The 57,671-nt window shown below is 47.0% G+C and carries 36 protein-coding genes, 1 pseudogene and 2 riboswitches (1 of these 39 only partly in view); of the genes and pseudogenes, 26 read left to right on the top strand and 11 right to left on the bottom strand.

The genetic code is table 11. The features are described from left to right. Together TOL2_RS22160 and TOL2_RS22165 are read left to right on the top strand one after the other, a co-directional pair. Nucleotides 1-181: the 3' portion of a MoaD/ThiS family protein gene (locus tag TOL2_RS22160; RefSeq protein ID WP_014959516.1), read on the top strand. It extends 44 nt beyond the left edge of the window; the window shows 181 of its 225 coding nt (coding positions 45-225); its start codon lies off the left edge, out of view; its stop codon occupies nt 179-181. Nucleotides 182-392: 211 nt separating this feature from the next. Continuing rightward, a complete protein-coding gene (locus TOL2_RS22165; RefSeq protein WP_014959517.1) occupies nt 393-1,550 on the top strand; it encodes a 4Fe-4S binding protein in 1,158 nt (385 codons plus the stop codon). A gap of 138 nt (nt 1,551-1,688) precedes the next feature. Here the strand turns inward: TOL2_RS22165 and TOL2_RS22170 are convergent, their stop codons facing one another. Both TOL2_RS22170 and TOL2_RS22175 read right to left on the bottom strand, forming a co-directional pair. Further along, entirely contained in the window at nt 1,689-3,146 is a 1,458-nt protein-coding gene (locus TOL2_RS22170) for a UbiD family decarboxylase (protein ID WP_014959518.1), read from the bottom strand. A 328-nt stretch (nt 3,147-3,474) separates the two neighbouring features. After that, nucleotides 3,475-4,026 carry a hypothetical protein gene (locus TOL2_RS22175; protein WP_014959519.1) on the bottom strand — a complete coding sequence of 184 codons (552 nt, stop codon included), beginning with the start codon at nt 4,024-4,026 and terminating at the stop codon, nt 3,475-3,477. Between the two features lie 855 nt (nt 4,027-4,881). Here TOL2_RS22175 and TOL2_RS23930 point away from each other — a divergent pair. From TOL2_RS23930 to TOL2_RS22195, 4 genes are all read left to right on the top strand, one after another. Further along, a complete protein-coding gene (locus TOL2_RS23930) occupies nt 4,882-5,604 on the top strand; it encodes a helix-turn-helix domain-containing protein (RefSeq protein ID WP_232507999.1) in 723 nt (240 codons plus the stop codon). A 304-nt stretch (nt 5,605-5,908) separates the two neighbouring features. After that, on the top strand, nt 5,909-7,990 hold the full coding sequence (locus TOL2_RS22185; protein WP_014959521.1) for a TonB-dependent receptor: 2,082 nt from the start codon (nt 5,909-5,911) through the stop codon (nt 7,988-7,990). A gap of 37 nt (nt 7,991-8,027) precedes the next feature. Continuing rightward, the gene (locus TOL2_RS22190) at nt 8,028-9,038 is read left to right on the top strand and encodes a methyltransferase (RefSeq protein WP_014959522.1); all 1,011 of its coding nucleotides are present in this window, start codon (nt 8,028-8,030) and stop codon (nt 9,036-9,038) included. 22 nt (nt 9,039-9,060) lie between these two features. After that, entirely contained in the window at nt 9,061-10,272 is a 1,212-nt protein-coding gene (locus TOL2_RS22195) for an ABC transporter substrate-binding protein (RefSeq protein WP_014959523.1), read from the top strand. Nucleotides 10,273-10,322: 50 nt separating this feature from the next. On the opposite strand, the gene recD is transcribed toward TOL2_RS22195, so the two are convergent. The 3 genes from recD to recC (TOL2_RS22210) are packed head-to-tail and all read right to left on the bottom strand — an operon-like array spanning nt 10,323 to nt 19,571. Further along, nucleotides 10,323-12,311: an exodeoxyribonuclease V subunit alpha gene (gene recD, locus TOL2_RS22200; protein ID WP_041279682.1), complete on the bottom strand. Its 1,989-nt coding sequence runs from the start codon at nt 12,309-12,311 to the stop codon at nt 10,323-10,325. Continuing rightward, nucleotides 12,295-16,062 (bottom strand): exodeoxyribonuclease V subunit beta, encoded by a 3,768-nt coding sequence (recB, locus tag TOL2_RS22205; RefSeq protein WP_014959525.1) that lies wholly within the window; start codon nt 16,060-16,062, stop codon nt 12,295-12,297. The genes recD and recB overlap by 17 nt, the downstream gene beginning before the upstream one ends. A 2-nt stretch (nt 16,063-16,064) precedes the next feature. Continuing rightward, nucleotides 16,065-19,571, bottom strand: coding sequence for an exodeoxyribonuclease V subunit gamma (gene recC, locus TOL2_RS22210; RefSeq protein WP_014959526.1), 3,507 nt, complete (start codon nt 19,569-19,571; stop codon nt 16,065-16,067). Nucleotides 19,572-20,068: 497 nt separating this feature from the next. On the opposite strand from recC (TOL2_RS22210), the pseudogene TOL2_RS24440 reads away from it, so the two are divergent. Then, a pseudogene (locus tag TOL2_RS24440) lies at nt 20,069-21,061 on the top strand (alkene reductase); the annotation flags it as partial. Nucleotides 21,062-21,135: 74 nt separating this feature from the next. Here TOL2_RS24440 and recC (TOL2_RS22215) read toward each other — a convergent pair. Beyond that, on the bottom strand, nt 21,136-23,217 hold the full coding sequence (gene recC / locus TOL2_RS22215) for an exodeoxyribonuclease V subunit gamma (protein ID WP_014959527.1): 2,082 nt from the start codon (nt 23,215-23,217) through the stop codon (nt 21,136-21,138). A 497-nt stretch (nt 23,218-23,714) separates the two neighbouring features. On the opposite strand from recC (TOL2_RS22215), the gene TOL2_RS22220 reads away from it, so the two are divergent. Beyond that, nucleotides 23,715-24,809 carry an alkene reductase gene (locus TOL2_RS22220; protein ID WP_014959528.1) on the top strand — a complete coding sequence of 365 codons (1,095 nt, stop codon included), beginning with the start codon at nt 23,715-23,717 and terminating at the stop codon, nt 24,807-24,809. A gap of 159 nt (nt 24,810-24,968) precedes the next feature. Here the strand turns inward: TOL2_RS22220 and TOL2_RS22225 are convergent, their stop codons facing one another. Then, a complete protein-coding gene (locus TOL2_RS22225) occupies nt 24,969-27,005 on the bottom strand; it encodes a TonB-dependent receptor plug domain-containing protein (RefSeq protein ID WP_014959529.1) in 2,037 nt (678 codons plus the stop codon). Nucleotides 27,006-27,242: 237 nt separating this feature from the next. Further along, nucleotides 27,243-27,428: riboswitch (cobalamin riboswitch) on the bottom strand. A gap of 213 nt (nt 27,429-27,641) precedes the next feature. Continuing rightward, a riboswitch (cobalamin riboswitch) is annotated at nt 27,642-27,818 on the top strand. A 117-nt stretch (nt 27,819-27,935) separates the two neighbouring features. Between TOL2_RS22225 and TOL2_RS22230 the strand changes: the two genes are divergently transcribed. The 16 genes from TOL2_RS22230 to TOL2_RS22305 all read left to right on the top strand — a co-directional run bounded on the left by TOL2_RS22230 (nt 27,936) and on the right by TOL2_RS22305 (nt 51,498). Beyond that, nucleotides 27,936-31,616, top strand: coding sequence for a cobaltochelatase subunit CobN (locus tag TOL2_RS22230; RefSeq protein ID WP_014959530.1), 3,681 nt, complete (start codon nt 27,936-27,938; stop codon nt 31,614-31,616). 81 nt (nt 31,617-31,697) lie between these two features. Then, entirely contained in the window at nt 31,698-32,450 is a 753-nt protein-coding gene (locus tag TOL2_RS22235) for a cytochrome C assembly family protein (protein ID WP_041279683.1), read from the top strand. Continuing rightward, nucleotides 32,447-33,307 (top strand): hypothetical protein, encoded by an 861-nt coding sequence (locus TOL2_RS22240; RefSeq protein ID WP_014959532.1) that lies wholly within the window; start codon nt 32,447-32,449, stop codon nt 33,305-33,307. The genes TOL2_RS22235 and TOL2_RS22240 overlap by 4 nt, the downstream gene beginning before the upstream one ends. Then, a complete protein-coding gene (locus TOL2_RS22245) occupies nt 33,304-34,431 on the top strand; it encodes an ABC transporter substrate-binding protein (protein WP_014959533.1) in 1,128 nt (375 codons plus the stop codon). Before TOL2_RS22240 ends, TOL2_RS22245 begins: the two co-directional genes overlap by 4 nt. 127 nt (nt 34,432-34,558) lie before the next feature. Further along, on the top strand, nt 34,559-35,617 hold the full coding sequence (locus tag TOL2_RS22250) for a FecCD family ABC transporter permease (RefSeq protein ID WP_014959534.1): 1,059 nt from the start codon (nt 34,559-34,561) through the stop codon (nt 35,615-35,617). Beyond that, complete coding sequence (locus TOL2_RS22255; RefSeq protein ID WP_014959535.1) at nt 35,617-36,831, top strand: ABC transporter ATP-binding protein; 1,215 nt, start codon at nt 35,617-35,619, stop codon at nt 36,829-36,831. Before TOL2_RS22250 ends, TOL2_RS22255 begins: the two co-directional genes overlap by 1 nt. Before the next feature lie 2 nt (nt 36,832-36,833). Continuing rightward, nucleotides 36,834-37,883 (top strand): radical SAM/SPASM domain-containing protein, encoded by a 1,050-nt coding sequence (locus TOL2_RS22260; protein WP_014959536.1) that lies wholly within the window; start codon nt 36,834-36,836, stop codon nt 37,881-37,883. A gap of 17 nt (nt 37,884-37,900) precedes the next feature. Then, nucleotides 37,901-41,686 carry a cobaltochelatase subunit CobN gene (gene cobN / locus TOL2_RS22265; RefSeq protein WP_014959537.1) on the top strand — a complete coding sequence of 1,262 codons (3,786 nt, stop codon included), beginning with the start codon at nt 37,901-37,903 and terminating at the stop codon, nt 41,684-41,686. 1 nt (nt 41,687) lies between these two features. Then, nucleotides 41,688-43,421 (top strand): TonB-dependent receptor, encoded by a 1,734-nt coding sequence (locus TOL2_RS22270; RefSeq protein ID WP_014959538.1) that lies wholly within the window; start codon nt 41,688-41,690, stop codon nt 43,419-43,421. 46 nt (nt 43,422-43,467) lie between these two features. Continuing rightward, a complete protein-coding gene (locus tag TOL2_RS22275) occupies nt 43,468-45,501 on the top strand; it encodes a putative cobaltochelatase (protein ID WP_014959539.1) in 2,034 nt (677 codons plus the stop codon). Between the two features lie 118 nt (nt 45,502-45,619). Next, nucleotides 45,620-46,669, top strand: coding sequence for an ATP-binding protein (locus tag TOL2_RS22280; RefSeq protein WP_014959540.1), 1,050 nt, complete (start codon nt 45,620-45,622; stop codon nt 46,667-46,669). A 17-nt stretch (nt 46,670-46,686) separates the two neighbouring features. After that, on the top strand, nt 46,687-47,538 hold the full coding sequence (locus tag TOL2_RS22285; protein ID WP_014959541.1) for an ABC transporter ATP-binding protein: 852 nt from the start codon (nt 46,687-46,689) through the stop codon (nt 47,536-47,538). After that, nucleotides 47,525-48,310, top strand: coding sequence for an ABC transporter permease (locus TOL2_RS22290; RefSeq protein ID WP_232508000.1), 786 nt, complete (start codon nt 47,525-47,527; stop codon nt 48,308-48,310). Before TOL2_RS22285 ends, TOL2_RS22290 begins: the two co-directional genes overlap by 14 nt. Nucleotides 48,311-48,411: 101 nt before the next feature. Next, on the top strand, nt 48,412-49,578 hold the full coding sequence (locus tag TOL2_RS22295) for an adenosylcobinamide amidohydrolase (protein WP_198408351.1): 1,167 nt from the start codon (nt 48,412-48,414) through the stop codon (nt 49,576-49,578). Next, complete coding sequence (locus tag TOL2_RS22300) at nt 49,563-51,149, top strand: carbon-nitrogen hydrolase family protein (RefSeq protein ID WP_014959544.1); 1,587 nt, start codon at nt 49,563-49,565, stop codon at nt 51,147-51,149. Before TOL2_RS22295 ends, TOL2_RS22300 begins: the two co-directional genes overlap by 16 nt. Beyond that, the gene (locus TOL2_RS22305) at nt 51,133-51,498 is read left to right on the top strand and encodes a hypothetical protein (RefSeq protein WP_041279684.1); all 366 of its coding nucleotides are present in this window, start codon (nt 51,133-51,135) and stop codon (nt 51,496-51,498) included. Before TOL2_RS22300 ends, TOL2_RS22305 begins: the two co-directional genes overlap by 17 nt. Before the next feature lie 226 nt (nt 51,499-51,724). Here TOL2_RS22305 and TOL2_RS22310 read toward each other — a convergent pair whose 3' ends face one another. The 4 genes from TOL2_RS22310 to TOL2_RS22320 all read right to left on the bottom strand — a co-directional run bounded on the left by TOL2_RS22310 (nt 51,725) and on the right by TOL2_RS22320 (nt 55,647). Further along, nucleotides 51,725-52,915 (bottom strand): M24 family metallopeptidase, encoded by a 1,191-nt coding sequence (locus TOL2_RS22310; protein ID WP_014959546.1) that lies wholly within the window; start codon nt 52,913-52,915, stop codon nt 51,725-51,727. Nucleotides 52,916-53,000: 85 nt separating this feature from the next. Continuing rightward, a complete protein-coding gene (locus tag TOL2_RS25175; RefSeq protein WP_173391131.1) occupies nt 53,001-53,168 on the bottom strand; it encodes a hypothetical protein in 168 nt (55 codons plus the stop codon). 73 nt (nt 53,169-53,241) lie between these two features. Beyond that, nucleotides 53,242-54,447 carry a THUMP domain-containing class I SAM-dependent RNA methyltransferase gene (locus TOL2_RS22315; protein WP_014959547.1) on the bottom strand — a complete coding sequence of 402 codons (1,206 nt, stop codon included), beginning with the start codon at nt 54,445-54,447 and terminating at the stop codon, nt 53,242-53,244. 96 nt (nt 54,448-54,543) lie between these two features. Further along, nucleotides 54,544-55,647, bottom strand: a complete 1,104-nt coding sequence (locus TOL2_RS22320) for an MFS transporter (protein WP_232508001.1) — start codon at nt 55,645-55,647, stop codon at nt 54,544-54,546. A gap of 321 nt (nt 55,648-55,968) precedes the next feature. Here TOL2_RS22320 and TOL2_RS22325 point away from each other — a divergent pair, with 321 nt between their 5' ends. Next, entirely contained in the window at nt 55,969-56,961 is a 993-nt protein-coding gene (locus tag TOL2_RS22325) for a YhdH/YhfP family quinone oxidoreductase (protein WP_014959550.1), read from the top strand. A 195-nt stretch (nt 56,962-57,156) separates the two neighbouring features. Further along, nucleotides 57,157-57,342, top strand: coding sequence for a hypothetical protein (locus TOL2_RS22330; RefSeq protein WP_014959551.1), 186 nt, complete (start codon nt 57,157-57,159; stop codon nt 57,340-57,342). The last annotated feature ends 329 nt before the right edge of the window (nt 57,343-57,671 follow it).

Here is a 57,671-nt window from a genome sequence, read left to right on the forward strand (position 1 = left end):
TTTGCGAAATGCAACGGTTGAAGTGGCTGAAGGAAAGACACTTCGGGAATTCATGAAAGACGTAAGCTTATCGGATTATTCTATCGAGTATGTCCTGATAAACAAAAAGAAAGCAGAGATGACTCAGCAGTTACAATCTGGGGACGATCTTTTTTTTATCCCAATGATGGCTGGTGGTTGATGACTCATCTGCCCTTTGGTTCCCATTTATCTTAAACGGTTTTTTCATAATAACCGCCACGGGCAGACCTGATATTTCACCTTGGTTTGCCCACAACAAAAAATGAAAAATATCTGATTCCAAGAGGTTAGAAATTCTTTCATATAAATGACCTTATGTTTAGCCGGGGGGCGCATTTATATTATGTTTGCTGTCATTATGGGGAATACAGATGAAAAAAAACAATGTATATGAGACCCTTGCCCGTAACCTATCCTGTCTGAGTATGGGAATTCCGTTTAAAGAAGGACTGGGGGATATTCTAAAAGAAAATCTCACAAAAAAAGAAGCGGCGGCGGCCCTGACGATGCCCACCACCGTCATCCCGCTAAAGGTCACAAGCATTGACACTCTTGATCCGCCTGACGGCATGACCCGGAATGAACTGGAGAGACATCTTAAAAACCTTTCAGACAAAGGCATGGTGTTTTCCGCAGAGGCCGAAGACGGATCTCCTGGTTACGCATTGCTGCACAACGGTTTCGGGTTTCCCCAGACGTTTTTCTGGAAAGGTGAGGATACTCCCCATGCCCGGAAGATGGCGAAGATGGTGTCCAAATATTTCAATTCCAAAATGAGCCGGGAGATACACGACACAGACCCTAAGGCCTATCGCTATATCCCCGTAGGAAAAACCATCCAGTCTGCCCCTCAGAGCGTGTTGCCCTTTAATCTGATGGAAAAGGTCATTGAAGATGCCCGTGGCATTGCATTGGGGCATTGCCCCTGCCGAGTGGGCTTTGCCCTTGTCGGCGGCGGATGTGATCACCCCACTGAGGTCTGCATGAAATTTAATGATATGGCCAGTTTTGTCATCGACAAGGGCTTTGCAAGAGAAATTACCAAAACCGAAGCCCTTGAAGTGATAAAACTGGCCGAGGAACATGGGTTGGTCCATTTTGTGGATAATACCGAGGGAGAGATTCAGCATAACTGCAACTGCTGCGGGTGCGCCTGCTGGAATGTGGGTGCCATTCGACGAAGATCAACCCCCAGGGATGCAATTATGGCAACCTATTTCATCCGGGAAACAGACATTGATAAATGCATCGGGTGTGGGGCGTGTGCAGATATCTGCCCGGTGGATGCCGTGAATATGTCGGCCGATGATGTGTCGGAAACTGATACCGACTGGTGTATCGGTTGTGGTGTCTGTGTCACGGCCTGCCCTACGGACGCAATTGCCATGGTATATAGGAAAGATAAAACGCAGGGTCTTCCGGCGCAAACCTTTGGTGATTTGCATGAGTTGATTTCGATATATCGCAAAAATAAAATTAAACCTGCAACAATCGGATTAAATTTGAAAAAATCCGTGAGGGATGGATAAAAAAAAGTTTGGACTCTTGTTAACCGTTTCAGTTTTGGATTGACTTGAATACCGCTGACTTGGAATCTGTATAGGATGACCCAAGCCAGCGATGATTCGTAAAATAAAAACACACAACACAATGGGGTAAGCTATCCGCTATTTTTCAAATCCGTATTTATCCCAGTTGTTTCTTACTTTTTCAATCACTTCAGGCGTATAAATATTGGGATTGTCCCATGAATGGCGATACGGTGTCTCTTCCGGTTTCCAGGAATGGGGAATGGTTGCGTCAAAAACAACATTGCTGCCGTCTCCGGAAACCCTTTGTTCCGGCCCCAGGTAGGAGGTGCCGTAAGGGTAATTAAACGCATGTTTGTTCACGGCTATGTCTTCGGCAGGGTCCAGGCGTGTGCAGAAGGCATGAAACCACTCATTTAGATTGGTGATATCAATATCATCATTCACAACAACAACCTTGGTGGACAAGGCCCCCATTTTATGTCCCAGAATCGTTGCGCCTATTCTGGAGGCAATGTTGGGATACGGGGTTTTCGTGGCCACCACAACAATGTGAAGCCCGCCTTCCGGAGGCACATAAACCGAGGTTACCGGCAACCCGTTTTCTTTTAATATCCGCAAATACTCCGATGACATGCCCATGCCGGCGACGATGGTGCTTTCACATACGGGCAGCCCTAAAATTGAGCTGATAAACAGGGGATTGTTTCGGTGTGTAATTGTCTTGACCTTAAAAACCGGGTGCTTAAAGAACAGTTTGGACCGGTATCCTGCATAATTGGTGGAAGGGCCTTCATCTGCCAGCGGCTCATCCACTGACAACTCTCCCTCCAGGATAATTTCAGAATTTGCCGGAACTTCCAGGTCTATACTGGTGCATTTTACCAGCTCAAGTGGTTCTTTTTGCAGGGCTCCGATGATGTCGGGTTCACTGACACCGGCCGGCAGACTCGTGCTTGCAATCAAGCCAGTCAAGGGAGAACCTCCAATGGCAATGGCAAAGGGCATGGGCTTTCCAGCAGGTTTATACTTTTCATAATACATCATGCCGATATGCTGAGCAGGTGAAGTGAAAACCGTGGTGGATGTTTTATCCAGAATCATGGAACGGTAATTACCGTAATTCACCCAGCCGCTGTCAGGGTCTTTGCATATTGCGCTGTTCCAGGTCCCGATATTTCTGGCCTGACGCGAATCCAGCCCGGCATGGCCTTCGGATGGTACGGGAAAGGAAAAAAGATCTATATTGTCACCGGTTATCACGTTTTCCTGGCAGGGTGCGTTCTTCACCAGCACCGGCTTGATAGGATTTTCCTTTCTTTTATTGTATTCGGCCATTATCTCATTAAAATGACTGTCCGGGTCCATCTCAAGGGATATGGCATACCTCCGCCATGTGCCGATGGGGGTCATCACTACATCCCACCCTGGATACCCTTTAATATCTGTAAACAGCTGGGCCGGGCCCTGCCGCTGACAATTTCGCCGGGTGATCACAGACATTTCCATATCAGTACTCACCTGCCTGTCAACAACCACCAGATCCCCTGTTTCCTTTAATCTCTCCACATATTCTCTAAAGTTATGGTACGGCATACCAGCCTCCTTATAAAAGCAAATTAGTTCATCTTATTTTGGTACAGGCTAATCAGATTCAAGCCTTACTGTCAAGGCAAAATTTATTTTATAAGGATAAATACAATATCTACACAATAATTATTAGGTTAATAATAATTATTGATTTATTATATAAGCACAAAGTCTTATTGCGCTTTATAATTTAAATCCATAACCTTTTGTATGAATCTATGTTTGAATGAAGGCGGCTGCTGAAAATTTTCAACCTGTGCGGTTAGTCTTTCAGCTTATACCAGATGGTTGGAATAGTACATAATTTCAGAAAGGCATCAAAAACCATTTTGTTTTACTCTGAGGGCTTGCGACCGGGTACTTTCCAAAAGCTCCAGTCAATTTGTCCCCCTCTTTTGTCGCCGTGAATCCCGCCTCCTCCATCGGAGACCCTTCCACTGTAACCGAATGCAATTGCAGCGGTATCAGCAGGCAATTCAAATTGCTTGTTAAAAGTCATCTTTCCAAGTGTATGAAAATCAAGACGGTAGGCAAAAATCCGTATCAATTTTGAATCCAGGACAATACCATCAGGGTCCAGCATGTAAAGATTGAGTGTTAAGTTGTCCAGAGTGCCAAAGCCCATGGTGAGGAAACGCCTCAATTTTACCTCACCGGAAATCTGCAAATTTTGCATCTTTTTTTGATGTGTATAGTCAATGGTCACATCGCGGGTCTGCCAGCTTCCTTTATAGGGTTTGCCATCCTGTACAGTTATGCGGTTGTCTTCTGCAACCCATGCCCCCTTGTAAGTAAAAAACTTGGCAGAACAGCCGGCCAGGAGCACTATCAAAAGACACAAAAAAAATGAATAAAATAAAATCAAAGTTGTTGTTTTTGCATGCATATTATCCTCCTCAACAATGAGTTGATGTTTGAGATCATTCATCATTCATTTCAATAAATTAAGCACGAAACTGTATGAGAGCAATAGCTTCTATCCTGGCACATTCAACTAACGGCCATGGCAGATCACTCTGCCACAACAAATAATGAAAAATATTTAATTTCAACAGGTTAAAAATTCTTTCATATAAAATCAAAGACAATACAGCGGTCAAATAAAAAAGGCATGGGTTGCTCAAACGGCAACCGGGCCAGCGAGCAGGAATCCATAAAAGGTGCGGTTTGATGTTGCTTTATAATTTTGTAATTAAGTGTATTTAGCAAAACAATCCAGAATATTTGCCGTAAAAAACTTGCTCTTTGTGGCAAGGAGTATTTTTTATACTTTTATTGACAAAAAGAAAAATTTTATTCTATAGTCTTTGCATATTAAAAGAATCAAGCCAAGAAGGCCGGGATAATATGAATATTATCTATATTTCCCGGCTTTTTTTTGTGTGCATATAATGTTTGAGTTTATTCAGCATGGAAAGCCTGGATCTATAAGTCAGGAATCGTTACATCTCAAGTAATGTTTTGCTATGGACAGGTAAAAAAAATGCATACACAAATAAAAGAAAAGATATTTAAAAAAGCGTCTTTAGATTCCCGCCAAGAAAGATTCAACCGTTTTGGAACCCGCTGGAAAATTTCTCCTGAGATTGGTAAAGGAAAAATTAAAACGTTAAGTTTTAAAAGTGGAATACAGATATATATTTATGATTACAACACATCAGAAAAGTTAGTCAGAAAAAGCTGCAGCAATTTTCCCGTATTCGGTTTCAGATTTTGTATTTTTGGAAATACCCGATTAGATATGAAGTGTTTAAAAAAAACTTTGATTGTAAAAGACAGTGAAAGTGGATTTTTTTATTTTCCAAGCATGGAAGGTTCCCATGAAGACATGCCAGGAGTTCATATTTACAAAGTCTTAATATTGGTCAAACCCTCTTGTTTTTTGTCTTTGATGGAAGATGAAGTATACAAAATCCCCATGAGATCAAAGATAACTTTGAATGACAAACAGATAATGTGTGATCCCTTTAATTTTACGGGTATCATAACGCCTTCCATGCGCATGATTCTGGAGCAGATTATCCATTGCCCCTATGACGGTGCAACCCGTAGAATTTTCATTGAGGCCAAGGCAATGGAGCTGATTGCATGCAAACTTGATCAGCTTAAATCAGTTAAACACAAACCAAAGAATCATTCATATTTAAAATCCTGTGATATGGACAGAATGCAATATGCAGGAGAATTATTGTCAAAGAATATTGAGACTCCGCCAAACATGCTTGAACTCGCTAAGGATCTCGGTGTTTCACGATCAAAATTATATAATAATTTCAAACAAGTTCATGGTATCTCACCTATGGAATATTTTCGTTTAAAGCGTATTGAAAAAGCCGGTGTTCTTGTTAAAAATAAAAATATGAATTTAACCCAGATAGCTTATTCACTGGGCTATTCAAACTCCAGCCATTTTGCCAAAACCTTTAGGGAATATTTTGGCATTCCCCCGAGTCGCTATCGTTAATTTTTTTCATTTAATAACTGCCAGGGGCTGATCTGGTATTTCTCCTTGGTTTGCCACAACAAAATATGAAAGTCGCTGTTTGGATTTTTTTTAAGACTTTCATATAAATCATGATACTCCGCAGCAACTCAATAAGAGCAAAATCGATCTTGCCATGGGGTCCACTTTATTCAAATGGACTGCATTGATAAACAAATGGACGCAATTGATAGTCTGAAGTCGTTTTTTTGTGCATATATTGATCTGATTTATAAATAAAATAGTCTGAAAGGTATTGATTATAAGATAAAATTTGGAGGGATTTATGCACGTATTTAAGAGGTCGGCAAGGATTCAATATTTTAATTTGGTTTTTTTTGTGCTTGTGCTTATATTGGTTTCATCTTCTTTTGCCCAGGAAAAATCATCTGATTCGTTTAAATTGGAAACCATAACTGTGACTGCGGAAAAACAGGAAGATGATGTTCAAAAAGTTCCTTCTGCAATAACTGTTTTTACTGAAGGCGATCTTGAGGATGCAGATATAGAGGAAATAGGAGAGGTCATCAAACAGGTTCCCAATATGACTTTTGGAAAGACTTTCCTTGGGGATGAAGCTGTATTCAGGGGAATTCGTAACAGCCAGTTCACGAACAAAAATCCTGTTGTCATTTATATCGACGGCATTCCCCATGATAACGTCGCCAATTTTGATGCAGATCTTAATAATGTTGAGAGGGTCGAAGTACTCAGAGGCCCCCAGGGAGCTTTGTATGGGAAAAATTCAATTGGCGGGATCATCAATGTCATAACAAACAAACCAGATAACAATTTTAATGCAAAATGCACTACTGAGTTTGGAGAAAATGATACTTATGGAGCAAAAGCCTACGTTGAAGGCCCTATTGTAAAAGATACTCTTTTTTTTGGGGTCACAGGGTCATGGAATGAGACACAGGGATTCATGAAAAATAATTATCCTGGTGAAGATAATTTTGATGGTGATCAAGCCATTAGAACAAAAGCACTTTTCAAATGGGTGCCCACGGATCGGATGAAAGTAAATTTTCATGCCGGAGCAAGTCGTACCAGCAGAAACAATGGCGCCTTGATTCGTTCTGACGAGGTTCGTTATTATGATTTCAGAGACCCTGAAGATAAAATTGAAACTGACATTTTAAATTTCGGCCTTAACCTTGTCTATGAATGGGATGAAATTGAATTTACCTCTGTCAGCACATTTAGCGATAATGAAAGAATTTTAAGGCAAAATCTTAATTATTACCGGTCAAAACCCACATGGATAGGTTTGGGTACTATTGAAAATTCCATGTTTACACAAGAATTTCGTTTTCAGTCAAACAACAATAATAAAAGTTTAAAATGGCTTGGTGGTATTTATTATTCAAAGGACAAAGAAGATTTAATTGAAAGTGGAAGCATCATGAACACAGAAGCCACTCTTGGATTTAATAAAAAGATAGACTATCCGGGAGCTTTGGATGAAGAGGCCGTGTCCGCCTTTGGCCAAGTTACTGTTCCTGTGGGCAGCAGGTTTGATTTTACTGCAGGATTAAGATACGAGTACATTCAAAAGCAATTAAACCACAGGTATACGGAGACCCGTGTTGATACGGGAGAAATTCTTAAGCAAGGCGCCTATGATATCGATGAGGACTGGGGTGCATTCCTTCCCAAAGGCGTTCTCTCCTGGAAAATAAACGAAGACGCCATGATTTATGCAAGCGTTGCAAAAGGATACCTGGCCGGGGGTCTTCATGCCTATGAAACCGACAAAGAAAGTGCAAAATTCGATGAACAGACCTCCATTGATTATGAAATCGGAACAAAAACCTCATGGCTTGATGACCGGCTCTTCTTAAATGCGACCCTGTTCTATATGGATATCAAGGATATGCATGTATACAGCATGACTGAATTCTATATTTTTGTCGCCTCAAATGCAGGCGCGGCTCACAGCAAGGGAATTGAAATTGAGGCAAAGGCAAGGCCCGTGAAAGGAGTTGATTTAACGGCACAATTGGGCTGGATTGATGCTGAATATGATGATTACAACAATTATACCGGCAACCGTATCCAGCGAACCCCTGAATATACCTTAAATCTGGCTGCACAGTACAGGCATGCTTCAGGATTTTTTGTGCGCGGGGAGATGCAGGGTAACGGAAAAACCTATTATGACGATGCTAATACAGACAGCCAAAAATCTTATGAAATATTCAATATCAAGGCAGGATATGAAAGCTCAGGCTGGGCTTTATCTGTTTACTGCAAAAATATTTTTGACAAAGAGTATTTCAGTTATGGCAGATCCTGTGGAATCGGCACCATTAAGGAGGTGGGTAATCCAAGGACAATCGGACTTATCGCATCTATATCTTTCTAAATAATTAGATTTCCAAACAGGTAAAAGGGAGAATTTCATGAAAGCATTTCCAATAATCAATAACTCCTGGGCTGATATTTATAAACTGATAAAAATGAAAACACAGGGCAATGTATTGGTTACGGCAATCAAATGGAAAATTTTCGATTATTTAACCGAGCCTGTTCTTGCCGATACCATTGCAGAAAAGCTCAGGTTTCATCCAAGAAATACCCAACTTTTTTTAAATGCCCTTGCAGGAATGGAACTTATTCAAAAAAAAAATAATTTATTTTTTAATATTGAAAAAAGTGCTGAATTCTTATTAACCTCAAGCTCTTCATATCTGGGGCAATTTTTTTGCCGTGTTCACGAATGGCATGAACAGTCAAGAACACAGATGGAACAGCTCCTGATCAACGGTCCGGAAACAGGCATGGATAAAGTGGATGCTTCAACATGGGTAGAGTATACAAGGCAGGCCTCTGCACATCAGTTTTGCGGACCTGCCCAGAAAATTGCAAACATTGTGAGTTCATTACCCGAATTTTCCGGCATGAAAAAAATGCTTGAACTGGGAGGCGGGGCAGGATTTTACACCATGGTTATCGTCTCAGCCCATGAGAGCCTGAAGGGTGTTGTTCTTGACCTGCCTCCTGTTGCGGCTCTTACCCGTGAATTTATTCGAAAATATGAGGCCCTGGACCGTGTGTCTGCAATGGAGGGGGATTATACAACAGATTATTTGGGTAATTCCTATGATTTAATCTTTGCCGCAGGAACACTGAATTTTGCCAAAATCCATATTGATAAAATTTTCAAAAAAGTTTATGAGGCCCTGAACCCCGGAGGAATTTTTATATCCCAGCACGATGGTATTTCACATGAACGAACCAGGCCGGGAGATCTTGTTTGTGATTTTCTTTTTTCCGAACTGTCGGGAATGGATCTTATTTTTCCAAAAGGCATGATTGCAGAGGCCATGATTAAATGCGGGTTTAGATCAGTGCAAACTCTTACCATAAAAACCAATTTTGGGGATATGGATATTGATATAGCAAAAAAATAGTTGTTAAAAACAAGGTAAAAAAATGTTCAAACTCAATACTCCGTGTCTATTGTTTAAATTATATGTTGTGGTCGTCATGATTTTTGGTTTTTCAGAAAAAGTATTATGCCTTGAAAAGGATTTTACAAAAATAAAAGACAGCAGGGGAATTATTGTTAAAGTACCCAAAAAGATCAACCGGGTGGTGACCATAAGCGACGGCATGGTTGAACAGGTCATGACACGACTTGGCGTTGCCGAAAAAATTGTTGGCGCCGGTTCCGAATGTATCCCGAAAAAACAATGGAATTCTACATATCCTGCCCTTGGTAAAAAAAAATATACATATAAGGGTGGGATGCACACCGCCACCTATTTGAATCCATGGTTCATTGATATTCCCCTGATTACAAGATATGGAGCCGGAATAAATTATGAAATGCTTACGGCCCTTGAACCTGACATTGTTATTATTCGTGCGGGTTCATGTTCGTTTTCCGGCAGCAAGCATGTAATGGAAAAAAGCATATCCCTTATTGAATCCCTGGGTTTTCCCGTTGTGGTGCTTCATGGACCAGACACATATGATGATCCTGACATCCTTACCATATTTCAGGAAATTAAAATTCTGGGAAAGGTGTTTGACAAAATTAAAACAGCTGACAATTTGATAAATTTTCTAAAAAAAACACTTGAATTTATTAAAATCCGAACCAAAAACATCCAGGAATCTGAAAAACAAAAAATTCTTTTACTGGGACTGTCTCAAACAGCCAGGAGTGATGGCGGTGCAGGCCATGTAAAAGGTGCCGATACCATTGAGTCATATTTTATGAATAAATTTGTACATGCAGAAAATGTCTGCAAACAAAAAGGAGCATGGAATATTCTTAACACGGAACAGATTCTGGCTCTTGATCCTGATGTTATTATCCTTATTACCGCGTGGGGGTATCACCCGCCACAAGAACTTTATGACGCCCCTTATTATCAGAGCCTCAAGTATCTTAGGGCAGTCACAAATCATAATGTAGCATCTTTGCCGTTCAGCCCCTGTAATTGTGAAAAAAGACTTGAATTTCCCATAGACGTTATGATTATGGCTAAAACCGCTTATCCTCTACTGTTTAAAGATATAGATCTTGCTTCCTGGCTTTTGAATTTTTATAAAAATCTTTATGGGATTGATTCAGCCACTGCAAAGGGTCTCAGGTCATGCCAGTGGATGGACTGGACCTTGGATCAGGAAAAATAAAAGGAGAATCAAGATCAACACATATCAATACACCCAAAATTTGACATCCGTTAACGGATCAGATCACCAAGGCCAGAGGCCCTGTGGGTGCGCTGCCCAACAGCAGATGACAGGATATTGTCATGGGCGCCGACCAGGGTAAACCAGGAACGGGCACGGGTGATGCCCGTATAGACAAGTTCCCGGGTCAGCACAGGACTCATGGTGTCAGGCAGTACCAAAGCCGTGTGGTCGAACTCAGACCCCTGGGATTTATGAACGGTCATGGCATAGACCGTTTCCACCTCCCCGAGACGGGAGGGCAGCACCCGCTTGAGGGAACCGTCAGCCATGGGAAAAACAACCCTTAATCCCCGGATTGATGGATTGTGTTCGTCCATCACAAGAAGCACAATGCCTATATCCCCGTTCATCAGCCCGAGGCTGTAGTCGTTACGGGTCACCAGGACAGGACGGCCCGGATACCACCCCCGGGTTGAGCGGATCAATCCTGATTGGTAAAGAATATTGGCGATCATTGTATTCAGACCTTCAACGCCCCGGCTGCCTTTTCGAAGTGGAGTCAACACCTGAAATCGATTGAAATTGTCCAGTACTGCCCAAAGCCAGGCAGTCTCGGATTCCCATTTTCCCGGACCTTGGGCCATGCTCTCAAGATAGGCGCGGTAACCGTTTGGCCTGTCCTGATCCTTTTTTGGGGCAAATGCATTGGGATTACCATCAAGTACAAGATGCCGGAACCCTTTATCATCACAAGTGTTGATCATAAGATGAACAATATCGGGAAAGCTCTGGTTCCAGACATCAACCACCCGCTTTTTATCGCCTTGATTAACGGATCGGGCAAGTGCGCCGATTCCGCTTTGTTCACCAAACCTATGGCTTTTTCTCAATACCACGATCTGCTGGTCAAGATCGCTGCCAGGACCGGAAAATGCCGACACATCAAAGCCGGTTGACTGCTGTATCCAATTTACGGTTTCAGCCCTGTAACAGGGATTGGCAGCATTTGCGCACAGATCCCCCAGCACAGATCCTGCCTCCACCGATGCCAGCTGATCTTTGTCGCCAAGAAGAATCAGCCTTGCCGTTGACGGCAGCGCCCCAAGCAGGGCGTCCATCATCTCAAGGTCGATCATGGAGGCCTCGTCCACCACCAAAAGATCCACATGGAGTGGATTGTGCCGGTTGTGAATAAAATTGCGGGAATCGGGACGTGAACCCAGCAGCCGGTGAAGAGTTGATACCTTGGTGGGCATCTTTGCCCCGATCTCTTTTGGCAGACGGTCCATGGCCTTGCTGATGGACTCGGTCAAGCGTGCTGCAGCCTTGCCCGTGGGCGCGGCAAGACGAATTCTCAAGACTTTGTTTTTTTCCATGGCCAGGCCCTGCAAAAGCCCCAGCAATTGAACCACAGTGGTTGTCTTGCCCGTGCCCGGCCCCCCGGAAATCACGCTGAATGCACTGGTTGCGGCTACGGCTGCTGCAATGCTCTGCCAGTGTACTTGTTTTTTTTGTGTTTCCATGGGTGTTCTCAACGGAGCAAAAAGTTTATCAAGGCGATTTTCAAGATTGTCCGGCACTGGAAATGTTTGACCGACACGAAACAAAATTTCTTCGGCCACCCTCCTGGTATAATGCCAGTACCTGCGAAGATAAAGACGGCCCGAATTCAGTACCAAAGGGGTGGCAGCGGTGTCCGTTCCCACAAGGGATGAAGCACCAAGGCTCTCTTCCCATTGAGCTTGCGTGATATTGTAAAGAATCTGGGAGGGTTTTGGCGGCATTAACTCCCCTGTCTCCCCCTCGGGAGGAAGGGACAAGGTGGCATCAGGATCAGCCAGGGCGGCACTCAGATCCAGGCAAACATGGCCCCTGCCCAGCTGGTGGCCTGCAAGAGCCGCTCCGATCAGCACCAGGGCGGAAGCGTCTTTCTCCTGTCGGCCCAGAAACATAACAAAGGCACGATCCAAAGGCCTCAGCCAGCCTCGGTCAGTCCAGGTTTGAACCAGATCATGGGGGTCAACAGTCAGTATCATGGGAATCTCCTTCTTGAAACAGCTCATTTTCTTGTAACAGTTCGCCTTTTTTTAACAATTCGTCTTTTTGGAATAATATATCCAGGATGGTGATCAGCTTTTTTGAGGGTTTGTCAGCATACAGGCCCTGGCCGGAAGCCGTAACCCCCCGCAAAAAAAGATAGACCACCCCGCCCACGTCACGGTCATAGTCATAATTGTTCAGCCTTGCCTTGAGAAGGCGGTGCAGGGCCAGGGTATACAGCACATATTGAAGATCATATCGATGTTCCAGCATGGCATGTGCCATGGCCTCTGTTCCATAAGCGTCCTGGGTTTCGCCCAGGTGGTTGGACTTGTAATCCAGTACAAAATAGCGCCCCTGAAAACAGAAAACAAGATCAATAAATCCCTTGAGCATGCCGTTGACAAGATTCTCCTGCAACAGGGGCCTCACCCTTCCCTGCAGAATATTGTTTGTAACCAGGCTGTCCAGCACACACACATCCACATCATGAGCTGCAAACATGAACTCCATCTCGGCTCTGCAATTGTTCAAGACAAGGTCTGACAGCCGCATGGGACTGTCCGGCAGGGGCAGCACCACGGTGACAAATTCCATGAGCCAGTCGGTCAGAACTTCTGCCCAGCCGTCCCATCCCCGCCGCGCACAAAGCATTGCAATCCGCTTGAGGATGACTGTCCGATCCTGTGCGACCCTGTCAAATCCATGGGTTGCAGCCCATTCCAAAATATCGTGAAGAAACGTTCCCGGCTCAGGGCCTCTTGGAAAACAATGGATGGAGCGGGCATCAGCCATGATCCGGGGTGCAAGATTTATTTGTGTTTCTCCTTCCAGAAGCTGATCCTGGGCCGCACTGTCCGGGGAATCAATTTCTTCATTTGCCTGATTTGCCTGATTTGCCTGATTTGCCTCGTTTACCTCATTTAAATAGTCGGCAAAATGTTTTTCCTGTCGGGGCATGGCAGCACCGGACAAGATTCCAGAATAACTTGTAATTCGCCAATTACGGGGAATGATACCTTCAAAAACAGCTGCCTGGGACAGGTCGGGTGGTTCCGGGCCGGGCTGAAAAACATTTAGGGAAGGCACAGGCAGCGGTTCAATAGTCATGTCAAGACAATCCGCCTTGAAATCAGTCAGGATTGAAGAAAGTTCGGCTGTCTGAACCATCCTGCCCCCGGAAAGCAGGTATCCCATGCCCGACTGGTGAAGGGTTGTGGTCTCCCCGGATTTTTTGGTTGTTTTTCCCATCACCCCAATGCCCAGCCAGCAGGCAAAGCAGGATCGGGTCAGGGCAACATAAAGCATGCGAAGATCCTCTGCCAGCCTTTCCTTATCTGCCAGTTCAAGTTCTTCTTCTCCCGGATTCACCTCCAGCCGGAAATTGCCTTTGTCATCATGGATCTTAACCATGGGCGTGTTGCGGGCTGTAAGGTTGCGGAAGCTGCAAATAAAAGGCAAAAACACCAGAGGGTACTCAAGACCCTTTGATTTGTGTATGGTCACCACCCTTACCAGGTCCCGGTCGCTTTCAAGGCGCAGAATTTCATCGTCAACACCGCCTGCAGACTGCTCAATCTGCCCTGCCAGCCACCGGATCAGTGCCTGCTCTCCGTCCAGGGTTGCGGCCGCTGTCTGGAGCAGTTCGGCAAGATGCAGCAGATTAGTCAGTTGCCGTTCTCCTGAGGGTGTTGACAAAAGGCGGGCCCCCACATTGAATTCAAGAAGCAGGGCGCGTACCATTGGCAGCACTCCCTGGTTGCGCCAGATTTTCTGAAATAGCTTAAACCGTACAAGTTCGGCTTCCCAGGCAATTTCATCGCGGTTTAATTTGTCCAGCAGTTTAAGAGGCAGATCCAGAACAGGTGTTGCCAGGGCAGTTCTCAACATCCGCTCGTTGGAAGGCTCCATGCAGGCCTGGAGAAGATACAGCAGACAAACAGCCTCCTGAGTGTCAAACACGGATTCCCTATCCGAAAGATAGACCGATCTGACCCGCCTTTTTTCAAGGGCAGCGCGAACAGCACGGGCTTCCATGCCGTCTCTTACAAGAACAGCCATGTCCGAGGGGCAAAGAGGTGTGATCCGCCCATCTTCTGTTTGAAACCCTGCGCGGCAGGGAGTCTGTCCCCCCAGATTCAACAGCCGGACGATCCTGCCTGCCGCAGCATCTGCCATCCGTGTAAGATAGCCGTCAGGGCCGGTCTTGACAACGGGCCCTTCCTGGTCCATCTGCCACAGGGTCACAGGAGTGGCCTCTTTTCCATCCACCATCAACTGCTCGGATCTTCCACGGGCAAGTACCGGTTCAAACAAGATTTCATCTTTAAATAAAAACGCTCCGTCGGGAAACCCGGAAGCTTGGCCAAACATCCGGTTAACGGCATTCACCATGCCTTTTGTGGACCGGTAATTTTTCTCCAGGGTGTAGTGACGCCCCCGTGTGTCTTTTCTGGCCGCAAGATATGTGTGAATGTCGGCTCCCCTGAAGGCATAGATCGCCTGTTTGGGGTCTCCGATCATAAACAGGCCTGCCTGTTCCTGTTCCAGATAGATGGTGCCAAAAGAGTCATATTGCACAGGATCAGTGTCCTGGAACTCGTCGATCATGGCCACGGGAAACTGGCAACGGATTACTTCGGCCAGATGGCTGTCCGGCCTGGACAAAGCCTGCGCCAGACGGCTTAAAAGATCGTTGAACCCCATTCTGGAAAGCCTGGTTTTTGCCGCTGTGATACGATTGTTGATCCGGACTGCGGCATGAGACACAAGAGCTTGTTTGACATCAAGAGAATCAATACGTTCATTCATTTGATCAAGAGCGTCATAAGCAGGGTGCATGGGAGGACTCTTTTTTTTTGACACCCCGTTGGCAAGGCCCTGCGCTGAAAATTTTTCCAGGGCCTGATCGTCCGGCAACGGGCCGCCTTTGTTGACCCACAGATCCATCTGGGTTATCCAGCCTGTCAGTGATGCTTTTCTGTACTTGTTGTTGTTCAGGGTTTTGTCTGTCTGGGCCTTGCGCACCCGGTCAACAGCTTCTTCAAAGTCTGACGCCCATATAATGCGGGCATCTTCAATTGATTGCCTGCGGTTTTCCAACACCTCAAACGGATCGGCATTGACTTGTATTCCTGCATTGATAATGGGTGAAACCTGTTTCAACAGGGCCTGGGGGGTGGTGATTGCAGCAACAGCCTTTAACAATGCCACTGTCTCCACACTTTGGGGATAAAAGCTTTCACGCCAGAAATCGCAGGCTGCCTCCTCCATCAAATCCTGGTCGCTGGGTGCAAGCTCCAAATCAAAAAGCGAGAGACTGTCAAAAGCGTGCTGGCGAAGCATGCGCCTACACCAGGCATGAATGGTATGGATGGCTGATTCATCCATCCATAAAGCGGCCTGGTCAAGCAGACGTGCCTTGCCCGGCAGGTGGTCGGGATCGTATTCGGCTTTAAGATTTTCCAGGAATTCATCTCCATCACCCTGCCCCCGGAAAAAAGCCGCAGCCTCGGTAAGGCGATTTCTGATCCTCTCTCTGAGTTCTTCAGTTGCTGCATTGGTAAAAGTGACCACCAGTATTTCCGGCGGAATCAAGGGGCGAAAAAAACCGTTCTCTTTGCCGTGCCCCAGAACAAGACGCAGGTAAAGAGCCGCAATGGTGTAAGTCTTGCCCGTTCCAGCACTGGCCTCAATGAGCCGGGTGCCGTGAAGGGGAAAGGTCAGGGGATTTAATTTTTCCGGCATAATCATGCCTCCTTTCTAACGGCATTGACCAAAGGTTTATAAAGAGTTTGACAAAGCCGTTCAAAGCTGTTGTCCCGGGCCTGCCACAGTGCGTCAAAATCAGGAAAGGCTCGTTGAAGGTAAGGATCATAGCCAAGCTCTCCTTGTGATTGGAAGCCGTCTCCTTCATAAGTTTTTAATGCCTTGCTCTTTGCTGTTTGAGCATCTTTTGTCATCAGAGCGTCAACATAGGCAATTCCCGTCCTGGCCGTCACGGCAAGCGGGCGAGTAAGCCCTGTCCAAAACTGTTCAATAAGGGTCATGAGAATTTCCATGGCTTTTGCAGGCTCAAGGGGATCAAGGCTTGCAATCCCGTCCGGGGCAACAAGGAAACTGGCAAGATTTATGCCCTGGGCGCAGCCTGAAACATGCCGTATCCAGAGGGGAATCAGGCAGTAAATCCGCAAAACATTTCCCTTTTTGTCCAGAATGGATTTGGGATAAAATTCCCACCGCCCGAAACGTGGCAAAGCGTCCGGGGAATCTGTTTGATAAAGCCGATCCAGCCAGTCGTCCAGAGCAGTTAACAAAGACCGTTCAGGATCAAGGGGAATCGATATTTCCATGGGGTCACACTTTAGCGGCCACTTGGACAAGAGGGTCTGGTGGTGCTTGAGCATTAGCATAACCGGTTCTGAAAGCTGTTGTGCAGCCAGCAGGCCGAATCCCGCCATGGGCAGTTCTCCTGTGCGGGTCAGACGCTCGGCTTCTTTTAAAACAGCGGTTTGCATCTGTGCAGGATCTGCTGAAAGCCCTGCTTCCAGAAGCTGGTTGCCAAGCCCGAAAGGTGCAAGGGCGTCAAGGACAAAGGGCTCCTGGTCTTGACTGACAACACGGATTTGATCAAAGTATATGGAAAGGCTCTGGTTGAAAAAATATTTCACGGGATTTTTCACAAACCTGATCAGCGAACCAAGGTTAAGAATTTCATCAAACAAGGTCTTCTCCAGGGAATCTTCAATGATCCCGGATTCCTTAACTTCAAGGGAACTTCGCCACTCATGGGCATAGGTAAAAAGCCTGGGTTGCGTTTTGAGAAAATATGCACTGCCAAAAGGCTGAAGGGGATGAATACAGGTAAGCTGATCTATAAGTGTGTTTTTTTCATTGTCGTCATCCCCACAATCTTCAAGGCTCCAGCCTGCGCTTATATAGTCACGAAGCTGGCCCACCAGAACCGACGGCATGCGGGGGCTGTTATCCCGGACATCTCTTCCCACATAACTGATATAAAATTTTTCCCGGGCCGAGAGCAGGGCTTCCAGAAAAAGATAGCGGTCATCCTCCCGCCTGGACCTGTCTCCCGGTCGATAAAGACCTTTTTGGGCCATAAGGTCGAAATCAAGCGGCGGATGGCTCCTTGGAAATTCTTTGTCGTTCATTCCCAAAAGGCACACCACCTTAAAGGGAATGGCACGCATGGGCATGAGGGTGCCGAAATTGACCATCCCGGCAAGAAACCGCTGGGATATACTGGATTGTATTATCATTCCAAGAAAAAAATCCCGTACAACGGCAAGGGTCAGCTCCCTGTCAAGTTCGGCCTGGGTACAGGCGTCGAGCCAGTTGTCCAGCACCTCGTCCAGGCGGTTGAGAATCAGCCGGTCCCGGCTTTCTTCAGGCAGAAAACAGTTTTTTGCAAGAGATCGGATTCGCAAACACCATTGTTCAGGAGACCCCGGCCTGCTCAATATTTTCCATAGGCTTTCCATCTGCTCGATCACGGCTGCCAGGGGGCCGATCAGGGCGGCTTCAAGCCCCCCCACTTCATCATAGGGTTCAATACCGTTCCATTCCTGGGCCTTACCCACGGCATAGCCCAGCAGCATTCTTTTCAGGCCAAACTCCCAGGTATTCTGTTCAAGACCGGGCGGCAGCCCAAAACCGGTGCGCTGATCCGGGTTCAATCCCCAGCTTATGCCTGCGCCCTTGATCCATTGGTGAAGCTTTGGCAGGTCGGCTTCTTTAACACCGAACCTGTTTCGAAAGGCCGGAACTTCCAGCAGGTCCATGATGTCGCTGACAGCCATGCGCGAATCGGGCAGGTGCAGAAGTTTTTCAAGGGCCTTGAGCAAAGGAACGCTTTCCCTGCCGGGTTTGTCTGCAATGGTAAAGGGAATAAACCGTGAATCATGAAACGCAAGGTTGCCGAACACAGCTTCGATATGAGGTGCATAGGCCTCGATATCCGGAGTCATCACAATGACATCCCTGGGATTTAAGCATTCAATGGTTTCAAAACAATGAAGAAGCTGGTCCTGAAGGATCTCCACCTCCCGCTGGCGGCTGTGGGCCAGCTGGAAACTTATGGACAGATCATCTTCTGTCACCTGTTGTTTGTCTTCTTTTTCACCGGGCAAAGGAACAAGGTCGAGGATCGCCTGCTGAACCTGTTGCAGCAGACTGCCGTTTGTGCCCTGCGCAATAAAATCATCAAACAGGTCTATCTGGGCAAACTGCTGTTGATAGGTATCAGGCTCGTCATATCCGTAAAGAAGGCCGATGTAATCCCTGCCCTGTTTGCCCCATGCCGCAAGCAGCGGGTTGGCGTGCTGGTGCAGCAGTTCCGGATCAAGAGGGTCCGGCATGGAATCCTTGCTGCGATGACGGGCATGTTCGATGCGCAACAGGTCACGGTCTTCAATGATATCTGCCCAGAAGTGGCGGCAGGGATTGTGTACAAACAGCAGCACCTGGCAAAGGCGGGACACGGCATGCAGGGTTTCCAGCACCTGTTGGGGCAACGATGAGATCCCAAATACCATTACCCGGGGCGGCAGGGTATCGGGCCGGTGATCCATTTGGGCAATCTGCCTGAGAAACCGCTGGTGAAGGTCTGCACGACCGATCTCCTGAAATTGTGTTGGAATATCGTTTTTCAGCCTGCGCCACAATTGGGCCTGCCATTTGTGTTCCAGGGGCAATTCAACGGGTTCACCCCTGCCGGTTTTGAGCCGATCTTTGCCTTTTGACCAGTCTTCTAACCAGTCGGCCCGGTAGACCTGATACTGATCATAGAGGTCTGCCAGGTGACAGGCCAGCTGGTATTGCTTGCGCTGGTCCTCATCGTGTTCAAGGAACCGGTTCAGGGGTAGAAACGCCTCCTCCTCCGACAGCAGGGGCAAGAGCCTGAAAAACCGCCAAACCAGCCGATCCCTGTCATAGGGAGAGTCCACGGGGATACTGTCATTTCCCAGTACGGAACGATAGGCGGTCCAGACGTAGCGTCCGGGCAGATGAACTTCAAGCCCGGCACTGATACCGCACCCGTCGTCATCAGCCAGGGCAAGCTTGAGCCACTGGGCCATGCCGTTGCTCTGAACGATGAACTGCTCGGTTTCCAGCACCTTCAGGGGATGGGCCTTGATCCAGCCTGCAGCCACTTTTCTCAAGTCTTCCAGGTGGTTGGAATGGATAATGGAAAGGCCGGGGACAATTTCTTGTACGCTGTTGATCTTGTGGTTCTCCATGGTTCGCTCCTGAACGGATTATGCCGGTTGAAGTTATGCTGAATCTCCCTGAAAGGAGCCATTACCAATATTCGCAATGCTTGTAAAGATTTTATATGAACGCAGTAGGTTCTGGGTGCTTTTGATCAGGAAGGGTTTCATCTTGCTTTTCCAATGCATTGCACAGATGAACCTGCCTGAATTCATGCAAGTTCATTACAGGGTTATTATCGGCAATTGCATTTTCATATGAAAGTCTTCAAAAATCCAAACAGTGACTTTCATGTTTTGTTGTGGGCAAACCAGGATGAAAGAACAGTTCTGCCCATGGCAGCTATATGAAAGCTCTTTTAACCTGTTGGAATCAGATCTTTTTTATTTTGCATAAATAAATTTATCTGTCATTGTGTTATTTTTTTGATATGATGGTCATGTAAAAATTCTAAAAAATCGGTTTTGATGCATAAGTATGCAAATCTTTCTATCCTGACAATTTTTTATTTTAAGGAGAAAATAAAATGAAAACAAACAGCTTGTTTCAATCCATCTCTTTAGGAAAATTTGACTTGAAAAACAGAATAGTTATGGCACCCATGACACGAGGGCGTGCCGGGTCAAAGCGTATACCCAATGATCTGATGGCACAATATTATCACCAGAGATCTTCTGCCGGGCTTCTGATAACCGAGGCAACCGTAGTGTCAGAGCAGGGTATCGGCTGGATTGATTCGCCGGGAATCTACACCAGAGAAATGGTCGAGGGCTGGCGGAAAGTCACGAAGAAAATTCAACCAACCGGTACGCCTATTTTTTTGCAGCTTTGGCATTGCGGCAGGGTTTCGCACAGTGATTTTCATAATGGCAAACCTCCTGTTTCTGCTTCGGCAATCAAGCTCAACGGCGATTATATCCACACTCCTCTTGGCAAAAAATCTTACGAAACACCTCGGGCATTATCCGTGGATGAAATCAGAGCAACCATTAATGATTACCGCAAGGCAGCGGTGAATGCCAAAGAAGCCGGTTTTTCAGGGGTGGAAGTTCACGGAGCCAATGGGTATCTGGTAAATCAATTTCTTGATTCAAAAACCAATCACCGCGATGATCAATACGGGGGAAGCCTTGAAAATAGATTCCGTTTTTTTAAAGAAGTGCTGAAGGCTGTTCTGGAGGTCTGGCCTTCAAATCAGGTCGGTGCCCGTATCTCACCGAACGGTGTATTTAATGACATGGGCAGCGATGACTTCAGAGAAACTTACCTTTATGTGGTGGAAGAATTAAATAAATTTAATCTTGGCTATCTGCATATTATGGACGGCCTGGCCTTTGGTTTCCATGACAAAGGAGAACCAATGACCCTGGCTGAATTCAGGCCGGTTTATCAAGGGATCATTATCGGCAATTGCGGTTATACCAAAAAATCTGCCCAAGAAAGAATAGACGAAGGCAATGCGGATTTGATTGCCTTTGGCCGACCGTTTATCACAAACCCAGACCTGCCCGAACGGTTCAAGAATAACTGGCCGCTTTGTCCTGCCGAAGACATGACGTTGTGGTATTCCCCGGGAGCCAAAGGGTATACGGATTATAGCATATTTAAAAAGGGAATGGCACGCATGGGCATGAGGGTGCCGAAATTGACCATCCCGGCAAGAAACCGCTGGGATATACTGGATTGTATTATCATTCCAAGAAAAAAATCCCGTACAACGGCAAGGGTCAGCTCCCTGTCAAGTTCGGCCTGGGTACAGGCGTCGAGCCAGTTGTCCAGCACCTCGTCCAGGCGGTTGAGAATCAGCCGGTCCCGGCTTTCTTCAGGCAGAAAACAGTTTTTTGCAAGAGATCGGATTCGCAAACACCATTGTTCAGGAGACCCCGGCCTGCTCAATATTTTCCATAGGCTTTCCATCTGCTCGATCACGGCTGCCAGGGGGCCGATCAGGGCGGCTTCAAGCCCCCCCACTTCATCATAGGGTTCAATACCGTTCCATTCCTGGGCCTTACCCACGGCATAGCCCAGCAGCATTCTTTTCAGGCCAAACTCCCAGGTATTCTGTTCAAGACCGGGCGGCAGCCCAAAACCGGTGCGCTGATCCGGGTTCAATCCCCAGCTTATGCCTGCGCCCTTGATCCATTGGTGAAGCTTTGGCAGGTCGGCTTCTTTAACACCGAACCTGTTTCGAAAGGCCGGAACTTCCAGCAGGTCCATGATGTCGCTGACAGCCATGCGCGAATCGGGCAGGTGCAGAAGTTTTTCAAGGGCCTTGAGCAAAGGAACGCTTTCCCTGCCGGGTTTGTCTGCAATGGTAAAGGGAATAAACCGTGAATCATGAAACGCAAGGTTGCCGAACACAGCTTCGATATGAGGTGCATAGGCCTCGATATCCGGAGTCATCACAATGACATCCCTGGGATTTAAGCATTCAATGGTTTCAAAACAATGAAGAAGCTGGTCCTGAAGGATCTCCACCTCCCGCTGGCGGCTGTGGGCCAGCTGGAAACTTATGGACAGATCATCTTCTGTCACCTGTTGTTTGTCTTCTTTTTCACCGGGCAAAGGAACAAGGTCGAGGATCGCCTGCTGAACCTGTTGCAGCAGACTGCCGTTTGTGCCCTGCGCAATAAAATCATCAAACAGGTCTATCTGGGCAAACTGCTGTTGATAGGTATCAGGCTCGTCATATCCGTAAAGAAGGCCGATGTAATCCCTGCCCTGTTTGCCCCATGCCGCAAGCAGCGGGTTGGCGTGCTGGTGCAGCAGTTCCGGATCAAGAGGGTCCGGCATGGAATCCTTGCTGCGATGACGGGCATGTTCGATGCGCAACAGGTCACGGTCTTCAATGATATCTGCCCAGAAGTGGCGGCAGGGATTGTGTACAAACAGCAGCACCTGGCAAAGGCGGGACACGGCATGCAGGGTTTCCAGCACCTGTTGGGGCAACGATGAGATCCCAAATACCATTACCCGGGGCGGCAGGGTATCGGGCCGGTGATCCATTTGGGCAATCTGCCTGAGAAACCGCTGGTGAAGGTCTGCACGACCGATCTCCTGAAATTGTGTTGGAATATCGTTTTTCAGCCTGCGCCACAATTGGGCCTGCCATTTGTGTTCCAGGGGCAATTCAACGGGTTCACCCCTGCCGGTTTTGAGCCGATCTTTGCCTTTTGACCAGTCTTCTAACCAGTCGGCCCGGTAGACCTGATACTGATCATAGAGGTCTGCCAGGTGACAGGCCAGCTGGTATTGCTTGCGCTGGTCCTCATCGTGTTCAAGGAACCGGTTCAGGGGTAGAAACGCCTCCTCCTCCGACAGCAGGGGCAAGAGCCTGAAAAACCGCCAAACCAGCCGATCCCTGTCATAGGGAGAGTCCACGGGGATACTGTCATTTCCCAGTACGGAACGATAGGCGGTCCAGACGTAGCGTCCGGGCAGATGAACTTCAAGCCCGGCACTGATACCGCACCCGTCGTCATCAGCCAGGGCAAGCTTGAGCCACTGGGCCATGCCGTTGCTCTGAACGATGAACTGCTCGGTTTCCAGCACCTTCAGGGGATGGGCCTTGATCCAGCCTGCAGCCACTTTTCTCAAGTCTTCCAGGTGGTTGGAATGGATAATGGAAAGGCCGGGGACAATTTCTTGTACGCTGTTGATCTTGTGGTTCTCCATGGTTCGCTCCTGAACGGATTATGCCGGTTGAAGTTATGCTGAATCTCCCTGAAAGGAGCCATTACCAATATTCGCAATGCTTGTAAAGATTTTATATGAACGCAGTAGGTTCTGGGTGCTTTTGATCAGGAAGGGTTTCATCTTGCTTTTCCAATGCATTGCACAGATGAACCTGCCTGAATTCATGCAAGTTCATTACAGGGTTATTATCGGCAATTGCATTTTCATATGAAAGTCTTCAAAAATCCAAACAGTGACTTTCATGTTTTGTTGTGGGCAAACCAGGATGAAAGAACAGTTCTGCCCATGGCAGCTATATGAAAGCTCTTTTAACCTGTTGGAATCAGATCTTTTTTATTTTGCATAAATAAATTTATCTGTCATTGTGTTATTTTTTTGATATGATGGTCATGTAAAAATTCTAAAAAATCGGTTTTGATGCATAAGTATGCAAATCTTTCTATCCTGACAATTTTTTATTTTAAGGAGAAAATAAAATGAAAACAAACAGCTTGTTTCAATCCATCTCTTTAGGAAAATTTGACTTGAAAAACAGAATAGTTATGGCACCCATGACACGAGGGCGTGCCGGGTCAAAGCGTATACCCAATGATCTGATGGCACAATATTATCACCAGAGATCTTCTGCCGGGCTTCTGATAACCGAGGCAACCGTAGTGTCAGAGCAGGGTATCGGCTGGATTGATTCGCCGGGAATCTACACCAGAGAAATGGTCGAGGGCTGGCGGAAAGTCACGAAGAAAATTCAACCAACCGGTACGCCTATTTTTTTGCAGCTTTGGCATTGCGGCAGGGTTTCGCACAGTGATTTTCATAATGGCAAACCTCCTGTTTCTGCTTCGGCAATCAAGCTCAACGGCGATTATATCCACACTCCTCTTGGCAAAAAATCTTACGAAACACCTCGGGCATTATCCGTGGATGAAATCAGAGCAACCATTAATGATTACCGCAAGGCAGCGGTGAATGCCAAAGAAGCCGGTTTTTCAGGGGTGGAAGTTCACGGAGCCAATGGGTATCTGGTAAATCAATTTCTTGATTCAAAAACCAATCACCGCGATGATCAATACGGGGGAAGCCTTGAAAATAGATTCCGTTTTTTTAAAGAAGTGCTGAAGGCTGTTCTGGAGGTCTGGCCTTCAAATCAGGTCGGTGCCCGTATCTCACCGAACGGTGTATTTAATGACATGGGCAGCGATGACTTCAGAGAAACTTACCTTTATGTGGTGGAAGAATTAAATAAATTTAATCTTGGCTATCTGCATATTATGGACGGCCTGGCCTTTGGTTTCCATGACAAAGGAGAACCAATGACCCTGGCTGAATTCAGGCCGGTTTATCAAGGGATCATTATCGGCAATTGCGGTTATACCAAAAAATCTGCCCAAGAAAGAATAGACGAAGGCAATGCGGATTTGATTGCCTTTGGCCGACCGTTTATCACAAACCCAGACCTGCCCGAACGGTTCAAGAATAACTGGCCGCTTTGTCCTGCCGAAGACATGACGTTGTGGTATTCCCCGGGAGCCAAAGGGTATACGGATTATAGCATATTTAAAACAGTTGAATAAATTGTTCTTTTACAGAAAGATATAGACGATCAATGGTTCAAAGCATTTGCCTTATTCTTCTGAAACCGCCTTAGCAATCCTGCCTTTATCCGGCAAAGCCGGCAGCAGAGGCTTTGCCCCTGAAACCGGCTATGTCTTTTCAGTAAGAGATCTAATCTTTTAAAATGTGTAGTTATAGCTGACAAAAAAACCACGTCCTGGCTTGGGAAATCCTTTTTTTTCATAATAATTGTGATCCAGGAGATTATCCACTTTTAAGGTCACTTTGTGGTTATTATAAAATTTTACACCCAAAACCAAATCAACCACGGTAAATCCAGGATATTCTATTTCAGGATACCCGGCAGCATTCCAATCAGTATCCTTCATGGGGCCCTGACTGCGAAAATGAAGCTTGCCATCCAACAGGCCGTCACTATAACCGATACCATAATTGACTGTATGATTTGACACGTTATGAATATCTTTTTGGGTTTTATCGGTCAATTCTTCTTCTGCACTGAAAATACGGGTTCCGTTTACAAAAAATTCAAATGAACGGTTCCATTTGAGGGGGATGCCGACATCATAGGAAAGCAGGTATTCCAATCCATGCATTTCGGCTCCCATGCCGTTTTTATAGGTTTTAGTATTACCGGACTGTTCGGTGATGATTTTATCATCCACATCTGAGTGGAAATAGGTTAGGTCTGCATTGAATCCTGAACTTGGTCTGGCATATCCCATTCCCAGATCATAGGTAACCGAAGATTCAGGGTCCAGATTGGGATTTCCCTTGGTAATCATGTTAACCCCTTCGACCAAGCGTTCTGAATATCCTGCCAGCTGGGCTGCAGATGGGGGAACAAAGGCCTTTCCTATAGTAGTGTGTATACGGATACCTGAATCAAAAAGATAATTCAAACCGGCTCTTGGACTAAAAGTGGAAAAAGACTCTGTTTTCGGATTAAAATCTGTTTTATATGCAGTCACTTCGGTTGAGACGTCAAATGTATCGTACCTCCCGCCCGCAGTAAAGGTCATGCGATTGTCCATGATTTTCCAGATGGTTTCAAGGTATCCGGCAATATTCCGGCGGCTTTCATCCGGTGAGTAGGGGGCTTTTCTGGTATTGTCCTTATTATAGCTTCTGGATTCTTTATCAATATCCTGGTAATCAGCGCCGAAAATGAATTTATGGGCTTGCCATGTAATTTCATCTTTGAGCTGTAAACCGATCCAGTTGATTTCAGAATCATAGCTTTGGTAGGGATCAGCCGGGGCAGAAGGCCAGCCTGCATAGTGTTTGTAGCTTTCAGATAGTTCCCGTGTTTTGTATCCTGTGATACCCAGGCGGTGACTGGCAGTAATTTGGCCTTCAGCAGTCACGTCAAATCCGTGGCGGTCTATATCCTTGTGACCGGACTCGATATCACCCTTAAAAATATCGCCAGGGGTTTTAATATCACGTCCTTGATAAGCATCCAGCCCCATGTCAACCCGCCAATTTCCTCCAAGATTTGCCCCCAGTCTTACATCGGCATTTTGGGTCATATATTCTGTATTGGCGCGTTTGTCTCCGTTTCCCATTTTTAAATCATCCTGCTGGTCATATCTTCGGGCTGATAGATCAAAATCGAAAATATCGTTCAAACTGCCGCCCAAAGCGGCTTTTTGAAAATTGGTATCAAAGGAGCCATATCCCAATTCCACCATTCCCGTCAGTTCACCCGTATTTTTTTTGGTAATCACGTTAACAACACCGCCCATGGCTTCACCACCGTACAACGAGGAGGCTGGACCTTTAAGCACCTCAATTCGTTCAATATTGTCACTTAAAATTGTGGATAGGTTGGTGGCACCGGCGGGCCGGCCGTCAATCAGAATCAATGAGTGTTTCGTGATTCCTGAAAATTCAGGTCTGAATCCGCGAATACCGATCCCGGCTAACGCACCGGGGTATTCAATCACCCCGATGGATGAATTTTTCTTTAGTTGTTCGGTAATGGTTTCACCAGTGGTCAGTTCAATTTCACGGGCATCAATTAATTCTATTTTAACCGGTAAGTTTTGAATTTTTTCTTCACTTCTGGTGCCGGTGACCACCATTTCATCCAATTTTGCAGGTTTTTCACCGGCAATTGCCGGGTTGACCAAACAAAGGCCAGGAACAATAAGGGTCAAGACGATCATGAGTGTGGGTATTCGTTTGTACATTTTCCCCTCCATAAAACAAGCGTCATCATAAAAAGTGAGGTGGGATAAAAAAAGCTCAAAAAAATTGAGTGTATCATCCCTTTGTCTAACCTGGACGGTCTCTTTATAGGCTAACGCCCGGTTTTACCGGGGTGTTTTACAAACAAAAATCCCCGGATCATTTTATTAATAAACGATCTGGGAGTCCCTGATTTTTTCCACAGATTCACATGTGCCATCCCTTTGTCCACGAGGAGTGACATTTCCTATTTCCAGGCAGGTCTTCTGACTTTCGGTTCATCCTAGTAGCTGTTCCTTCCCGGCATAAAACAGCCAGTGGTTTCTTTACAGCGTTCGTCTCCGATTACAGCGGCGGGCCCGTCCCTGATTCAAACAGGGTTCCCATATTATCCCATGTCGGGCACCTGAAAATTGTAAAAATACTTAAAAGAAAAAAAAGATGAAGTCAAATAAAATTTAAAAATTGTTTTTTTTAATCAAACAAAGCATTCATTTATTTTGAATCATTATGTTCATCCGGCTTTTTTCGAGTATTATCAATTGTTGTCAATATATTAAAAGCTTGGTGAATGGATAAAACAAACGACGCTGTTTATACTGAAATTATGCTTGACTTTTTCTTATTTGTCTTGTAGCACAGAGTAAATTTTATCTGGTGCCATCGGCTTAATAGGGAATTTCGTGTAATTCGAAAACGGGCCCGCCGCTGTAATCGGGGACAAATGCTGCAATATGCCACTGTTGATATAATGGGAAGGCGCAGCATGAGGATGATCCGAAAGTCAGAATACCTGCCTGGTAAAACATAGGAAAACCGTGTACGGCAATGCCGGTTTTTCATCGGATCTATTTGGATAAAAAAGGGACATCCTCGGGTCGTAAATTATTTACGGTTCGGGGATTTTTTATTTTTGGGCAGGGAATGTGAGAATGGAAAAAAAACCGTTAAAAATTGTTTATTGCTATACCCATATGTTTTCAAAAAAACTCTGGCAGAAAGCTGCTGCCAGGTTGAAAGATCAGGGGATTGATCTCATGTTTTTCAGGCAGGGATCAGATCCGGAAGGATTGAACAGCCGGCAAACCATCCACGGGGATGTGTTCATGGGAGAGGTGACCAAGGCATTGCCCGGATTCCGGCAGGTTCTGGATCAAGCCCGATCCTTTGAACACCGGATGCTGCTCAGTGAAGAAGGGGCGGATGATTTTTCCAGTTTTACCCGACAAGAAACCCTTAAGGTTCATGAATACCTTAATTTGCCCCATGAAAACAATTTTATCAATGCCATGCTTTTTATTGCATCCTTATGCAACATTCCGGTCTCATTCAATGATCCTGAAACCGTTGCCACCTGCGGCGTGTATCATCCTTCAGCAAATACCTGGTTTGGAACTGCAAATGAGTATATGAACTGGTATATTAGCAAAAAGGCGGACTTTATTCCTTTTGGATGTGCAGGGATTGTCTGCGCTTACAACCAGATTATTGAAGAAAACACAAAAGAAATAGACGCCCTGATAAGGATTCTTGAAACAAACGACCTGATACCCTTTTGTGTGTTTACCCGGGGCGAGGCCCATGCTCCGGATTCATATGATCAACAAAGCAATGCCACGTCTAAAAACCCGTATGACTGGATGAGACTGTTTGAAGCCGGTGATATCCGGCCTGATATTTTGCTCAACCTGCTTGCGGGAAGATTCCTTGCCCGGCCTGAAGACGGAAAATTTTTAAACAGCCTGAACATTCCTGTGATACAGCTTATCAAATCCTATGCTCACTCTGTCGATCAGTGGAAGGCAGACCCGGCAGGCCTTAAAAGCCACAGCATGATTTATTCCCTTTCCCAGCCGGAAATGAACGGGGTAATAGAACCCACCATGGCAGCCTGTGTGGAAGACCCCGGGGAAGGCGCAAGAACAGGCGAATACCGGTTTGAACCTGTACAGGAACGCCTGGAATCACTGGTAAAACGTATCCGGCGATGGCGAATTCTCCAAAAAAAGGCCAATCACGAAAAAAAAATCACCATCGTGCTTCACAACAATCCCTGCAAAGGAGTGGAATCCACCGTGGGCATGGCCGTGGGCCTGGATACATTTGAAAGCCTGGGGGCAACTATAAGGGCATTGGGTGCGGCCGGATATGATATTAAGGATTGCCCGGTTGAGGGTTTGGCTCTGAAAAACGCTGTTTTTGAAAAAAAAGCATTTTCAGAATTCAGATGGACCACGGTGGATGAAATCGTGTCCAAAGGTGGTGGGCTGCATTTCATGGGCGCAGATGAATATCAACCCTATTTCAACGGTTTGCCCAAAGCAGCAAAAGAAAAAATTGAAAAGGACTGGGGACCATTTCCAGGCCAGGGAATGGTTTATGAAAAACAGGACCGAAAAAACCTTGTTATCACAGGACTTTGTTTCGGCAATCTCAAAATTATGGTTCAGCCTAAAAGGGGATGTTATGGTGCCAAATGCAACGGTGAGGTGTGTCGTATCCTCCATGAACCGGATTTGTCTCCACCCCACCACTGGCTGGCGTCCTATAAGTTTATCCGGGATACCTCGGATGCTGTTCTTCATTTTGGTGCCGAAGGGGCATTGGAATACCTGCCCGGCAAGCGGGCCGCACTTTGCCAGACCTGTTTTCCGGATATTTCTCTGGGCGATTTACCCAATATCTATGTATATTGCATGGATATTCCCGGAGAGGGGCTCATGGCAAAACGACGGGCACAGGCCGTGATTGTGGATCATCTTTCTCCGGTTCTCAGCCACATGGGGGCAGATGAAAATCTCATTGAGCTTGAGAGCCTGCTTGCACAATACCAAAAGGCAGACCAGCTGGAGGAATCGGACCGCAGACAAAAACTCAAACAAAAGATGCTGCCCTTGATGGCTGAACTGGAACCGGATGAAAATAAAAAAGGATCAGACGATTTCGAAGATCGGCTCCATACCCTGGGCCGCAGGATCAGGCAGCTTAAAACGGCCTGTTTTCAAAGTGGGCTTCATGTCCTGGGCAAGGCCCCTGACGAAGAGGATATGAATGCCATGCTGGAAACACTGGAACAGACTGTCCGGGATGATGATCTCCTTGCCCGGGAAAAAATATTTTTTATTACCGAGAAATTGCAGCAGTGCCCAAGGGAGCTTGAAGCCGTTGTTCAATGCCTGGACGGGAAGTATCTTGAAGCAGGGCTTGGCGGTTCTTTTTACCAGGGAAAGCTTGAAACCCTTCCCACGGGCCGTAATTTTTATCCTGTTGATATTGCTGCTCTTCCCACAAAAACGGCATGGGAAACAGGAAAAATAATGGCAGACAAGCTGCTTGAAAAATATTTCACACAAGAGGGCGAATTTCCGGAAAATGTAGGGATCAGCCTTTGGAGTTCCGATGCCTTTAAGGCCGACGGAGAGCTGTTTTCACAAATTCTCTATCTTCTGGGGGTGTGTCCTGTATGGGCAGATAACGGCCGGGTCAAAGGTCTTGATGTCATTGAGACAGACCGGCTGTTACTGACAACGGCAAATCATGAAACAATACACCGGCCCCGGGTGGATGTGACCATCCAGACCAGCGGTATTTTAAGGGATATGGTGCCCAATTTTTGTGATCTCATGGATGAGGCGGTGGTCATGGTCAGCCGCCTGGATGAACCCTCTGACGTTAATTATGTGGCAAAACGAACCCGGGAACAAATTCTGGAATTAAAGAAAAAACTGGGCAAAGACCTGCCTGAAGAGGCCATTGCCCGCATGGCCTGCTTCCGGGTTTTTTCTTCCAAGCCGGGAACCTACGGGCTTGGGGTCGGGCTTGCCCTGGATGCCTCGGCCTGGAAAAATAAAAATGACCTGGCCGAAGCCTATGTCAACTGGGGGGGATATGCTTATGGATCGGAAAAAATAAGCCATGCCCTTGAAAATTACGGTTATGAGGCCCATGCCATCCTGGCCAGGCAGTTAAGGGATGTGGATATCTCCTATATGAAACAGTCGTGTGTGGAATATGATGTTCTGGACTGTGGGGGATATGCCGTGTTCCAGGGTGGCATGGCAACAGCCGGTAATGCCCTTAAGAAAACCGGAAAAAAAATCAAGTTATACTGGGGAAGTGCCGGAACAGGTGAGGAAAAAGGAATTTGTGATTTAAAAGATGCAATAGAAAACAGTGCATTGACCAAATTATTGAACAAAGACTGGCTGGAAAAAATAAAACCCCACGGATTCCAGGCTGCTTCATCCATTGCATCCAAGATCAACAATTTGTTTAAACTGGCTGCCACAACCGAATCAGTGGATGATTGGCTCTTTGACCGGGTGGTGGACACCTATATTGCCGATGAGGCCAATGCCGCCTGGATGAAGTTACAAAATCCCTATGCCGTTGAAGAGCTGACCCGCAGGTTGCTGGAAGCCCATTCAAGAAAATTGTGGGAACCCGATGATCGGCGCCTGGAGCTTGTCCAATCCATGGCACTTGAGATCGAAGGGGACATGGAAGAGACCATGGGAGAGGTGAACTCAGAGTTCCAGGGAAGTCGGGTGGATGTCATGACAAAGGATGATGTGGAGAATTGGAATCCCGCATTTATATTGGCCGGATCATAAGTTTAACCTTACATTAAAGCAGGTAATATATGAAAAATTATTTTTATGTTCCTTTTTTTTACTATTCAGGAATTGGATAAGATGAATATTCAAGTAATCATTCATCATTCTTTTCTGGTCGCCTCCCTGCTCTATCTGATCAGCCTGATCATGGTGGCCGCAAAACAGAAAACCTGTGCTGCATGTGTATTTGCAGCCGGTATGATATGCCATGCCGGTTCTCTGGCGTTGCGATACTGGACCTGTTTCCCGCTGCTGCCCTTATACCAGGGTCCGTTTTTTCTTGCGTTTGCAGTGGGCCTCATCGGTTTTCGGCCGGTTCTGTCTCGCTCCAACCTGCTGTCCCGGATCGTTCTTGTCAATTTGCTGTCCTGGTCTGCATATTTATTTCCCAATGATTTTTATCTGCCGTTTTTGCAGTTTAAAACCCTGTTTGCCCATGGTTTCTTTTTGCTGGGAGTGGTGGGCAAATCCCTGTTTTTGCTGGCAGGGGCCGGGGCAGTCATGGTTCTTCTGGATAAAGGCGAGACGGGACAGGTAAAATTCGTGGGCCAGGCTGTGCTATGGGGTTTTTTTTTCTGGACCCTGTCTGTATTTTCCGGTGCTTTCTGGTCCTGGTTGGGGTGGGGATCACCCGTTGTCTGGGATGATCCTTTGATGACCACAACAATGGCCACCTGGCTTTTATACTCCCTGATGCTTCACCTGCATCTTACGCGGTTTTCAGGTGCCGGGCCCAGGGCCTGGTTTGCCCTTTTGGGTGCCGTCTGGGTGTTTTGTTTTAATTGTGTGCCTGAACTGGGACCTTTCAGAATACCGGGGTGGCTCTCATGAAGGGATTAAAACAGATATGGAATTGGGCGGGAAATATTTATGTGACCATGGGGATCATGGGGGTGATGATCCTGGATCTTCTGGCGGGATATGTCATGCTCAAATATCATGCCCATTTGTTTAACCCCATCAATGATCTGGGATTTCTCAAATGGTCTGCCACATGGGGTAAAGAATCCCTGGGAAAGACCGGGTGGCTGTTTATCCTAGTGGGGCTTCTGGCCGCACTGTCATTCAATACCTTTGCCTGCACCACGGATCGGGTGGTAAGCCTGTTGAAAAATCGTCACAGATTTAAAAGTCGGTCCCGGTTTGTTCTGCGGTTTGGTCCCCATGTCATGCATTACAGCATGCTGATCATGTTCCTGGGCTATCTGGTTTCCTATCTTTTTGCCGGCACCCATGTTGGAAAAGTCCTGTTGCCGGGGAAAACCATCCAGGTGTCCGGCAGCAGGATTACCCTTGAAACGCTGGATATTGAGTATTACACGGGAAATCGTCTGCTGTATATGGAAAAACAGGCCATTGATATCCGGGCAAAATTGTTACTTCAGGCAGGTGAAAACACCAAACTTGCAGTGCTTTCTTTTAACCGGCCGGTCCGGTTTCAGGGCCTGAGCATCCATTTAAAGGATTTTGCACCCAAAACCCGGAGCAACGGCATGGACAGGCGACAATTTGTCACATTGATTATTAAACAGGACCCGGGAGTGGGGTTTTATTTTACAGGAATGGTCTGTTTTACCCTTGGACTATTGATGTATGCCTGGGAAAAAATTTTTTCAGAAAAACGGTATGGGTTTGGTCGACAAAGGCAATACATGTCCAATCAGACCGGACAGGAGGAAACAACATGAGAGTAAACGTAAAACCGGTGCTGCTGATTTTTATAGGTCTGGCCATGGCTTTTTTTACAGGATGTTCCAGCGACAGTGAGTCACCGGTCAAAGAAAAAGAGACAAAAGAGTTAAGTTTTATGAGTATCGGCAGTTTTGCCGTTAACCCACTGGCCAATGGATGCACCGAGGTCAGGGACGGGGCCGGCAGGACCTTGATACTGGTCCCCCGGGACGCGGATATACCTTCGGGGTATGAAAAATTCCAGGTGGTTCGGACCCCGGTTGAACGGGTGGTGGCCTATGGCTTTTTTGACATTGCCATTCTCAAGGCATTGGGGGTGATAGAGTCACTCAAGGGTGTTCTGGCCGAAAAAGAGGACTGGTTTATCCCGGAAGTGGTACGGGGAATGGAAGAGAATGCCATTACCTTTCTGGGGGATTATAATGCCGTGGATTTTGAACAATTGCGTAAAGTCAGGCCTGAACTGGTCCTGACCTGGGACATGTCCATTCTTCCCATGCTGGATGAAATGGGGGTCGCCTGTGTGATCACCACTACGCCCGTTGCCATGTGCCTCAATGCCCGGATGAAGTTTATCCGTTTTCTGGCCCCGTTTTTTAATAAACAAGCCCAGGCAAATCAATATTTTGAGCGAGTCTCCAATGCCCTGGAACAGATCCGGAAAAACACTGCCAAGGCAAGTTATAAACCCAAGGTCATGTGGGGAGACATCTATGAAAAGCGGGTACTGGTGGAACCGGGAAACGCCTGGGTGGGTGAGCTGGTTGAACTGGCATTGAGTGATTATCAGTTTGAAGATATTTTCGGCAAATCCTGTGTCGAGATTTCCCTGGAGCGATTTTTATATTCCGGCCAGGATGCCGAGATTTTTTTCACCTACCGGACCCCGAAAAGCGGGGCAAGTTCAAAGGCGGCTCTGGCACGGGCCAATCCGTTGTTGGCCGGTGTGAAACCCTTGAAGGACGGCAGGGTGTATTCCCCCATGCCCCATTATACCCAATCCGGGGACAAGCTGGATGAAATATTGACGGATATTGCCGCCATTCTTCATCCCGAGTGTTACCCGGGGCACAAACTTGGCTATTTCAGGCAATTGCCGGATACAGACCCGAAAAGCTGAAGGCCTTTAAAATCAATACAGGATAACTACTAACGCCATGGCAGATCACCCTGCCACAACAAAATATGAAAGATATTTAATTTCAATAGGTTAAGAGTTCTTTCATATAAAAGAAAGACAAGGACATATGACAACAACCACTATTCAACCTACTGATATCACAGCACTTCGAAAGCTTTCGGGAAAGCGCCGCAGCATCACGTATACGCTTTTTTGTGCCATCCTTCTGATAATCATGACAGCCAGTGTTATGGTCGGCTCTGTTCCTATATCTTTAGACGAACTTGTTTCCATTCTGGTCACCCATGACACTGCCGGCGTCAATGGGTTTATCATATGGAAAATCCGTTTGCCCAGGGCTATTGCCGCTGCACTTGGCGGGGGGTATCTTGCCGTCGCAGGTCTTCTGCTTCAGGTTTTTTTCCGCAATCCCATTGTGGGACCTTTTATTCTGGGAATTTCTTCCGGGGCCACATTAATGGTTTCCTTTGTGATGCTCACCTCCCTGACCCTTGGATTTACTGTCCTCAATCCCTTTATGGCAACCCTGGCAGCCTTTACAGGAGCATATGGCGTCATGGTCATTGTAGTGGCCATTGCCGGCCGGGTGAAAAATGCGGTCACACTCCTTATCGTGGGATTGATGATGGGGTATCTTTGCCATGCCGTTACCAGTGTGCTGGTGGCATTTGCAGAAAAAGAAAAAATAAAGGGGTTTGTGCTGTGGCAATTGGGTAGTTTTTCAGGATTCAGATGGAGTGAAATCGAAATCATGATCATCGCAGGCGGGCTGATATGCCTTCTGGTCTATGCCCTGGCCAAACCCCTGAATGCTTTTCTTTTAGGAGAAGAATATGCCGCATCCATGGGGGTGAATATTAAATTATTCCGGTTGCTTATTCTTTTGTCCTCCTGTGCCCTGGCCGGGATGATCACTTCTGTGGCCGGTCCTGTGGCCTTTGTGGGCCTGGCTGTTCCCCACATGGTGCGGCTGGCTTTTGGCACCTCCGACAACCGGATACTGATACCGGGTTCGCTCCTGGTGGGGGCAGTGGTTACCTGTTTGTGTGATTTTATCGCCCGAATGGTGTTTTCACCGGTGGAACTGCCCATATCCGCGATCACTGCATTTTTCGGGGCACCCATCGTGATCGGCCTTCTATTAAAACGAAAGGTGGTATTATAATGAACAACACGTCGATTTTATCAACCCGGAATCTTTGTGTCGGATACGAAAAAAAACAAGTACTCAAAGACCTTGACCTTGATTTTTACCCGGGAAAATTTGTATCCCTGTTAGGACCCAACGGGGCCGGTAAGACCACTTTGTTGCGGACCCTTTCCAAACACCTGCCTCCCCTTAGCGGGAAGATCACGATTCATGGAAAGGATTTATCCCTGATCCGGTCCGATGATCTGGCCCGGATAATGTCTGTTGTGTTGACACAAAGGGTGGCTCCCCCCCTTTTTCGTGTTTATGATTTTGTGGGCATGGGCCGTTACCCCCATACAAGTTGGACCGGCAGGATGAACAGTCAAGACGATGATGCGGTCATGGAATCTTTAAATTTAGTCCGGGCACAACATCTGGTTTTTCGGGATCTTTCCACCCTGAGTGACGGGGAACGGCAAAAGGTTCTTATTGCAAGGGCCCTGGCCCAGGAACCCGCCATTATCCTGTTGGACGAACCCACCATGCACCTGGACTTGAAACACCGTATGGAAGTCATGTCCATTCTCCAGGGGCTTTGCCGGGAAAAAGGCATTTGTGTGGTTGCCTCACTCCATGATGTGGAAGTGGCAGCCAAGGTATCGGACCGGGTAGTTCTGATTAAGGATGGCATGCTTCACGCATTCGGATCGCCGGAAGATGTCCTCCAGGAGGATACGGTATCTGACCTGTATGATTTTTCCAATGCCTGTTTCAATAGGATGCTGGGAAATATTGAGATCCGGAACCGGGCTGACAAAGCCAGGGTGTTTGTCATCGGGGGGATGGGCAGTGCATCGGTTCTCTATCGCCTGCTCTCCAAAAAAGGATATGAGGTTATCACAGGCGTGCTGTTGAAAAACGATATTGATTATTTTGTGGCCAGATCCCTGGGAATCCAGTGCCTGGTTCAGGACAGCCTGGATATCATTTCCAGCCAGAGTGTTCAGGGCGCTGTTGAGGCACTCAAGGCATGTGATTTTATCATTGATACCGGGTTTGAAACCGCTGGCCTGAACCGTGCTAATCTGGATCTGATCACCACGGCGCTTGCCCTTAAAAAGCCGATTTTCTGCATGGGCAGCCCTAAAAACAGGGAAATGTTGAACCGCCCGGACCTGTCTGATGTATGGTTTACAAAAACGGAATCCCGCCTGGTAGACCTGGTGGAAGAAAAAGAAATCGCCTGACCATGAATTTTTCTCCGGCGTATTTGATTTTAATGCTGACCGACAGGTGCAACCTTGCCTGCCGGTACTGCTATCTGGGCAGTCAGGGGGAAAATACCAACCGGGGCACTGATATGTCCTGTGAGATGATTGATCAGGCCCTTGGGGCAGCTGCAAAGGAGAGTCTGCCCTTTCATGTCCAGCTCACCGGCGGGGAACCCCTGCTGGTGCCCCGTCTTATTGAATATGCAGCTCAAAAAACCAGGCAGATCCGTCCGGATGTCAGCATCGGGATTCAGTCCAATGCCACCCTCATGAATGACCGGGTTGTTGATCTTATTAAAAAATATGATCTTAACCTGGGGATCAGCATAGATGGAGATCCTTGTTTACAAGAAGCCCATCGGGGCCGGGCAGGTGACACCTTTAAGGGGCTGCGCCTGCTGGAAAAAGAAAAAGTCCCTTTTAATGTTACAACCGTGGTCACGGCAGCCAATGCAGATAAGCTTCACCGTCTGGTGCTGTCGCTGGGGGGATTTTCAATGGCCCGGGGGATCGGGTTGGACCCCCTGGTCTTAAAGGGAAATGCAAAAAAGACCTCTGTTCTATCGGCAGAACCCGACCAGGTGGCCTTTGGAATCAAAAAAATGATCACTGCCCTGGATATGGTTAATGCCGGAAGGCATGTCCCGCTTGTGATACGCGAAATGGAAAAATTAAAGGAAAAAATATATAAAACAGCTTTAGCCCCTTTTTGCCATGCAGCAGCAGGGCAAAGCCTGGCAGTCACGCCCGAAGGAAAATTGTTTCCCTGCAGCCAGACCGCCAATGACCCTGATTTTGCCCTTGGCACCCTGGATCATCCTGAAACAGGCAAACAGGTGTTAAAACTTAAGGCCTATCGTTTGAACCGGACACTCCAGGCCAGGTGCCGGGAGTGCGGCCTGAGCCCGGTATGTCCCGGCGAGTGCCCCAGTCGTCTTCATTATAACAAAAATCATACCCCCGGGCTTGCCTGTGCGATCTATCAGGCCCTGGCATCCCAGACAGACATCGGGATAAAAATTGCTTAAAAAAAGGATAAAATAAAATGAAATCTTATACCCTTGCTTATTATTCAGCCACGTCAATGGAAATATCCTCTTTAAGTCAGGGCATCGAGCAGTTCATAGAGGCCGGTAAACGGGTCCGGGTGCATGCCAAAACCCAGACCCAGCTCTTTGACGACAGCAGGATACATTCTTTTGTGGACCGGGCCGTGACTGCGGACATAATTATCATCACTCTGCACGGCGGCAAAGAATCCTGTCCGGCCTTTGATCCTTTGATTGAAGCCCTGAACAGCCTGAAATCGGAAAACAGGGAAAAAGCATGGCTGCATATCCAGCCCATGGGCGGGGATGAGGATGCCATGGAACTGGCAAGGAAGTACTCCACAGGGTTCGGCACCCCGGCATGGGATGAGATTCATGCCTATTTGAAACACGGGGGGGCGGTTAATTTTAAACATCTGCTTTTTTATCTCCATGATCTTTTGATCGGGGCTGACGGATTTGACCCGATTGAATTTGCCCCTCCCTTGCCCCTTCCCCTTGAAGGCATATATCATCCTGATTTTTCCCACATTCCCTCTTTTAAGGAATACGATCAAAAAAAAATCAAACCCGGCCGGATCACTATCGGCCTGTGGTTTTACCAGACCTATTGGGTGAATAACAATCTTAAATTTATCAATGCTTTGATCAGAACCGCTGAAAAATCAGGGGCCAATATTATTCCGGTGTTTCATCTGCGGTACAAGGACAAGCTCCTTGGAAACCGGGGAGCCGATGATATTGCCCGCCAGTTTTTTATGAAACAGGGAAAGCCGGTTATTGATGTACTCATCAACCCCATGATGTTTTCCATGACATTGGCGGACCCGGATTACAAGGATATCTATCCAAACCTGAATGTGCCGGTCATCCAGGCCATGACCACCCTGCAGCCCTATGAGAGCTGGAAACAAGGCTTTCAGGGCATGACCACCATGGAAGTCTCTTTTGCAGCTGCCCAGCCCGAGTTTGACGGCACCCTGATCTCCGTACCCGTGGCATCCAGGGAAATGGATGAGACCGACCCTTTGACCGGTGCGCTCATTGCCCGGTATATGCCCATCCTGGATCGGGTGGAACAGGTGGTGAACCTGGCCCTTAACTGGGCACGGTTGTCAAAAAAGGAAAACCAGGATAAAAAAGTGGCCATTATTTTTCACCATTATCCCCCGCGCAATGACCGCATTGGCTGTGCCGCCGGCCTGGACAGTTTTGAAAGTGTGAAAAAACTGGTGGACCGGTTAAAGCAGGAAGGATATCGGGTGGAAAAAACCTATGAAAAAGGAGACACGCTTTCCCACGAAATCATTGACGGCATGACCTGTGACCAGAGATGGCTTATGCCCGAGCAGATGTATGAGAAATCCGTGGCCCATGCCGAAAGATCAGATTATCTGCCCTGGCACGATAATCTGCCAAAGGCCATCAAGGAAAAGCAGGTGGCCGATTGGGGTGACATGCCCGGGGATTTGTTTGTCCATAAGGATGAACTGCTGTTTTCAGGGGTTAAGAACGGGAACCTTTTTATCACGGTCCAGCCGCCCAGGGGATACCTGGAAAACATTGACAAGGCCTACCATGACATGTATCTGTCCCCGCCCCACCATTATCTTGCACAATACCGGTATATCAAGCATATTTTCAAGGCCGACGCCGTCATCCATGTGGGCAAGCACGGGTCCCTGGAATGGTTGCCGGGCAAGGCCCTGGGATTATCCAGAGAATGCTATCCCGATCTTTCCATCATGGACCTGCCCAATATTTATCCGTATATCATCAATGACCCCAGTGAGGGCACCCAGGCCAAGCGCAGAAGTTATGCCTGTATCATTGATCATCTGACACCGGTGTTTACCAATGCAGACCTTTATGAAGACCTGTCAACGGTGGAGAATCATCTTAAGGAATATTATGATGCCGTCAGGGAGGACCCGGGGAAGGTTGCCGTACTCAAGCCCATGATCTGGGAGGCTGTGGTAAAAGCAGATCTTGATAAAGATTTGAAGGTGACACAAGAAACGGCTTTCACCGATTTTGACGCTTTCCTGGAAGATTTGCATGCCTATCTGGGAGACCTTGGGGATACCATGATCAATGACGGCCTCCATATCCTGGGGACGGTGCCGGAAAAAGAACGGCTCATTGAATTTCTTGTGCAACTCACCCGGGTGGCCAACGGCTCGATTCCCTCTCTTAGAGAATCCATTGTTAAAGTTATTGGTCATGATTATGATCATCTCCTGGAAAACAAAGGCAGGGTGGTGGATACAGAACAAGGTCTTACGGGTAGCCAGTTGATTTCAAAGGCACACAGCCTTTGCCTGGAACTTGTGACCCGGCTGTTGGACAGCAGGGATTTAAACCATCAGATTCCCGGGATGATTTCAGATACCCTTGGCAGGACCAGTCCGGATGTTGAAGAAACCCTGGCTTACCTGGCGGACTGTCTTGTACCCAATATTGAAAAAACACCACAGGAAATCATGGCAACCCTCACGGCTCTCAATGGCGGGTTTGTCCTTCCCGGGCCTTCCGGGGCACCCACCCGGGGTCAGGCGGATATCCTGCCCACCGGCAGAAATTTTTATTCGGTGGATCCCTATAAAATTCCCAGTCTCGGGGCCTGGGAAGTCGGTCAGTCTCTGGCCCATGCCCTTCTGGCCCGATACCAGGAAGAAACCGGCAATTATCCGGAAAGTGTGGGTATCATTGTTTACGGGGGTTCCACCATGCGGTCCAAGGGAGATGACATTGCAGAAATTTTTTATCTTCTGGGTGTCAAACCCGTGTGGCACAAGACCAACCAGACGGTTCTGGGGCTTGAGATTATTCCCTTAAGGGAACTGGGGCGGCCTAGGATTGATGTGGTCCCAAGAATCTCGGGATTTTTCAGGGACTCTTTTCCATTGCTGGTGAAGCGCATTGATGAAGCGGTCCAAATGGTGGCAGCCTTGGATGAACCCCTTGAATCAAATTTGATTCGCAGGCATGTGAGCCGGGATATAAAAGAGTATGAAAGCCGGGGACTGTCCCAAGACCAGGCCTTCCGGGAGGCCACCTTCCGGGTGTTTGGTTGTCCGCCCGGCACATATGGGGCCGGGGTATCCGAACTTGTGGAATCCAAGAACTGGAAAACCCAGGAGGATCTGGGCAACAATTATATCCGGTATTCCAGTCATGCGTATGGAGAGGGCAGCTATGGTCTGCAAAAACCGGCTGTATTCAGAACGCTTCTATCCCGGATGAATGTGACGGTTAAAAATGAGGATTCTCGGGAATATGACATGATGTCCTGTACGGATTACTATAATTATTATGGCGGACTCATTGTCGCCGGAAAAACAGTGACCGGCAAGTTCCCCTTTTCCATGGTCGGAGACAGTTCCGATCCCAAACGGGTGAAAATGAGAACCACCCATGAAGAGGCGAAACATGTCTTAAGATCAAGGCTGGTCAATCCAAAATGGCTGGAAGGAATGATGCGCCACGGCTACAAAGGCGCAGGGGATATTTCCCATATGATGGATGTGGCCCTGGGCTGGGATGCCACGGCCGAAGTCATGGAAGACTGGATGTACGAACGTATGGCAAATGCCTATGTCCTGGATGAAAAAATGAAAGAATGGATGAACGCGGTTAATCCCTATGCCCGCCAAAATATTCTGGATAAATTACTGGAAGCCATTTCCAGGGGCATGTGGCAGGCAGATTCAAAAATGGAGGCCACCCTTAAAGAAGAATACCTTGAAATTGAAGGGGAAATAGAAGGTCTCACGGAATAAAATGAAACCACTGTTTTTTTTGCTCCCGATCCTTATTCTGGCATCTGTTTTCGCACCATCTGAAGTCCCGGGATTCACAGAAACCAAAGCCTATGTCCTTATCACAAAAGCAGATATTGAAGGGTTGCGTGCCGGCCGGATTCAGGACGTCCTGAACCTGGTACCCGGTGTCAATGCAGGGGATACATCCATTGCCATCCGGGGGGTCTATAAGGTGAGAGTGGTAATGGACGGAAAAATGATCAATGATCCAACTTCCAGTTACGGGGGGGTGAAATGGGAAACGATCTCCCTGCAGAAGGTTGAATCCATAAAGGTGTATAAAAGTTCCGGCAGTACCGCCTTTGGCAGTGATGCCAGCGGTGGTGTGATTGTGATTACCACGGACAAAACCCGGGAGACTTCTGGATTTGTGGAAGCCCATACCGGCAATTTTGATACCCACCATACCTATCTTTCCTGCCGGTCAGGAACAGAACGGTTTTCCCTGTCTGCTTCGGCAGGCCTTGACCGGACCGACGGCTATCGGCCAAATGCTGATAAAGAAAAAAAAATGATCCAGGGAGATGCGGGGTTTTCCCCGGATAACACCACCCGGTTTCGAATTTTTGCAAGTCAGCTTTCCGAGGACAGGGGTTCTCCGGGAATGAATGCCTATCCCACCCCCAATGCCCGGTATGCCTATGATCTTTTTTCCGGCCTTTTCACTGCTGACATATGGAAATTTCAAAATAAACTGACTTATATTGATGCGGAAAGGAAAAATACCAATCCGGACACCCACCTGGATACCCTGTTAAGAATTGAAAAAATCAGGGATGAACTGACCCGGCAGATCCAGTGGGATCATTGGGGCAACCTGTCCATTGGTTCAGGAGGTGAAAAAACCACTGCCCGGTCCACGGGATTTGCCACCCGGGAAGAGACCCATGCATGGGGGTTTGCCACTTTTTCCGGTCAATTGGACCGCATACCGGTTCAGTTCAGTCTGGGAGGCAGAGTTGAAACATATTCCGAGTTTGATGAGTCCTTCAGCCCGGAAATTACGGCGGGGATTCACAAAAATGCATTTCGCGCAAAAATCAGTTTTTCCCGTACCCATAACATTCCTTCCTTTTACCAGCGCTATTACCAGAGTACCTCCATGCTGCCGAATCCGGATCTCACTCCGGAACAGGCTGACAATATCAGTCTTTCTTTGTCCATGGCAGTGTCTGACTGGATGAGCCTTGACCTGTCGCCTTTTTACAACAGGATCACGGACCGCATCACCTATGTCAGGGAGGGCAGCACCGGTTCCTATGTCAACCTGGGCAAAGTAACGTACACGGGTGTGGATCTCTCCTTTGATGTAAAACCTGGAAAAAATTTAAAGCTGAAAACCACCTATACCTATCTTGAGGCAAAAGATGAGAACACAGGATTATTTTTGTCTTCCAAACCCAGACACCGGGCAATGGCAGATCTTGTGTATACGCCTGCTCAATCTTTTTGTCTGCGTCTGTCCCTGGAACATGTATCATCGGTTTTTGCCAACAAGGCAAACACCCGAAAAGAGGATGGATATACTCTGGGAAATGTGCGGCTGGAATACCGGTTGAAACTTTCTTTTTTGAAGGAATCCGTGACCCTGTTTACTGAAGTTAAAAATATCGGGGACACATTTTACATGTATGGAGACGGCTATTCCGGGGCCCCCAGGACATGGATAACAGGTGCAAGAATAAAATTTTAATGATACCCATGAAATTGACCAGCAGATTCAAACCAAAGGAAAAAAAATGAGAAACATATTTCCCTTTTCAGCCATCATCGGCCAGGAAGACTTAAAGCTGTCACTGATCCTTACCGCCATTCATCCCGGCATTGGCGGTGTCCTGATCCGGGGGGAAAAGGGTACGGCCAAATCCACGATCGTCCGGGGTCTGGCGGATGTACTGCCAAAAATCCGGGTGATCGAAGGATGTGCTTTTAATTGTAATCCAGACAGCTTGTTTTTATGTGATACCTGTAAACAGGGGATACCTGAAGACAGGATCATCACCCTCCGCAAGCAGGTGGTCACCCTGCCGTTGAATGCCACCGAGGACCGGGTGGCCGGTGGTATGGATTTTAACCGGGCAGTAAAGGAAGGCAGAAAAATCTTGCTGCCGGGGCTTCTGGCCCAGGCCCACCGGGGAATTCTTTACGTGGATGAAATTAATCTTTTGGATGACCATATTGTGGATATTATCCTGGATGCAGCCGCTTCCGGGGAAAACCATGTGGAGCGGGAAGGACTTTCCTTGTGCCATGAAGCAAAATTTCTCCTGGTGGGGACCATGAACCCGGAAGAAGGGGATCTGCGTCCTCAGCTCCTGGATCGGTTCGGATTATGCGTGGAGGTGGCTTCGGAAAAAGATCCGGAAGCAAGGATCACCCTCATGGAACAGCGGGAATTGTATGACCGTGATCCAACGGCCTTCAGGGTCGGCTGTGAATCAAAGACCCAAAAGCTGGCTCAAAAGATTGAAAAGGCAAAAAAATTGTTGCCCCGGGTCCGGATGCGGTCCCATTTGCGGTCTTTTATTGCAGAACTCTGTAGCAGCAACCATGTGGCAGGCCACAGGGCTGATCTTGTCATTGAACAGGCTGCCCGGGCCCATGCAGCACTTCTGGGACAGGTGGATGTAGAGATTGATGACATCAGTGTGGTGGCAAAATTTGCCTTGCTGCACAGGAAGCGGGAGGCTGATCCGCCACCGCCACCGCCACCACCGCCTTCTGAAAAGGACCGGAAGGATGATCCCCCCTCTGAACCGGATGAACCAAATAAACCGGATGAACCGAATCAGGAAGGGGACCCTGAACAAGAAAACCCGCCACCGGCTGAATCCGGGAAACCGGACTCAGAAAATCCTGAAGAAAATGACCGGGATGATCCGGATCAGGATACAAAAAAAGATCTGCCCCAGCCTAAAGAGGATGTCAAAGAGCAGATATTTGACATCGGTGCCACATTCAAGGTTAAAAAAATTACCACGCCCAGGGACCGTAAGATGCGGCGGGGATCGGGTCGGCGTTCCCGCACCCGGGTATCCCGGAAACAGGGCCGGTATGTAAAAAGCGGGATGAAAAGACTCCATAATGACGTGGCCTTTGATGCCACGCTCAGGGCTGCAGCCCCTTACCAGCTTCGGCGGGAGGTGCCGGAAGGACTTTTTATCAGCCTTAAACCCGAGGATATCAGGGAAAAAATCAGGGAAAAAAGAATTGGAAATTTCCTGGCTTTCCTGGTGGATGCCTCCGGATCAATGGGGGCAAAAGGGCGGATGGCCGCTTCCAAGGGGGCTGTTTTATCCCTTCTTCTGGATGCTTACCAGAAACGGGACCGGGTGGCAATGGTTTCGTTCAGAAAATCAGAGGCCTATGTCAACCTGCCCCCTACAAGTTCAATAGAGCTTGCGGCCCAGTATCTTAAGGAAATGCCCGTGGGCGGCAGAACCCCCCTGTCCGCCGGCCTGGACAAGGTGTTTCAGATGGTGGGGAATGTGCTGCTCAGGGATCCGGCCACCCGTCCGATTGTTTTGATTATCACGGACGGAAAAACCAATGTGGCAATGGGACAGGGCAAGCCTGTGGAAGAGGCCATGACTTTTGCAGCCAGGATGGGACAGGATGAACGGATCAAGTATATCGTGGTGGACACCGAAGCCGATGGACTGGTGCGCTTCGGGCTTGCCGGGAAACTGGCTGCTGCGGCCGGTGCCCAATATTGTAAAATAGATGATTTGCAGGCCGACTCCCTTGTCAGTCTGGTTAAAGATACCCAATAAGGGTGATACTAACTGCCACGGGCAGGCCTGGTATTTCATACGGGTTGCCCACAACAAAACATGAAAGTCTTTGTTTGGATTTTTGAAGACTTTCATATGAAAATTAAAGGAAATTTTGATGAAAAACAAACCCATATTCCCCTTCACGGCCATTGTGGGACAAGAAGAAATGAAGTTGGCATTGATACTCAATATTATAAACCCCACCTTGTCAGGCGTACTCATCAGGGGAGAAAAAGGCACGGCAAAGTCCACAGCGGTAAGGGCCCTGGCTCAAATTCTGCCGAACATTGAGCGGGTAAAGGCGTGTCCGTTCCAACTGGCCGTAAACGAGACAGGAACAATCTGTAACGCCTGTGTCTCAACGGATTGCCCGGCCCGATCCGATAGCGCAATACTTGAAACCACTCTTTTGGGAATCAGTGTTATTGAATTGCCCGTGGGTGCCACAGAAGACCGGGTAGTGGGAACGATGGATCTGGAACATGCCTTGAAAAAAGGGGAAAAAAGGATCGAGCCCGGCCTTCTGGCAGCGGCCCACCGGGGTATTCTCTATGTGGATGAGGTGAATCTGCTGGATGACCATGTGGTGGATGTACTCCTGGATTCCGCAGCCATGGGGGTGAACACCATTGAAAGGGAAGGTGTTTCTTTTTCCCATCCGGCCAGGTTTACCCTTGTGGGAACCATGAACCCTGAAGAAGGGGAGTTGCGGCCCCAGCTCCTGGACCGTTTCGGACTCTGTGTCAATATTCAGGGCGCGTTGGAGCCTGAAGACCGGGTGGCGGTCATGGAACGGCGTGCTGCCTTTGATGAAGACCCGGACGGTTTTTGCCGGCAATGGGAAAACAGGTCCCAGTACCTGTCCCAAAAGATCGAACAGGCCATGGATCTTTATCCCCGGGTGACCATTGAAAGACCGCTGCTTTATGAAATCGCTTCTTTCTGCCTGGATGTGGGGGTAGACGGTCACCGGGGGGATATCATCATCCTGAAAACCGCCAAGACCCTGGCGGCCTACAACGGCCGGGACCAGGTGGATTCGGCAGACATTGAACGGGCCGCAGAGCTTGCCCTTCCCCACAGGATCAGGCGCAAACCCCTCCAGGAGGTGGCCCGGGACATTCATGCCGTCAGAGAACAAAACCGGGGGGCCAAGGCTGTCTAATAAAGATGCCGTAAAACATGGATGCCATAGAAATAGAAGATTTAAAAAAAGTGTATAAGGATGTGACAGCCTTGGGGGGAGTCAACTTGAGAATCAAGCAGGGAGAGCTGTTTGCCTATCTGGGCCCCAACGGGGCCGGCAAGACCACCACAATCCGGATTCTCACGGGACTTACCCGGCCCGGCTCCGGTAGATGCCGCATCAATGGGTTTGATATCCAGAAAAATGTCCGGGATGCCAAACGCCAGTATGGGCTTGTGCCCCAGGCCGTAAACCTGGACCAGGAATTGACGGTGGCTGAAAATCTCATGATTCACGGCCGGCTTTTCCAGATGAGTGCTTCAGCCATCCGTAAAGAAACGGACCGGCTTTTGGGGTATGTGGATTTAAAAGATCGAAAAAAAACACCGGTAAAAAATCTGTCCGGCGGTATGAAACGGCGCCTCATGATTGCCCGGGCCCTGTTGCATGCACCGGGAGTGCTGTTTCTGGATGAACCCACGGCAGGGCTTGATCCGGGTATCAGGCGGCGGATCTGGGCCCTGATAAAAAAAATACAGTCCCAGGGCACCACTGTATTTTTAACCACCCATTATATTGAAGAGGCGGAATTTCTGGCCGACCGGGTGGCATTTTTGGACAAGGGACAAATCGTGGCCCTGAACACGCCGGAAAATTTTATGAAAGCCATTGGCAGCTGGGCCATTGACCGGCTCAAGGAGGATGTCATGGAAACGGTTTATTTCAAGGACAGACAGTCGGCCGAGGCGTTTAATACCCGGAATCTTGCACTATATACATTGCGCCGGGTCAATCTGGAAGATGCCTTTTTAAGTCTGACCGGCAAGAAGGTGGGTGGGACATCTTGAAATCAAAGCGGATAAATCAATAGGAATTATTAACATGATACACGCCATATCAGCAATCTATATACGGGAGATGCTGATCCTAAAGAAAAGGATCACCCGGCAGATCCCGTCCTGGTCCATCTCCCCTTTATTGTATCTTATTGCCTTTGGGTATGCCGCAGGCCATGCCGCTCCGGTTGAGGGGCATACATATATGCAATTTTTAATCCCGGGCCTTATTGCCATGAGCAGCATGACCCAGGCCTTTGCCATTGCCAGTGATATTAATATTGCAAGATTTTACTGGCATATTTTTGAAGAATTCCAGGCAGCCCCTATTTCAGACTTTGCCTATGTGACGGGCGAGGTTCTGGCAGGCATGACCCGGGCGTTTTGTTCTGTCTTGGTGATTATGGTCCTGGGGGGTCTGTTCCGGGTGGATGTTCATTATAACATGGTATTTTTGGTCGCAGTCCTGCTCAACAGTTTTGTGTTTGCATCCCTGGCCGTGGGGCTTGCCATGGTTGTCAAATCCCATGCAGACCAGGCCATGCTCAATTCTTTTGTGATCACTCCCATGGCATTTCTGGGGGGGACGTTTTTCCCGGTTGACAGACTGCCGGTATGGGCGGGAAAAATCCTTTCTTTTCTTCCCCTGACCCATGCTTCATCCGTCATTCGTTCTGCCTGCCTGGGAAAAGAAACCGACCCTTTATCCTGGCTGGTGCTGTTAGTCATCGGTATGGCCTTTTTTGCCGCAGCGATTTTCTGTGTTGAAAAGGCAAAAGATTAATTTTATTATGAAAGAACTTCTAACTTGCTGGAATTAGATCTCTCTTATTCTTAGTTTTGACAGAATTATCTGCCATGGTTATTAGTGAAAGATAAAAATGAATGGATAAACAGATGCATTTGAAAACCTATGATGATGTGCTGGAACTTTACCGGAACCAGAAAAAAATTTATGCAAAATTTTTAACCCCCCACCGGGTAATCTCCACCTGCCGTGTCAACGGCGGGCTGAGAGATGACATAAGCGTCCTGCTCAACCACCAGTCCTGTGAGCCCTGTAATCATATGGGCGCACATACCAAAAAAATTACCCAAGAGCCTGAAGCTTATCTGGAGCAGATCTGCACCCGGGAAGGACTGGACTGGCGGTATTGTGCCTGTCTGGGCACGGCTGCCAACATGAATTATGCCGCCATATACAAGGAGCAGTTTCAAAATCTCTGGGTGATGGCAGTTGCCACGGGCGGGGTGGAAGCCAATGCCGGGCGGGCGGGGGATGATGCGCATTATTATGAAAAAGACGGGGCCTGGGTCCATGTGGATGATATCGGCAAAACGCCAACACCTGGTACCATCAATATAATGATCTTTATCAATAAACCGTTAAACTGCGGTTCCATGGCCCGGGCCATTGTCACGGCCACTGAAGCCAAAACCGCAGTTCTCCAGGAATTAGCCGTGAATTCCCGGTATTCCGACGGTCTTGCCACAGGAACCGGGACAGACCAGATCGCTGTTGCCGCAAGATTAACTGATGAACCAGAACTGACAAGTGCAGGCAAGCATACCAAGCTTGGAGAACTTATCGGAAAAGCCGTTAAAAAAGCGGTTCGCAAGACCCTTTGCCTTCAGAATCGCCTGAGCCCGGAGGGTCAACGGTCAGTAAAGATCCATATCGAACGGTTTGGAACAGATAAAAAAGAGATGATCCAGGGCATCTGCAGTCATTTAAATGATGACCTTGCCCGGCTGGCAAAGGATAATATTGACAGCATCAACCGTGATCCCCTTATTGTGGCTGCAGTAGCAGCCTTGGTTCATCTCAGGGATAAATCCGCCTGGGGCATTTTGCCGGCAACCTGCATGAAGGAAATTTTTTCAAGCTTTGGAGCCCAGGTTGCCATGGCCGTGTCCGGCAGGACGGATCAAATAGAAACCTATCGACTAAAACTGTCGCAAAACCTGTCCAACACCAGCGACAAGGCAATGCTGGCATTGATTTTCAAAGCACTTGCCATGGGATTTGAGGAAAAATGGAAAATCACTTAAATACGGCGTTGATTCATCTGGATGTGCGGTACAAAGATCCAAAGACCAATTGCCGGGAATTGATCCGGCTTAACCGGGAAGCAGCCGGGAACGGATCACAAATCATTGTGAATACGGAAATGGGGATATCCGGGTATAGTTTTCAATCCAGGGAAGATATTTTTCCCTATACCCAAACAGATCGCGATGAGATCATAAGACAGATCAAAGAGATTGCCCGGGAATTTCGCTCCTATATCTGTCTGGGGTTTGCGGAAAAGGACCAGGAAAGCGCTCTTTTTTACAACACGGCCATGGTCATCGACCCGGTGGGTGAAATCATTCTGAAATACCATAAGATCAATGCGGAAGCCAGGTGGGCCTGTCCGGGTGATCCGGTCCAGAATAATGTATTTGACACACCCTGGGCAAGAATAGGGGTACTGATCTGCTCTGATACCTACCACAGCCTTATGCCCAGGCAGACAGCGCTCAAAGGGGCCGATCTCATCCTGGTGCCGGCCAACTGGCCTTCATCCGGGCTGGACCCCGAAGAATTATGGGCCATTCGTGCAAAAGAAAACGGGATCTATATTGCTGCGTGCAACAGGGGAGGCAAAGATCGGATGATGAGTTGTGAAAACGCGCCTTCGGGCGTCTTTTCCCCTGCAGGAGAGACCCTCATATCCCTTTGCAGTAAAGAGTCGGCCATTGTCAACTGCCGCCTGCCCCTGACCCGGGGCAGACTTTCCGGAATCATCCGTCCTGATATCATGGCGGACCGAAATCCTTCAGCCTGGGGTCCCATCTATCTTGATATGCGCCATGTCGCCTATGGAGGCGGGGATCTGACCTCTTATTATGATCTTGCAACGCCGTCTCCTTTCCGGGTGATTTGCCATACTGCAATGGGGGACGACTTTTCGGAGCAGAATCTGTACAACCGTGTAAAGGAACTTTCCAACACCCCTTTAAACGACTTTGTTCTCCTGGTTTTCCCACAGGTGGTTACAGCCGATCCGACAGACCTGGTTGCACGGCTTTCAGATGAGATTGCCCACAAAAAAACAGCGGTCTGCTTTAGTATCAACAATGGGCAAAACAGCCTTTTTCTTATTACGCCCTTGGCCGGTGCAGTGATGCATACCATTGACGGCAAAGGATACGGGACAGGCCCTGAAGGGATTTCCATTGTGGATACAGGCCCGGTCAGGCTTGGACTGTGCAGTCCTGAAGAGTTACGCCACCCGGAAACAGGGGTGACCCATTCAAAATTGGGGTGTGACCTTTTGATCTCTTCCACGGGACACATAACGCCGGACAACCGGCAGGTATATGCTTGCCGGAGCCTGGATAAAATTTGTGTGGCGGTTGCCGGAAGCAATACCGCATTTATCTGCCAGCCGCCTGAAGGACACAACCGGTGGAAGGAATCTTTTGCGGAAACCCCGAACCTTTGCGAGGACAGGATCGATCTTGAAAAGATACGGGACAAGACCTTTCAGGACAGAATTGATTTTAAGACCCTGTTGAACAGCAACCCCACGCAAGCTGGGAAAAGCAACCGCCTTCAAGATGCCGGTTTTTTATGATGTTTTGAAAAAAGTACGCGCCTGGAACGGCTTTGTCCTGGCATTGGATCTTAAGAGCGTAAATCCGGTCAAGGCTGCCCGGTTGGTCCTGGAACAGGATATGGCAGGCTCGGTTTATTTTTTCATTTCCAGACCCAAGGCTGTGGCAATGGCCAAGCAAATCAAATCCCTGGATACTGATCTCATGATTTCCATTGATTTACTCAATTGTTGGCAAATCATGGAGGTGCCCGAATTTGTCATCAAGGCATTGGATGCAGATGCCGTATTTGCTTCGGAGTGGTTTTTCCCCCGGCATGAATTTTCAGAAACAAGTCAGGCCAATGCCCAGGTTCAGGTGTATCTTTGAGGTAATCACGACCTTCCCGCCAGGATGAAACGAGCCGCTGCACTGTGTGCCCATGTAATTTCCTGTGACCGGCCTGAAATTTTGCTGGACCATATTCAATAGCTTCCTCATGATCTATGTGGCAAATAAGGGACACGGCATGCAGGCTGTCCCGCTCCCTGGCCGCTTTTGCTCCTGTGGTTCTCCATGGATGTCTCCTGAAAGGATTATGCTTTTACTATTGTTTTTAAGATATGCGGATCAACGCCTGGTCCGTTAATGTAAGCCGCTCAATTCCTTTTGAGGTGACCCTGTAATCATCTTCGATACCGACGATTCCCTTGCCGGGAAAAACAAATTTAGGCTCAAGGGCGAATACCATGCCTTCCTGTATGGGTGCTTTAAAGCCTGGAGCCATAACCGGAAGCTCATCAATCTCAAGGCCTATACCATGCCCTACAAATTTAACCTTACCCTGGCCATATCCCATGAAATTTTCTTCAAATCCGTTCTTGCGGGCTATGGAATGGGCCCTTTCATAGAGTCGGGCACAGGGGATGCCTGGCTGAACTTCAGCTTCGAGTGTTTCTAAAATTTTTTTACTGCACTCATAGGCCCTTGCCAAATCATCTTCCAGATCACCCATCACAAGGGTTCGGGTCTGATCACTGAAATACCCGTTCACGCCCACCCCATAATCAATGTAGATCGGCTCATTTTTTTTAACACGTCCAAATCCGGCTCCCTGGGGCATGGCCGGGGTGTTACCTGGACCACCTGCCGTGGTTTCACCGGATGAAACCACGGCCCCGCTTTCTCCTGATAGTACATGGGCATGGGTCATCTCCTGGTTCCACCCGCGCATGCGCATAATCCCCATATGGCCTTCCTTCCTGGCCAGGCAGTAAAGAAGGCCATCAATTTCAAGTTCAGTCATGCCTTCTCGAATCAATTGTTGAATTTCCTGGTATCCTTTGTCCAGAATAGCGGTGGCCCGCTGTATTTGATTCACCTCATAGGGAGTTTTGATTGTTCTCAATTTTCGTATGCCAGGGGAAATATCAACAAAATCTATCCGCGGGAATTTTTTTTGAAACCAGAGATACTGGGCCGTTGGAAGAACATCCAACTCAAAGCCCACTCGCTTGAGCATGCCATGGCCATGGCCTGCCAAAATCGGCAATATCCCGCCACGTCCCTGTATTTCAAAGATTGCTTGGATCGCAGATTCATTCCGGGCCCGCTGAAAACTTTTTATCACCATTAACAGCGGTTGCCCTTCACAAGGCACAAACAATATCGCGCGCTGAAGCGTACCGCTCAAATAATACAAATCAACGTTCTGAAGAACAAAGGCTCCATCCAGATCTTTGGATGTCAGCCATTTTTGAAACTTTTTAATTCGGGCATAAATCTGAGATTTCGGGACCAGCTCCAACCCGTTTTCCGATAAGCCACCTTCTTCTGCTATTATATTCCTCCATATTAAGTTGTGAACAGTTCAAAAAGGAAAATTATTTTTCTTAATCAATTCCCATCTGCTTTTCAACTTTGGCAATTTCTATTAGCAGATCTTTTTTTTCTTCAGGTGTCAACTCCGGGGAAGACAATTTTTTTTGCAGTCCCAAAAGGATCATCTCTTCCCTGTATTCATAGCAGGTGTATTTTCCACCGGTTTTTGGTTTTTCCATTGTTTGAACTCTTCCTGTCTTATTAAATCCTGGTCTGGTTTTAATCCTGGTATTATTGAATCCTGGTACGGTCTTAATACAGGTCGTATTTTACAAGTTTGCCGTCAAGGCCCCCGATTTTCAACGGACGTTTCCAGGAAGGGGAAAGGGGAACTTTTTTAATGTATTTGGGTTCTCCAAAATAGACAAAGGCTTTTGAATTTTTGCACCTGTTTTTCAAAAAAAGCCCCAGATTTTGATAAAACTCGTTAAGGTTTTGATCTTTTCCCATCCTGATACCATAGGGTGGATTGGTTATGATCACACTGTCTTCTATGGCGTCTATATCCTGGAAATCCTTTAGTTCAATGTTGATTTCACTGCCGAAATGAAGTCCCATAATATTGGTTCTTGCGGCATTCACCGAATGTTCGGACACATCACTTCCCAAAATCATGTTTGCTTTTAATTCCCTGAAATTATCCCGGGACTCTTGTTTAATCCGTTCCCATAAATCGGCATTAAAATCAGGCAGCCGCTCAAACCCGAACCGGGTTCTGAACACCTGTGCAGGTATCCTGCTATAGGCCATGAGGGCTTCACACAAAAGGGTGCCTGATCCGCACATGGGATCGTATAAAGGGACGGTTCCATCCCATTCGGAAAGCCGGATAATGGATGCGGCAACTGTTTCCTGCATGGGAGCGGATACGGATTCTTCCCTGTAACCGCGTTTGTGCAACGCCCCGCCAGATGCATCAATAGACAAGGTGGCCATGTTTCTGTGAAGGTGCAGATTAATAATGATATAAGGGTCTTTTGCATCCACACTGGGTCTTTTATTAGACCTGTCCCTGAAATAATCGGCTATAGCATCTTTGATCCGCAATCCTGCAAAATTGGAGTGTGTAATTTCCGATTCAGACACATTGGCCACAATGGAAAATGTTTTTTTAGGGGTTAAAAACTCTTCCCATCTTATTTTTTTGGCAGCCTTATACAGTTCATCCTTGTCATGGGCTTCAAACAAAACAAGTGGTGCCAGAACCCTTGAGACAAGTCGTGAAAAATAAGTGATCCGATAAAAATCCTTTTTGGATGCACAAAACCATATCCCTCTGAAAACCGGTTGTAAATTATAGGCTCCCAGCTCTTTGAGTTCTTTTATGGCAATGTCTTTTATACTTTCGGCAACCTGGGCAAAATATTGTGACTCTTTTTCGTATAAATACGCAAGTTTTGCCTGTCGTCTTGTCTTGCCTTTTCCTTTTTGAAGGATGCTTTTTTTACCTGTATTCAACTTTTAAATCCTCTGATTATTCAATACATAACAAACAGGCGAGAGTATATCAGGATTCCATCAGTTTTAAAATATCCTGCACAAAAATAAAAAAGTTTAATGTTCCAGTTTTAATAAAAACGGGATGGCACAAAATCCGATCAACGCACTCACGACGAACATGTTCTCAAGACCTGCAATATCACCAATGATACCGGCAAAAAAAACGGCAATGGATCTGACGGCAAAAGAGATCATCATAAACAGACCATTGGCTGCCGAAGGATTGAATTTTGCGTTTTCCTGGATGATGGCCAGCATGACAGGTGTGGTTGAAAGAACGGTAAATCCCGTTATAACCAGCATAACAATTTTCAGGATGCCTGTTGTAAAAACAAAGAACAGAATGGCAACAGGTGCAATGGTCAATACCCAGAACAAGACCCTCTGCCGTCCCAGCCAGTCACTGAGCGTTCCGGCACTTAAAACGCCTGCCACACCAAACGCCTCATACAATGCAAGGGCTGCGCCTCCATACCATAGGCTTCCTGTTTGTCTTTCTACAAAAACAGTGAGAAAAACCCCCATGGATGCGTGCATAAAGGATCGTGCCGTTAAAATACCGGACAGGGGAATCATCACATGCTTGATTTCATCATAGGTTGATTTTAAAGATCCGCTTTTTTTGATCCTGATTTTTTCTTCTTCTTTTTCAAGAGTAAAATAGAGCAGGACAGAGGTAAAAAAAGCAAATCCCATAACAGCATAAAAATGATCAGCTCCCAGTAAAGATACTGCCAGGATTGCAAACATGGGCCCTATGGTTCGAGCGGTTTCTCCGCCCGTCATAAAAACACTCATACCGAGTCCCTTGCTTTTCCCGGAATATTTTGCAACCAGAACAGGTGACGGGACATGATAAAACGCCACGCTGATTCCTGCAAAAAAAACAAGAACAAGCAGCAGAGAATATGATGAGGTATTTAAAATAAGGCTCATTGGAATTGCCGTAAGAGTTGGTGAAAGCACAACCATCCATCTTGCCAGACCCTTATTGTCTGCAAACAGCCCGATAACGGGATTGAGCAGTGCCGGAATCTGCATAACCGTTGACAGCAAACCGGCCTGGCTTAAGGTCAGTGAAAGTTTTTCTATGATCAAAGGCAGTAAAGGGGCAAGGAAACTTGTATATGCATCATGGATAAAATGTGAGAAGGCCACTAATGTTACCCGGCCTGTTTGGAAGTTTTTAGTTTTCATGCCGGCATAGGTAGCAAATTTATTTATGAAAGTAAAAAGATTTATAACCGGCATTTTTATCTGATTTTCAAATCACTGCCACGGTCAGACCTGGCAATTTTATACAAAAATCTGCTCACCTTGGTTTGTCCACAAAAAAAATTGAAAGTCTCTGTTTGGCTTTTTAAAGATTTTCATAGAAAATTTATAAAAAATTTGGACATTAAACAAAATTCTGATAGATTATAAACATACGGATCATTAACAGCTTCCAATCATTAAAATTATCTAAGGATGATGGATATGGATAATCTTTCATACAATGCATTGATTGTTGAAGAAATTAAAAAAAATGAATTCGCGCAGCAGGTAAAAAAGGCCTTTATAAATGACCTGCCGGATAACGAGGTTCTGATTCGGGTCTGTTATTCTTCTTTGAATTATAAGGATGCATTGTCAGCCACTGGCAATCGCGGCGTCACAAAACAATACCCTCATACTCCAGGAATTGATGCGGCCGGCATTGTTGAAAAAAGCTGTATTGACACGATTAAAAAAGGAGAAAAGGTCATTGTGACAAGTTATGATCTGGGCATGAACACGCCCGGAGGTTTTGGGCAGTATATTCGTGTGCCAGGAGCCTGGGTGGTCAAACTGCCGGATGGGCTGAGCCTGAAGCAGAGCATGATATGGGGAACGGCCGGATTGACCGCCGGCATGTCTGTTTTTAAACTGATACAAACCATACGGCCCGAACATGGGGACATTCTTGTCACAGGTGCCACGGGAGGAGTTGGAAGCCTTACATCAGGTATTTTATCCCTTCTTGGATATTCAGTAACCGCTGTCTCCGGAAAAACAGACACCAGTTTGCTGGACAAGCTGGGCGTTAAAACCGTCATTGCCAGAAAAGAGTTTCTTAAAAACACAGCTCAGACCATTTTAAAGCCGAGATGGGCCGGTGTTATTGACACTGTGGGCGGTGAAATCCTGGCAGCTGCCATAAAATCAACTAAAACCGGCGGCATTGTTACCTGCTGCGGAAATGTGGCATCACCGGATCTGCCTATCAATGTATTTCCGTTTATTTTAAGGGGGGTTTCCCTCCTGGGGATAAATTCACAAACTTGCCCCATGGAATTTAGATTAAAAATCTGGGAAAAACTAGGTTCAGACTGGAAATTTGATTATCTTGAAAAAATTTATGAGGAAATCTCTCTGGATAAAGTAACAGATAAAATCAAACTGATTTTAAAAGGAGGGCTTACAGGAAGAACCCTTTTAAATTTGGATTAAATTAAATTAAAGTTTTGTTTTAGCTTGTCTATTATGACAAATTAATATTTAATGTTCGTCAAGCTTCGTGTTTTAATAATTTGGTAAAGGCAAACCTGGTATTTCTCATTTGTTTGCCCACAACAAAACATGAAAATTATTGTTTTGATTTTTAAAGACTTTTATATGAAAAATTAAATCCAAAAGGAGGATGTTATGACTACCCCACAACATTGCCCAGGTTTTGAACAGTTTAAAAGCTTAAAATCCTTTACATGTAATTGCCCCAAATGCAACACGCCAAAAGAAATTTTTTCAGATGAGTTTGATAAACCCCATAAATGTGACAATTGCGGTGAGGAGATAGATTTTACCTCCTGCACCTATGATGCCGGCAACTAAATTAAAATTTTCAACAAATAACATCCTGGTTTTTATCCCTTGATCCAATCCCTTTTAGTTTAAAGGGATAAAAAATCAGGATGTTTGTCACAAATTCCAACTAAATTAAAGACCAGAAACAATTCAATGTTCTTAATATGAGTCGTTCATAGCCGCAAGGCAAAGAACGGCTTTGTTTTTTTTACTTTAGTTTTATACTTTCAAAAAAATTAAAATAGTCATTACCTCTTATTTTTTGATCAATGAACATATGCTGAGTTAAATTAGCAGAAAGATTGAAAGATATTTGTATCAAAATACCGCCTTAATCAATAAAAATATTTGAAATT

The sequence above is a fragment of the Desulfobacula toluolica Tol2 genome, assembly GCF_000307105.1.
Classification (GTDB): domain Bacteria; phylum Desulfobacterota; class Desulfobacteria; order Desulfobacterales; family Desulfobacteraceae; genus Desulfobacula; species Desulfobacula toluolica.

Excerpts from the sequence above, each read along its gene's own strand:
- TOL2_RS22295 (WP_198408351.1), top strand. The coding sequence starts at position 48,412 with ATGGATAAACAGATGCATTTGAAAACCTATGATGATGTGCTGGAACTT.
- recC (WP_014959527.1), bottom strand. The coding sequence starts at position 23,217 with ATGGAGAACCACAAGATCAACAGCGTACAAGAAATTGTCCCCGGCCTT.
- TOL2_RS22230 (WP_014959530.1), top strand. The coding sequence starts at position 27,936 with ATGGAAAAAAAACCGTTAAAAATTGTTTATTGCTATACCCATATGTTT.
- TOL2_RS22300 (WP_014959544.1), top strand. The coding sequence starts at position 49,563 with ATGGAAAATCACTTAAATACGGCGTTGATTCATCTGGATGTGCGGTAC.
- TOL2_RS25175 (WP_173391131.1), bottom strand. The coding sequence starts at position 53,168 with ATGGAAAAACCAAAAACCGGTGGAAAATACACCTGCTATGAATACAGG.
- TOL2_RS22220 (WP_014959528.1), top strand. The coding sequence starts at position 23,715 with ATGAAAACAAACAGCTTGTTTCAATCCATCTCTTTAGGAAAATTTGAC.
- TOL2_RS22240 (WP_014959532.1), top strand. The coding sequence starts at position 32,447 with ATGAAGGGATTAAAACAGATATGGAATTGGGCGGGAAATATTTATGTG.
- TOL2_RS22165 (WP_014959517.1), top strand. The coding sequence starts at position 393 with ATGAAAAAAAACAATGTATATGAGACCCTTGCCCGTAACCTATCCTGT.
- TOL2_RS22325 (WP_014959550.1), top strand. The coding sequence starts at position 55,969 with ATGGATAATCTTTCATACAATGCATTGATTGTTGAAGAAATTAAAAAA.
- TOL2_RS22255 (WP_014959535.1), top strand. The coding sequence starts at position 35,617 with ATGAACAACACGTCGATTTTATCAACCCGGAATCTTTGTGTCGGATAC.
- recC (WP_014959526.1), bottom strand. The coding sequence starts at position 19,571 with ATGGAGAACCACAAGATCAACAGCGTACAAGAAATTGTCCCCGGCCTT.
- TOL2_RS22225 (WP_014959529.1), bottom strand. The coding sequence starts at position 27,005 with ATGTACAAACGAATACCCACACTCATGATCGTCTTGACCCTTATTGTT.
- TOL2_RS22170 (WP_014959518.1), bottom strand. The coding sequence starts at position 3,146 with ATGCCGTACCATAACTTTAGAGAATATGTGGAGAGATTAAAGGAAACA.
- TOL2_RS22330 (WP_014959551.1), top strand. The coding sequence starts at position 57,157 with ATGACTACCCCACAACATTGCCCAGGTTTTGAACAGTTTAAAAGCTTA.
- TOL2_RS22250 (WP_014959534.1), top strand. The coding sequence starts at position 34,559 with ATGACAACAACCACTATTCAACCTACTGATATCACAGCACTTCGAAAG.
- TOL2_RS22195 (WP_014959523.1), top strand. The coding sequence starts at position 9,061 with ATGTTCAAACTCAATACTCCGTGTCTATTGTTTAAATTATATGTTGTG.
- TOL2_RS22270 (WP_014959538.1), top strand. The coding sequence starts at position 41,688 with ATGAAACCACTGTTTTTTTTGCTCCCGATCCTTATTCTGGCATCTGTT.
- cobN (WP_014959537.1), top strand. The coding sequence starts at position 37,901 with ATGAAATCTTATACCCTTGCTTATTATTCAGCCACGTCAATGGAAATA.
- TOL2_RS22235 (WP_041279683.1), top strand. The coding sequence starts at position 31,698 with ATGAATATTCAAGTAATCATTCATCATTCTTTTCTGGTCGCCTCCCTG.
- TOL2_RS22185 (WP_014959521.1), top strand. The coding sequence starts at position 5,909 with ATGCACGTATTTAAGAGGTCGGCAAGGATTCAATATTTTAATTTGGTT.
- TOL2_RS22280 (WP_014959540.1), top strand. The coding sequence starts at position 45,620 with ATGAAAAACAAACCCATATTCCCCTTCACGGCCATTGTGGGACAAGAA.
- TOL2_RS22190 (WP_014959522.1), top strand. The coding sequence starts at position 8,028 with ATGAAAGCATTTCCAATAATCAATAACTCCTGGGCTGATATTTATAAA.
- TOL2_RS22285 (WP_014959541.1), top strand. The coding sequence starts at position 46,687 with ATGGATGCCATAGAAATAGAAGATTTAAAAAAAGTGTATAAGGATGTG.
- TOL2_RS22275 (WP_014959539.1), top strand. The coding sequence starts at position 43,468 with ATGAGAAACATATTTCCCTTTTCAGCCATCATCGGCCAGGAAGACTTA.
- TOL2_RS23930 (WP_232507999.1), top strand. The coding sequence starts at position 4,882 with ATGAAGTGTTTAAAAAAAACTTTGATTGTAAAAGACAGTGAAAGTGGA.
- recB (WP_014959525.1), bottom strand. The coding sequence starts at position 16,062 with ATGCCGGAAAAATTAAATCCCCTGACCTTTCCCCTTCACGGCACCCGG.
- TOL2_RS22260 (WP_014959536.1), top strand. The coding sequence starts at position 36,834 with ATGAATTTTTCTCCGGCGTATTTGATTTTAATGCTGACCGACAGGTGC.
- TOL2_RS22305 (WP_041279684.1), top strand. The coding sequence starts at position 51,133 with ATGCCGGTTTTTTATGATGTTTTGAAAAAAGTACGCGCCTGGAACGGC.
- recD (WP_041279682.1), bottom strand. The coding sequence starts at position 12,311 with ATGATACTGACTGTTGACCCCCATGATCTGGTTCAAACCTGGACTGAC.
- TOL2_RS22175 (WP_014959519.1), bottom strand. The coding sequence starts at position 4,026 with ATGCATGCAAAAACAACAACTTTGATTTTATTTTATTCATTTTTTTTG.
- TOL2_RS22245 (WP_014959533.1), top strand. The coding sequence starts at position 33,304 with ATGAGAGTAAACGTAAAACCGGTGCTGCTGATTTTTATAGGTCTGGCC.